A 57126-nucleotide genomic window follows, 5' to 3' on the forward strand; every position below is an offset into this window, starting at 1 on the left:
AAGTCTCATTGTCTCCACCTTTCTCGGTCTGTTCGTTTTTGAGGGGAGCGTCTGACGCTGTGCGAGGTGATGCCGGCCCGCCGTTACGTCATCGCTCAGGACCAAGAGTAGGCCAACTTTTCGAGAGTTGCAATGAAAATTTCATGTCAAAGAAAAATGGAAAATCCATTCCATTTGCTTTCGGTTATGCCTATACTCGGCATCGTCGGGACAGCGCGTCGACGTTGCCGCGAACGCTTGCGGGACGCGGTTTTGCGCTGCAAAAAGCACAGAGGTCAGGACCATGGCGGAAGACAGCACAGAAGAATTGCCGAGCGTCGATGAATTGATGCAACGCATCGCGGAGAACTACGAGTCGCTGCCGCGTCAGTTGAAGAGCGTGGCGACGTACATCGAGCAGCACCGGTCGAGCGTGATGGTCGATCGCACCAGCGACATCGCGATGAGTTGCGGTGTGCATCCGTCCGCCGTCGTGCGCTTTGCGCAGCGCTTCGGGTTTTCGGGTTTTTCGGATCTGCAGGCGGTGTTCCGCCAGGCGTATACGACGCAGGGCGCGTCGTCGCAGAGCTATCAGCAGCGCATTCGCAAGCTGATCGACGAGAAGCCGGGGCGGCTGTCGGGCGGCAGCGTCGCGCGTGAATTCATGGCCGCGTGCCGCGACGGTCTCGACGAGCTGGAACGCTCGCTCGACGACACGCAGTTCGACGCCGCCGTGAAGATGCTGCAACAGGCCGAGAACATCTATGTGGTCGGCGTGCGGCGCTCGTTTCCCGTCGCGAGCTACATCGTCTACGCGTTGCAGCACACGCCGAAGCGCGTGCATCTCGTGTCGGGTTTCGGCGGGATGTATCGCGAGCAGATTCGCAGTGTGAAGAAAGGCGACGTCGTGATCGCGATCAGCTTCGCGCCCTATGGCAAGGAGACGCAGTACTGCCTGCGCGTCGCGCATCACCATCAGGCGAAGACACTCGTGATTTCGGATAGCCAGCTGTCGCCGCTCGCGCGCTATGCGACGACGCAGCTGTATGTGAAAGAGGGCAGCGCGTTCGCGTTCCGCTCGCTGACCAGCACGATCTGCCTGTGCCAGGCGCTGTTCATTGCGCTCGCGTACAAGCTGGAACTGAACGTAGAAGAGTCGACAGACACTGGAGGATACGATGACTGAGGTGGCAGGCAAGACGATCGACGTGGCGGTGTTCGGCGCGGGACGCATCGGCAAGATTCATGCGTCGAATCTCGCGCGGCAGCCGGGCGTGCGGCTCAAGTATGTGGTCGATGTGAATCGCGACGCGGCGGCCACGCTCGCCGCGCAATATGGCGCTCAGGTCGCGGATGTCGACGGCGCGATGGGCGATGCGTCGGTTGGCGCAACCGTCATCTGTTCGAGCACGGATACGCACGCGGCGCTGATCCTGCAATCGGCCGCGCAGAAGAAGCACGTGTTCTGCGAAAAGCCCGTCGATCTGACGCTGGAACGCGCGCGCGCCTGCGCCGATGCCGTCGCGAAAGCGGGCGTCGTGTGCATGATCGGCTTCCAGCGGCGCTTCGATCCGACGTTCGCCGCGCTGAAGGCGCGCCTCGATGCGGGCGAGATCGGCACGCCGGAAATGCTCGTCGTGACGAGCCGCGATCCGGGGGCGCCGCCCGTCGAGTACATCCGGCACTCGGGCGGCATCTTCAAGGACATGCTGATTCACGACTTCGACATCTTCCGCTGGATTCTCGACGACGAAGCCGACACGCTGCACGCGACGGGCAGTTGTTTGTCCGATCCCGCGGTCGCCGATGCAGGCGATATCGATTCGACGGCCGTGACGATCCGCACGAAGCGCGGGCGTCTGTGCCAGATCAATACGGCGCGCCGCGCCGCGTATGGTTACGACCAGCGCTTCGAGGTGCTCGGCAGCAACGGCATGCTGCAGGCGGGCAACGTGCGTCCGACGGAAGTGACCGCGTACTCGCAGACGGCCGTCTGCAGCGACGTGCCCGAGCACTTTTTCCTCGAACGCTATCGCGCCGCGTATGCGCTCGAAATCGCGCATTTCTTCGAGGCCGTCACGCAAGGCAAGCCGGTGCGCACGACGGTCGCCGACGGCATGAAGGCGCTCGAGCTCGCGGAAGCCGCGACGCTTTCGTGGCGCGAGGGGCGCGCCGTCAAGCTCAGCGAGGCGCTGTGATGAGCGCGGGGCCGTTGCGGAGTGTCTTGCGTATTGGTGCGGTGGGGCTGGGCCGGCTCGGCAAGCGGCACGCGGAGAATCTCGCGTATCGCGTGTCAGGCGCGGCGCTCGTGGCCGCGTGCAGCCCTGTCGAAGCGGAGCGGACGTGGGCGCGCGACGCGCTGCCCGCGCCGCGCGTCTACGACGACTATCACGCGTTGCTCGACGATCGCGACGTCGATGCCGTGTGGCTCGTCACGCCGTCCGCGCTGCACGCGCAGCAGATCATCGATGCGTTGCGCGCGGGCAAGCACGTGTTCTGCGAAAAGCCGCTGTCGCTCGATCTCGCCGAGTGCGAGCGCGTGATCGAAGAGGCGCGGCGTCATCCGCAGTTGCAGGCGACGATCGGCTTCATGCGCCGTTTCGATCCGAGCTATCGCAACGCGTTCGAGAAGATCGAGGCGGGCGCGATCGGGCGGCCGTTCATGGTGCGCTCGCAGACCTGCGACCAGAACGATCCCGAAGGCTTTTTCGTGCGCTTTGCGCCGACTTCCGGCGGCATTTTTCTCGACTGCACGGTGCATGACATCGACGTTGCGCGCTGGCTGCTCGGCATGCCGAAAGCGAAGCGCGTCTATGCGAGCGGCGTGGTCGCGCTGCACGAGGGCCTTCGCGAATTCGGCGACGTCGATAACGGTGTCGCGATCTGCGAGTTCGAAGGCGGACGCATCGCGATGTTCTACGCGTCGCGCACGCTCGCGCACGGCAACGATACGGGCAGCGAAGTCATCGGCACGGCGGGCGCCCTGTATATCGGGCGCAATCCGCGCGCGAATCGCGTCGAGATCGCCGACGCAAGCGGCATCCGCAACGAATGCACGCCGACTTTCTTCGATCGCTTCGAAGAGGCGTTCCTGTGCGAAGCGCAGGCGTTCGTCGCCGCGGTGAGGGAAGGGCGGCAGAGCGGCGCGACGCTCGCGGACGCGATGGAGGCGACGCGCATCGGCTGTGCGCTGCGCGAATCGCTCGCAAGCGGACGGGCTGTCGATCTGTAAGCGAAGCGCGCCCGGACTATCGCGGCCCGGGCGCGCTCGAAGCGCATGCGTTAGAATTTGACGCTCTGCATGGCGCTGTTTCCGCGAATTCGAGCGGAACACGGGCGCCGCCTCACGAAGGTCATCGTCGATGGAAATTCAGATTCACAAGGAAGTCGATGCGCGCGGCTTGAAGTGCCCGCTGCCCATTCTGCGCGCGAAGAAAGCGCTGGCCGACATGGAAAGCGGCCAGATTCTCAAGGTGCTCGCCACCGATCCCGGCTCGCAGCGCGATTTCGCCGCGTTCTCGAAGCAGACGGGCAATGAGATCGTCGAATCGTCGACGCTGCCGGATAAAGTGTTCGTGTTCCTGATGCGGCGTCGCTGAGGCTTCCGTTGCTGAGGTAAGCGGCTGCATTTCGACGACTGGCGCCGCAAGTTCATGAAAAAAGGCGCTGCGTCCCGGGTGGGGCGCAGCGCCTTTTTCTTTCTGCTTGCTTGACGGCCCGCAGTGCTGTCGCACACGCGGGCCGAACGCTCGATCAGCCTTCCAGCACGGGCGAACGCGTGCGCAGATACTCTTCGAAGTCCGCGGCCACTTCCGGGTGGCGCAGCGCGAATTCGACGGTCGCCTTCAGATAACCGAGCTTGCTGCCGCAGTCGAAACGCGTGCCGTGATACTTGTACGCGAGCACCTGCTCGTCGGCGAGCAGCGACTGGATCGCGTCCGTCAGCTGCAGTTCGCCGCCCGCGCCCGGCTTCAGCGCGCGGATGTGATCGAAGATGCGCGGCTTCAGCACGTAACGGCCGACCACGCCGAGATTCGACGGCGCGACTTCGGGCGCCGGCTTCTCGACAATGCCCGACATCTTGATGATCGCGTCTTCCCACTCCTTGCCGTCGACGATACCGTACGACTTCGTCTCCGACGGCGGAATCTCTTCGACGCCGATCACCGAGCTGTGATAGTGATCGAATACTTCGATCATCTGCTGCATGACGGGCGGCTTGCCGTACAACAAGTCGTCCGCGAGGATCACGGCGAACGGGTTGTCGCCGACCAGCTTTTCTGCGCACAGCACGGCGTGGCCCAGACCCAGCGCTTCCGGCTGGCGCACGTAGAAGCAGTCGACGTGGCTCGGCTTGATGCTGCGAACCAGTTCGAGCAGCTTCGCCTTGCCGCGCGCTTCCAGCTCGGCTTCGATTTCGTACGACTTGTCGAAATGGTCTTCGATCGCGCGCTTGCTGCGGCCCGTCACGAAGATCATTTCAGTGATGCCGGCCGCCATCGCCTCTTCGACTGCGTACTGGATCAGCGGCTTGTCCACGATAGGCAGCATCTCCTTCGGGCTCGCCTTCGTAGCTGGAAGAAAGCGCGTACCGAGACCCGCGACCGGAAAAACTGCCTTAGTAACTTTTAGCATGTGTGTACCCTACGTGCTCTGGTTTGGAATGCGTGGAGGCGCCGCTTGGCGCGGCACGCATGGGGCGTAAATCAGGCCGGCAAGCGTGACAGTTGTGCCGTCAGCTTGCCAATCGTGGTCTGGTATTCTGCCAGCCTTTTTTGCTCCTGCTCAACGACCGCCGGCGGTGCTTTTGCAACAAAGCTCTCGTTCTGGAGCTTGGCGTTACATTTCGAAACCTCTGCATTCAGTCTGGCGATTTCCTTTGACAGGCGTTCGCGTTCGGCGGCGACATCGATTTCCACCTTCAACACGAGCTTGTCCGTCCCTACGATAGCAATCGGCGCGCCATGTGCCTGTGCATCGAGCGTTGCCTCGTCCGCGATGATCTGCACCTCCGACAAACGCGCCAACGCTTGGGCGTAGGGCGCGAACGACGCGAGCCGCTCTGCGTTGCCCGTCACGAGCAGCGGCACCTTCGTCGCCGGCGACAGGTTCATCTCGCCACGCAGATTACGGCATGCGTCGATCACGGCCTTCAGATCGGCGGCCCATTGCTCGGCCGTTTCGTCGATCTTGCGCGGCTCCGCGATCGGGTAGGGCTGCGTCATGATCGATGCGTCGCCTTCGGCCTTGCCTTCAGGATAGCCGTCCGTGAGCGGCGCCACCTTCTGCCACAGCGCTTCCGTGATGAACGGAATCACAGGATGCGCGAGCCGCAGCACCGTTTCGAGCACACGCAGCAGCGTGCGGCGCGTGGCGCGCTGCTGTTCCGGCGTACCCGTCTGGATCTGCACCTTCGCGAGTTCGAGATACCAGTCACAGTATTCGTCCCACACGAACTTGTATAGGGCGTTTGCCACATTGTCAAAACGATAATCCGCGAAGCCTTTTTCGATTTCGGCTTCGACGCGCTGAAGCAGCGACACGATCCAGCGGTCGGCCTGCGAAAAGTCAGTGTAGCCGCCCGGCCCGCAATCGCCAGGCTGGCACGCGCCAGGCTTCGAGAAGCCGCAGTCGTGGCCTTCGCAGTTCATCAGCACGAAGCGCGTCGCGTTCCATAGCTTGTTGCAGAAGTTGCGATAGCCTTCGCAGCGCGCGAGGTCGAAGTTGACGTTGCGGCCGAGCGTCGCCATCGACGCCATCGTGAAGCGCAGCGCATCCGTGCCGAATGCGGGAATGCCTTCGGGAAACTCTTTGCGCGTCTTCTTTTCGATCGACGCGGCCTGCTTCGGATTCATCAGCCCCGTGGTGCGCTTTGCAACGAGCGCGTCGAGGCCGATGCCGTCGACGATGTCGATCGGGTCGAGCGTGTTGCCCTTGCTCTTCGACATCTTCTGACCCTCGGCGTCGCGCACGAGGCCGTGCACATAAACGGTGTCGAACGGCACCTTGCCGGTGAAATGCGTGGTCATCATCACCATGCGCGCGACCCAGAAGAAGATGATGTCGAAGCCGGTGACGAGCACCGACGACGGCAGAAACGCTTCCAGCTCCCGCGTCTCGTTCGGCCAGCCGAGCGACGAGAACGGCACGAGCGCCGACGAGAACCACGTGTCGAGCACATCTTCATCGCGCTTCAGCGCGCCCTTGTAGCCCTTTGCATCGGCTTGAGCGTGTGCTTCTTCTTCCGTCTTCGCGACGAAGATCTCGCCGTTCTCGCCATACCACGCGGGAATCTGATGGCCCCACCACAACTGACGGGAGATGCACCAGTCCTGGATGTTTTCGAGCCACTGGTAGTACGTGGTCGTCCAGTTCTCCGGCACGAACTTGATCTGGCCGTTGCGGACCACGTCGAGCGCGGTTTCGGCGATCGACTTGCCCGGATTGAACGTCCCTTCCGGGGCCGGCTTGCTCATCGCGACGAACCATTGGTCCGTGAGCATCGGTTCGATCACGACGCCCGTGCGGTCGCCGCGCGGCACCATCAGCTTGTGCGGCTTCACCGATTCGAGCAGTCCGAGCGCTTCGAGATCCGCGACGACCTGCTTGCGCGCGTCGAAACGATCCATGCCGCGATATTTTTCGGGCGCGTTGTCGTTGATCTTTGCATCGAGCGTGAGGATTTCGATCTGCGGCAGCTTGTGGCGTTGGCCGACCTGATAGTCGTTGAAATCGTGCGCGGGCGTGACCTTCACGACGCCCGTGCCGAACTCGCGATCCACGTAGTCGTCCGCGATGATGGGAATCTCGCGGCCCGTCAGCGGCAGCACGACGGTCTTGCCGATCAGATGCGCGTAGCGCTCGTCTTCCGGATGCACCATCGCGGCGACGTCGCCGAGCATCGTTTCGGGACGCGTCGTTGCCACGGTCAGATGGCCGGAGCCGTCGGCGAGCGGGTACTGGATGTGCCACAGATGGCCGTTCTCTTCCTCGCTGACCACTTCGAGATCGGAGACGGCCGTGAGCAGCACCGGGTCCCAGTTGACGAGGCGCTTGCCGCGATAGATCAGGCCCTGTTCATACAGACGCACGAACACGTCGCGCACGGCAGCCGACATCTTGTCGTCCATCGTGAAGTATTCGCGCGACCAGTCGATCGACGCGCCGAGGCGCCGCACCTGGTTCGTGATCGTCGAGCCGGACTGCTGCTTCCACTCCCACACGCGCTCGACGAATTTTTCGCGGCCGAGGTCGTGGCGCGAAATGCCTTGCGCGTCCAGCTGCCGTTCGACGACGATCTGCGTCGCGATGCCCGCGTGGTCCGTGCCCGGCACCCATAGCGTGTTCTCGCCGAGCATGCGGTGATAGCGGGTCAGGCCGTCCATGATCGTCTGGTTGAATGCATGGCCCATGTGCAGCGTGCCCGTGACGTTGGGCGGCGGCAGTTGAATCGAGAAGTTCTTGCGGCCCGGTTCGAATGCCGGAGCGGCGTAGCCGCGTTTTTCCCATTCGGGGCCCCAGTGGGCCTCGATCGTCTGCGGCTCGAAACTCTTGGCCAGCGTGCTGTCGCTTGTCGTCATCGTCAAAATCTGCCGGAAAATACGTGGAAAGATGCTCGAAACCTTGAATTATAAAGGGTGCGCGAGGCGGCGGTCCGCGCCGGCCGTTGCTCGCGCTCAAGACGGGCGCATGGCGGGCTCGGGATGGCGCGCAAGACAGCAGGTCGGACAGGAAGTCAGACAGCGCGCACGGCGGGGCGCAAGCGGGCGCGCAATCCCGGCGGAATCGGGGACCGGCGGCCCCACGCGCGTCAGCGGCGCACCAGGCCCGGAGCGTCGCGGTCTTATAATGACGGACCACCCGCCGCAATCGTAGTTTCTTCTCGTCATCCATGCCCGAACTGCTCGCGAACCTGAACCCCGAACAACACGCCGCCGTCACGCTGCCGAACGAACCGGCGCTTATTCTGGCGGGCGCAGGCAGCGGCAAGACGCGCGTGCTGATCACGCGGATAGCGTGGCTGATCCAGCACGGTCTCGCGACGCCTGCGACCCTGCTCGGCGTCACCTTCACGAACAAGGCTGCGCGCGAAATGATGTCGCGCCTGTCGGCGCTGCTGCCCATCGATACGCGCGGCATGTGGATCGGCACGTTCCACGGCCTGTGCAACCGGATGCTGCGCGCGCATCACCGCGACGCGGGCCTGCCGCAGACGTTCCAGATTCTCGACACGTCAGATCAGCTCTCGGCGATCAAGCGGCTGATGAAGGGCCTGAATATCGACGACGAAAAATATCCGGCGAAGAACCTGCAGTACTTCATCAACAACGCGAAGGAGCAGGGGCTGCGGCCGAAAGATGTCGACGCGTCGGACAACTTCAACCGCAAGTTCGTCGAGCTGTACGAAGCGTACGACCAGCAATGCCAGCGCGAAGGCGTCGTCGATTTTCCGGAGCTGCTGTTGCGCTGCTACGAACTGCTGTCGTACAACCCGCCGCTGCGCGCGCATTATCAGGCGCGTTTCAGGCACATTCTCGTCGACGAGTTCCAGGACACGAACAAGCTGCAATATGCGTGGCTGAAGCTGCTCGCGGGCGAGCACAACGCGATCTTCGCCGTCGGCGACGACGATCAGTCGATCTACGCGTTTCGCGGCGCGAACGTCGGCAACATGCGTGACTTCGAGCACGAGTTCAAGGTCCAGCATCTGATCAAGCTCGAGCAGAACTACCGCTCGCACGGCCATATTCTCGATGCGGCGAACCAGCTGATCGCGCACAACGCGCGGCGTCTCGGCAAGAACCTGCGCACGGACGCGGGCCACGGCGAGCCGGTGCGCGTGTATGAAGCCGCGACGGATTCGCAGGAAGCGGGCTGGATCGTCGAAGAGATTCGCGCGCTGATCAACACGGGCCTGTCGCGCAGCGAGATCGCCGTGCTGTATCGGAGCAACGCGCAGTCGCGCACGATCGAACATACGCTCGTGAACGTCGGCATTCCGTATCGCGTGTATGGCGGCCTGCGATTCTTCGAGCGCCAGGAAGTGAAGCACGCGCTCGCGTATCTGCGCCTGATCGACAACCCGAATGACGACACCGCGTTCGCGCGCGTCGTCAATTTCCCGGCGCGCGGCATCGGCGCGCGCTCGATCGAACAATTGGCGGACGCCGCGCACATGTACAACTGCTCGATGGCGGCGGCTATTCCGTACGTGACGGGCAAGGCGGGCACGAGCCTCGGCGGGTTCGCGAACCTGATCGCGAAGATGCGCGCCGAAACGGCGCAGATGAGCCTGCCGGAAACGGTCGAGCATGTGGTGCGCGCAAGCGGGCTGGCGGAGTTCTATCAGAACGAGCGCGAAGGGCAGGACCGGCTGGAGAACCTGCAGGAACTCGTGAACGCGGCCACGGCCTTCGTCAGCGAGGAAGGCTATGGGCTCGACACGCCCGCGCGCTCGATTCCGCTGCGTCCGGGCGCGACGGCCTCGCCGGAACTCGTGGTCGCCACCGACGATCCTGGCGTTGACGTGCTCGACGCCGCGAATCCCGCCGACCCCGCGCAGAACCCCGACACGATGACGCCGCTTGCGGGGTTCCTGTCGCACGCGTCGCTCGAAGCGGGCGACAACCAGGCGCAGGCAGGCCAGGAAGCGGTGCAGCTAATGACGGTGCACGCGGCGAAGGGCCTCGAATTCACGGCGGTGTTCATCACCGGTCTCGAAGAGGGGCTTTTCCCGCACGAAAACAGCGCGATCGAAGCGGACGGGCTCGAAGAAGAGCGCCGCCTGATGTATGTCGCGATCACGCGCGCGAAGGAGCGGCTGTATCTGTCGTTCGCGCAGAGCCGGATGCTGCATGGGCAGACGCGCTACAACATCCGCTCGCGCTTCTTCGACGAATTGCCGCAAGAGACGCTCAAGTGGCTCACGCCGAAAGTCGAAGCGGGCGCGCGCTGGGGCGGCCGCTCCGACAATGCGGGCTGGGGACGCGACTGGTTCGCGCGGCCCGACCGTCAGCAGGGTTATCAGGGCCGCGAGAGTTACGCGACCACCCATGCGCCGCTGCCCGCGTTCGCGAACGAGCAGCGCGCGGCGGAATCGGGCTTCCGGATCGGCCAGCAGGTGTTCCACACCAAGTTCGGCGAAGGCACGATCACGGCGCTCGAAGGCGGCGGCGCCGACGCGAAGGCGCAGGTCAAGTTCAAGCGGCACGGCGAGAAGTGGCTCGCGCTGGCCGTTGCAAAACTGCAGGCGGTCGAATGAGCGCGCCGCTGCCTTTCGAAGCGACGATTTCGCGCCGTCCGCTCGCCGTGATGGCGGCGTTGCCCCAGGAACTCGGCGATCTCGTCGCGGCGATGCGCGCCGAAGGCGCCGTCGAAACCGTCACGCACGGCAAGCGCGACTATCACGTCGGCACGGTGCACGGCGCGCCGTGCGTCGTGACGCTTGCGCGCGTCGGCAAGGTCGCGGCGGCCGCCACGGTCAGCGCGCTGATTCACGAGTTCGAAGTCGAAGCCGTCGTGTTCACGGGTGTAGCGGGTGGCGTCGGACCGACGGTGCGGATCGGCGATATCGTCGTGGCCGAATCGCTGATGCAGCACGATATGGATGCGTCGCCGCTGTTTCCGCGCTTCGAGGTGCCGCTGCTCGGCATGTCGCGCTTCGACGCCGACGCGCCTTTGACGACCGAGCTGGCGGCCGCGTGCGAGCATTTCATCGACGAAGAGGGTGCCGCGCTGTCGGAGCGCTTCCTGACCGAGGCGCTGCCGAGCGTGCATCGCGGCTTGATCATCAGCGGCGATCAGTTCGTCGCGAGCGCGACTTCCGTCGATCTGCTGCGCGCTGCGCTCCCCGACGCACTCGCCGTCGAGATGGAGGGCGCGGCCATCGCGCAGGTCTGCTACGAATACGGCGTGCCGTGCGCGATCGTGCGGACCATTTCCGACACCGCGGACGCACATGCGCCCGCGTCGTTCGTGTCGTTCCTCACCGAAATCGCGGGCACGTATTCGAGCGGGATTCTAAGGCGGTTTCTTGCGGCGCGCGGTTAACATGCAACAACAGGAAACAACAAGAACCGCGCCGCTTTTGCTGTGACGCTCAGCCGCGCCGCACGCTGAAGCCGCCGAGCATGACGGCATCGCGGATCTGCTGCAGCGCCGACGGATCTTCGATCGTCGGCAGATCGCCCGGGTCGCGGCCTTCCGCCAACGCCGCAATCGCGCGGCGCAACAGCTTGCCGGAGCGCGTCTTCGGCAGCATCGATACGAGCACGACATGAGCCGGTCGCGCGATCGCACCGAGATGGCGATCGACGGTCGCGCACAGCTCGGCCGAGAGCTTCGCGCGCGCATCGTCGGACTCGTACGCGGGCGCATCGCGCACGACGACGAACGCAATCGCCGCCTGTCCCTTCACCTGATCCGTCACGCCGACGACAGCGACTTCCGCGACGGCCTTGTGGCTCGACAACGCCTCTTCGATTTCGCGCGTGCCGAGGCGATGCCCCGCGACGTTGATCACATCATCGGTGCGGCCGAGGATCGTCACGTAGCCGTTCTCGTCCTGAATGCCCCAATCGAACGTCGAATACACCTGCTGGTTCGGCACGCTTTCCCAGTACGTCCTCACGAAGCGCGCGTCGTCGCCCCACACCGTCGACATGCAGCCCGGCGGCAGCGGATAGCCGAGCGTGATCACGCCTTTTTCGCCCGTCGGGCACGGCTCGCCCGTGTGCTCGTTGCGCAGCGTCAGGTCATAGCCGTAGCAGGGCACGCCGGGCGAGCCGAGCTTTTGCGGCAGCGCCTCGACGCCGCGCTGGATCGCGAGGATCGGCCAGCCGGTTTCCGTCTGCCAGAAGTTGTCGACGACGGGCTTGCCGAGCGAATCGGCGATCCATGCAGCCGTCGGCTCGTCGAGCGGCTCGCCTGCCAGAAAGAGCGTGCGCAGGCTCGACAGATCGGCCTGCTTCAGGAGCGCCGGGTCCTGCTTCTTCAGCACGCGGATCGCAGTCGGCGCGGTGAACATCAGGTTGATTTTGTACTGCTCGACGAGCCGCCACCAGATGCCGCCGTCGGGGCGGATCGGCGTGCCTTCGTACATGACGGTCGTGAGGCCCGCGATCAGCGGCGCGTAGACGATATAGCTGTGGCCGACCACCCAGCCGACATCTGACGCCGTGAACATCGTGTCGCCTGCCTTGCCTTCGAAGATGTATTCCATCGATGCCGCGAGCGCGACCGCATAGCCGCCGACGTCGCGCTGCACGCCCTTCGGCTTGCCCGTCGTGCCCGACGTGTACAGCACATACGAAGGCTCTGTCGATTCGAGCCATTCGCATTGCACGTGTGCGTCGAAAAACTGTTCGCGCAGCGGCTCGTACGCGACGAGATAGGGCGCGTTGAGCTTCTCAGGCGTGAGCTGCCGGTCGATCAGCAGCACCTTCGGCGTTTTGTGCGTCGCGCGCGCCAGCGCTTCGTCGACGAGCGGCGTGTAGTCGATTACCTTGCCCGCGCGTGCGCCGGCGTCGGCTGTCACGATCAGCACGGGCTTCGCGTCGTCGATGCGCGCGGCGAGATTCGGCGCGGCGAATCCGCCGAACACGACCGAATGGATCGCGCCGAGCCGCGCGCACGCGAGCATCGCGAACACGGCCTCGGGAATCATGGGCAGATAGATCAGCACGCGGTCGCTGCGCCCGACGCCGAGCGAGCGCATCACGGCCGCCATCCGGTTCACTTCCGCGTGCAGCTCGGCATACGTGTAGCGCCGCTCGATGCCCGTTTCCGTCGACACGTAGATCAGCGCGTTCTGCTGCGCGCGTTGCGCGAGATGCCGGTCGACCGCGTTGTGACAGAGGTTTGTCCGTCCGCCGACGAACCAGCGCGCGAACGGCGGATTCGAGCGGTCGAGCACGATGTCGAACGGCGTTTCCCAATGGATGCGCTGCGCTTCATCGCGCCAGAAGTCTTCGGGGGCCTCGATCGAGCGGCGGTGAAATTCGCGGTAGGTGGTCATCGGCGGCGATCCTTCGGGCTGCGTGGGTGAGCGGGCGAATGAACGGCAACGGCGGCGTCGCGGCGGGGTGAACCCGTTGGGGCCGTTGCTGCGGACCCTTGGCCTGTGCATGCGCACGTCAGCACAGCATAGAGCAGGCGCGGGCTCGCGGACAACGGGGGTTCACCATGAGCGCTGCAGTGCATGAATCGTCGAACGTTGCGTCGTCAGCGACAAAAAAAGGCGCCGCGATGAGCGGCGCCTTGTCGAGGCCTGGCGTCAGCCGGAAGGCTGCGGCGATCTAGCGCGCGCTCACGCCTTTGCTCTCTTTCCCTCGATATCGGGCAGAAACACCGTCAGGATGCCCAGCAGCGGCAGGAACGAGCAGACCTTGTACACATAGTCGATGCTCGTCGCGTCGGCGAGCTGGCCGAGCACCGCCGCGCCGATGCCGCCCAGGCCGAACGCGAAGCCGAAGAACAACCCCGCGACCATGCCGACCTTGCCCGGAATCAGTTCCTGCGCGTAGACGAGAATCGCCGAGAACGCCGACGCCAGCACGATGCCGATGATCACCGTCAGCACGCCTGTCCAGAACAGGTTCGCGTACGGCAGCAGCAGCGTGAACGGCGCGACGCCGAGAATCGATACCCAGATCACGTACTTGCGGCCGATCCGGTCGCCGACGGGCCCGCCGATCACCGTGCCCGCCGCGACGGCCGCGAGGAACACGAACAGATGCACCTGCGCGGCCTGCACGGGCAGGTGGAACTTGTCGATCAGATAGAACGTGAAGTAGCTGTTGATGCTCGTCAGGTAGAAGTACTTCGAGAACACCAGCAGCACGAGGATGCTCATCGCGAACGCAACCTTGCCGCGCGAGAGCGTCGCGTGCTGAACGTGGCCCGCGCGCGCTTTCTTCGTCGCGGGATGCTGCTTGTACCAGCGGCTGATGTGCGTGAGCACGAGAATGCCGACGAGTGCCGCAGCCGAGAACCACGCGATGCTGCGCTGTCCGTGCGGAATCACGATCAGCGCCGCAAGCAGCGGCCCGAGCGACGAGCCCGCGTTGCCGCCCACCTGGAACAGCGACTGAGCGAGACCATGCTTGCCGCCCGACGCCATCCGCGCGACACGCGACGACTCCGGATGGAACACCGACGACCCGCAGCCGACCAGCGCCGCAGCGACGAGCAGCACGCCGAAATTCGGCGCAACCGACATCAGCAGCAGACCCGACAGCGTGAAACCCATGCCGACGGGCAGCGACCAGGGCTTCGGATGCTTGTCCGTATAGATGCCGACGAGCGGCTGCAGCAGGGACGCCGTGATCTGATAGGTGAGCGTGATCAGACCTATCTGCCCGAACGACAGCGAGAAGTTGTCCTTCAGCATCGGATAGATCGCAAGGATCAACGACTGAATCATGTCGTTCATCAGATGCGAGAAGCTGATCGCGCCGAGGATCGAATAGACGGTGCGCGTCTGCGGCCTGCCTGCCGCGGCGGAAGCTGAAGCGGTGGCGCCTGAAGGGCCGGCGGCGCCAGCCAGGGCGCCTTTGTCGAGGCTGGATTCCATGTGGTCGGTCTGGAGAGAGTGACTCGGGATGCCGGAGCCGGCGGTCGGGGGGAACCGTCGGCGGCGGCCGATGTTTTTAGCGTTTGATGAAGTGTAGTGTGTCTCCCGCCAATTGTCCGGCCAAGTTTTGTCGCGAACCGGACATGAGGTGAGGATGCCTGCTTCCGGTGGGGGTGGCTTTCACGAGCGCGGTCGTGAAGCGCCTTTCATGCCGCCGATATTTGCGCTCGCCGACGAATCAGCTCAGCGCAAAGCGTCGGAAGGCGCGACGGGCGAATTTTGGCCGGGTATAAATCCGGCGCGGCGCGCGGCCCACGAAGCGGCGCGCCGAGGACCGGGCGACGACAGGACGGCGGGCCTCAAGAACACTGCCGACGATGCCGTCAACACGGAGAGATAAGAAGGCATGCCGGAACCGACCTTTCCGGTTGTTGTTTGTCATGTGGGGACAGGAAATATGAAAGCAGTTTCGCTGGGTGGCCAGCCGGGCGCGGGGTTCGTACCGGATGATGAAGCGGCCGGTGGGCAGGCGCGTTCGGGTCGGCGGGCAGCGGGCGGCGAGTCGCGCGGATGGTCCGTGAAGACGACGTTGCGCTTCGCGTTCGCCGTGTTGCTCGTCGGCACGCTGGCGATCGGCGTGTTCTCGCTGACCCAGATCAGCCGGCTCAACGGCCAGATGCGCTCGATCTACGAGCAGGGCCACGTCGCGAGCCGGGCCGCCGAGGAAGCGCGCGGCTATCTGCTGCGCGCCAGCCGCGCCCAGAAGATGCTGCTGACGGCAACGACCGCGAAGGAACGCGACGAACTCGGCGCCGACATCGATAAGGGCCTGTCGGGTCTGTCGGCCGAACTCAACACGCTCCAGCAATACGCCGATTCCGCCGACGTCGCCGCGCAGCAGAAGAAATTCGCCGACGCGATCGGCGTATGGAGCGGGCATCTGCGCGATTTCGTGACGCTCGTGAAGGCGCAGCCGCTCGACCTGTCGCAGATGAACTGGCAGGTCGGCACGCAGGACGTGTCGCTGCTCGTCGAGACGGGCAAGCTGGAAAAGCTCGTCGACGAACTCGTCGCGCAGCGCGGCAAGGCGGCGAAGGCGACCATCGACGCGTCGTCGTTCATCTATGAGTCCTCGTTCGTGATGATGGCCGTGATGACGGTCGCGCTGATCGTGCTCGCGTTCGTGATCAGCGAATGGGTGGTGCGGCGTCTGTCGCGTCAGCTGGGCGGCGAGCCTGTGTACGCGAAGGAGATCGCGAGCCGCATTGCGGCGGGCGATCTGTCGAACGACATCGCGCTCGGCAAGCGCGACAAGTCGAGCATGCTGTTCGCGCTGCGCGACATGCAGGACGGCCTTTCGTCGACGGTCGCGCATATCGCGGCGAGCGCCGAGGCGATTGCGTCCGCATCGGGCGAGATTTCGATGGGCAACCTCGATCTGTCGCAGCGTACCGAGCAACAGGCGATGGCGCTCGAGCGCACGGCGAGCAGCATGGAAGAACTGACGTCGACGGTGCGTCAGAACGCGGACAACGCGAAGCAGGCGCGCACGCTGGCCGACAATGCATCGGCGATCGCGGAGAAGGGCGGCGAAGTGGTGAGCCGCGTCGTGTCGACGATGGGCGAGATCAACGACAGCGCGAAGAGCATCGGCGACATCATCGGCGTGATCGAAGGGATCGCGTTCCAGACGAACATCCTCGCGCTCAATGCGGCCGTCGAAGCGGCGCGCGCCGGCGAAGAGGGCCGTGGATTCTCGGTGGTGGCGGGCGAAGTGCGCAACCTCGCGCAGCGCAGCGCCGCCGCGGCGAAGGAGATCAAGGGCTTGATCAGCACGTCGGTCGAGCGCGCGAGCAACGGCTCGCAGCTCGCGCAGGACGCGGGGCAGACGATGGACGAAGTCGTCAGGGCCGTTAAGCGCGTCACCGACATCATGGGAGAAATCTCGGCGGCTTCCGCCGAGCAGAGCTCCGGAATCGAAGAGATCAATCTCGCCGTTTCGCAAATGGATGCGGGGACCCAGCAGAATGCCGCGCTCGTCGAGCAGGCGACGGCGGCGGCTCGGGCGCTCGACGATCAGGCGCAGGCGTTGAAGGCGGCGGTGGCGAAGTTTTCGCTGCGGGCGTGACGTCGAAACGCGACGTACGAAAAAATCGCAGCGTACGATTTTTTCGTACAGAGAGAAAAGAGCATACAAAGTATTTTAATTATTATTGTTTTTCAACGGGTTAAATCCGCTGTGTACGATTTCTTGACTCTGTACGATTTTTTCGTACACTGTACAGAAATCGTACAAAAGGTGCCGGATGATCTCGCGACCCGATGTCCTGTCGATAACCGGGCAGCAAATTCTGGCTGGAGCGTGTCGTGCGTTCCAGTCTTCGACGCGCATTTACAAGGCTAAACCTGTCGCCGCCTCCGGAATCAGCCCGGAGGCCCATGGCGCCATCCAGTTCGATATCGACGGCAAGAAGCTGGTGATGCCCGTTCACATGGCATCCCGTGCCAACCGCGCGAACGTTCTTCTCGTCTCCGACCGCCTGCAATCCGCACGGGTCGACGGCCGTCCGCTCATGCTGGTCACGCCCTATGTCGACCCCGATCTGGCAATGGATCTGATCGACCGCAACATCCCCTTTCTCGATGCGGTCGGCAATACGTTCATCCAGGAGCCCGAAGCCACGATCATGATCGTGGGTCGCCCGCGGCTGCCGTGGGCGACGGGCACGCCGACGTCGCGGTCCACGACCAGCAAGGGCTTGCAGGTCATGTTCGCGCTGGCCGTGCAACCGGGTCTCGCGAGCGAGCCATACCGCAAGATCGCGGAAGCGTCCGGCGCGGCCTTGAGCACGGTGAATCAGGTCGTCGACGATCTGCTGGCGCGCGGTCTGCTCGCCACGCGCCGAAACGGCGAGCGAATCTTTCCGGACTGGCAGAAATACGTCGATGAATGGGTGAGCCTGTACCCGACGCGCCTGAGGCCGAAGCTGGCATTGTCCACGTATACCGCCACGTCGCCGGACTGGTGGCGTGCGTTCGATTTCCGCAAGTTCGACGCCCGGCTTGGCGGCGAGGCCGCGGCGGATCTCGTCACGCAAGAACTCAAGGCGGTTCGCGTGACGATCTACGCGCGTCAGAACCTCGGCGCGGATTTTCTGAAGGAAGCGCGGCTGCGCCCGAGCCCCGACGGAGAAGTCGAGGTTCTTGCATCCTTCTGGCGCGAATCGGCCGATTATGGATGGGACACGTCACCGCCACTTCCCGTCGTCCATCCATTGCTTGTGTACGCCGATCTGATCGCATCCGGAGATAGCCGGAATCTGTCCGCCGCGAAACACCTGTACGAGCGCTACGTCGGAAATCTTCATGCTTAGAGTCAGCGAAGAACGTCCCATGCACCCCGCCACTTCGGCGCTGCTCAGACGAGTCTGCGATGCGACGAAGCGTTTGGGCACGCCGTTCGTCGTCGCGGGGGCAACGGCGCGCGACATCGTGCTCTGGCATGTCTACGGCATCCGGGCCGAGCGAGCTACGCGAGACGTCGATGTGGCCGTCTGCGCAGTGAGCTGGGCATCGTACGAGGTGCTGATCGGCGAGCTCGTGAACGTGGAGGGCTTCCGTCAGGACCATCGCGCTCCGCAGCGGCTGTTGTTCGGGCACGCCGACACAGGCATGACGATCCCGCTCGACCTGGTGCCATTCGGCGACATCGAAGTACCGAAGGGTTCGATCGCATGGCCGCCCGAGGGGGAGTTCGTTCTCACCGTGCTCGGTTTCCGCGAGGCCGTCGACACGGCGTCTCAGATCGAGATCGAAGCCGGTCTGATGGTGCCTGTCGTCACGCTCCCGGCACTGACGCTGCTCAAACTGCTAGCCTGGGAAGATCGCAGACGACAGGAAAACAAGGACGCCTCCGACCTCTTGCTCATTCTGCGAAGCTATCTGTGGGCGGGTAACGAAGGGCGCGTGTGGACCGACGCAGCCGATCTGATGGAAGCCTATGCGTTCAACGACTCGACGGCCTCATGCGCGCTGCTCGGACGCGATGCGCGAAACCTCGCGTTGCCGTCGACGCGTGACAGGATTCGCTCGCTGCTCGCAGACGAGCGCACTTATCAGACGCTTGTGAGGGACCTTCTGGCACGCGCGGCCGCCGTGCCATTCGAAGAGGGCTTTGCAGACAGGCTGGAGGCAGACGTCGACGCGTTCCGCGACGGCTTCATGGCCGAGCCCTGAGGCTGAAGATGGCTCACGAGGAAGGCGTCACCACGACAGTACAGGTCGTCCCGGCGGAAAGCAGCACGCCGTCCGGCACCGAATCGATCTTCACCCGCACGGGCACGCGCTGCGCCAGCCTCACCCAGTTGAACGTCGGATTCACATCGGCCAGCAGTTCACGGCTTTCCGGATTGTCCCGGTCGTAGATCCCTCGCGAGATGCTCTCGACGTGGCCCTTCAGCGTGCCGCCGCTCATCAGCCGGATATCGGCCTTGTCGCCGATCTTCACGTGAGGCAGCTTCGTCTCCTCGAAGTATCCATACACCCAGAACGAGTGGCTATCGACGATAGCCAGCTTCGCCGATCCCGCAATCGCATAGTCGCCGCGATAGACATTCAGGTTCGTGACGTAGCCGTCGACGGGCGACACGACGCGAGTCCGCTCGAGATTGAGCCTGGCCGCATCGAGCGCGGCGAGCGCCTGCTGATACTGCGCCTCGGCAGCAGAAGCGGTGTGCGTTGCGTTTTCGCGGCTTTCCTTCGATACGACGAGGCTGTCCATATCCGCGCGGCGACGCGCATCGTCACGGCGCATCTGCAACTCGGCCTTGCGCGCGGCGACGGCGGCCTGCGCCTGCTCGACGGCGATCTGATAGTGCGACGGATCGATCTGCATCAGCAGATCGCCCTTGTGGACGAACTGGTTGTCGCGCGCCGGCAACTCGACGACGGCGCCCGACACATCGGGTGCGATGTTCACGACCTCGGCGCGCACGCGGCCGTCGCGCGTCCACGGCTCGTCCATGTAGTGCACCCACAGCGTACGCCCGATCAAGACCGCGACGACGAACACGATGGCCGTCGCGATAAACCCAATGATGTTTCTGATAGTCATGATTCGACTCTGGTCAACGATAAACGGCGAGGCCCAACACGCCGCACACACACACGAGCAGGCTCGCGCGGAACAGGGACGGGTGCCATACGACGCGGTACACGCCCGTATAGGCGATCACGCGATCCAGCACCCACGTGATCGCGGCGCCCGCAACGAACAGCAGCACGATCGCGGGCATATACGCGTCAAGGACGGCGATCTCACGTGGCATGGGGAACTCCTTGTGGCGCGTCGCCGCTCGCATCGGCATCGGTGCCGGGCTGCCCCAGCGGCGATTGCGGATCGAGCAGCGCGCTCCGGATGAAATGCAGGTGGCTCAGGATGCGTTGCAACCGATGACGCTCTTCGCGAGGCGGCGTGAACGTCGCGAGCGTCTGCTGGACGGCGGCGATCGCATCGGCCGTCGCGGCGAGCGCGTGGTCGAGACGCCTCGCGCGCGGCCGCGCGAAGAGCCGGGCGATTGCGTCGCACGTCGAGCGCAGCGTCACGCGCCACGGCATCGATGGCGCGTAGCGCGCATCGCGCGGCAGCGTCGCGATTTCGCTGCGCAAGTCGATCGTCGCGTTGCCGATTTCCAGCACCGCGAACATCCAGCGCATCGTGTCGCGCTTCACGTCGGGCTCGTTCGGCGCGAGCGCGTTGATCTGGTGCATCAGGTCGCGCGTACCGCTCTCGAAGCGCGTGCGCAGACGCCACAGACGCTCCCACCGAGTTCCGATGCGGCCGCGGCACGCGAGCACCACCTGAGCGCGCAGGTCGTTCAGCAGACGGTTGCGCAGCCATGGCGTCGACGGCGGCAACAGCACGGCGAACGCGATCGACGCGACCAGCATCGAGATCACGAGCGCGAGGGCATCGTTGATGAAGCTGCTCGGGTCGTAATGAATCACGTTGTCGGGGCCCGCGAGGAAGCAGAAGAAGATGCAATAGCCGACGCCATAGCCGGCCAGCCTCGGGCGCGTCGTCATCCATACGCCGAGCGCGAGGAACGGCGTGAGCGCGGCGCACAGCAGCGGAAAGCCGTCGATATGCGGATAGATGCCGAACGTCAGCACCATCGCGAGCAGCGACGACAGCGTCGTGCCGCCCGCCATCTGGAACACGGTGCGCGTCGGATTCGGCGACGATGACGCGAGCGCACAGACAGCGGCCGCGTTCAGCGTGAGCGTCGCGCCGCTCGGCCAGGCGGTGGCGATCCAGAAGGCGCCGAGTATCGACATCACGATCGCCGCGCGCAGACCCGCGACGCCCGCCGCGACGCCGTTCGTCTTCGGCTCGTAGCGCTCGATCCAGCGCTCGCGTTCGTGCGTCGCGACGGCGAGCGACGCATAGGTCGCCGCATACGCATGCAGATCGTCGACGAAGCGGTATAGCAGTTCCGCGCCCGTGTCGAAATCGAGCAAGGGCACGTCGGCGTTGCCTTCTAGCGCGGCGCGCGTCGCCCGCACGCGCTTCGGCAGTTCGGCCTTGTAGGTGTCGAGCTGCGCGGCGGCATGCGCGGCGTCGGCGGCCGTGAGCACGGGCTCGCCCGATTTGCTCAGCAACGGCGCGATCTCGCGGAAGTACGGTTCGAGCGCAGCGACAGCGGCCGTCGCGCCCGCCGCGCGCAGGCGGTTCATCAGCTGATGCAGCGCGTGAAAACGCGTCGATGCCGTCATGAACTCGCTGTTCAGGCGCGACAGACGGCCGTTGCGCATCCGCGAATCGGGGCTCTCGAAAACGGCGACGCTGCGCATGGCTTCGAAGCCGACGATGTCCGCGACGAACTTCGCATTGGTGTCCTCGATGCGCACGCGATCGGCCTTGCCCGACAGCGCCGCGCACACATAATCGACGAACGAAGAGAAGCGCGCTCGCACGGTGCTGCGCATCTGCTCGCCCGCATGCTCGGGAAACACCAGCGCGCTCACGACGCCCGAGCAGACGATGCCGACCACGACTTCCGCGACTCGCGTGAGCGCCATCATGAACGCGCCGTCGGGATGCTGCGAGGCGGGAATGCCGATCAGCGCCGCCGTATAGCCCGCCAGCACGAAGCCGTACGAGCGGAAGTTGCGGTTGCGCGCGGCGCCCGCCGTACAGACGCCGACCCAGATGGCCGTCGACGCGATGAAAAGCTCCGGCTGCTGCGCGAACAGGCCGATCAGCGCGAGCATCACGATGAGACCGATCAGCGTGCCGCAGATCCGGTAGAAGCTCTTCGCGAACACCATCCCGCTTTGCGGCTGCATCACGATGAACACGGTCGTCATCGCGGTGCGCGGCTGCGGCAGGTCGAGCCGCATCGCGATGCCGAGCGCGAGAAAACACGCGGCGAGCGCCTTGAAGAGGTAGATCCACGTGCGGCCGTCCGTGCGCGCCCAGTCGACGAACGCGGCGTAGAGCGCGCCGGGTGTCTGGGGCCTGCGGGAGAGGGAATGATTAGTGGACATCGGCGGCTTCTCCGGGTTTAGCGGACGGTGGACGCGCCCGTGGTCGCGTGGCTCGATGCGCTGTTCGACGCGTCCTTCGACGCGTCAGCCGTCGAGGCGGCCGCGCGGTCCGCCGTGCCGTCGTTGTCTTTTCCCTTGCCCTTGCCATGCGCGGGCAGCACGTCCTTTTGCGTCGGGCCGTCGGCGGGATCGATCAGGCCGCCGCCGAGTGCGGTGACGAGCGTCGCGTGCGCCGACAACTGCTCGGCCTGCACCTTCGCGACGCCTTCCTGCGCGCGCAGCAATTGCGTCTGCGCGATCAGCACGTTCACGTAGTCCGTCAGGCCGCGCCGATAACCTTCGCGTGCAAGCTGGTAGCTCCTGTTCGCCGTCGCGACGGAACGCTGTGCGTCCTTCAGCTGAGTATCGAGCGAGCGCATGCGCACGACCTCGTCGGCGATTTCCTTGAGCGCGGTGACGATCGTCTGGTTGTACTGCTCGACGGCCACGTCGTATCCCGCCGATGCCGCCCCCAGTTGCGAGCGCAGGCGTCCCCCTGTGAAGATCGGCAGCGACAGCGCGGGGCCCGCCGTCCAGCCGCCCGACGCCGACTTCAGAAAGCCGAACAGCGGCCCCATCGCCGCATAGCCGCCGACGGACGCGAGCAGATCGATGTTCGGATAGAAGTCGGCCTTCGCGACGTCGATGCCGCGCGCCTGCGCGGCGACCGTCCAGCGCGCGGCGACGATGTCGGGGCGATGGCCGATCAGTTCGGCGGGCAGCGTCGACGGCAGGCCGGCGAACGCGGACAGCGACAGCCGCGGGCGCGTGATCGAATCGCCGGCGCCCGGACCCTTGCCCGCAAGCGCGGCGAGCTGGTTGCGGCCAAGCGCGATCGATTCCTCGATTGCGTCGATCTGACGTTCGTATTCGGGCAGCGGCGCTTCCGCCTGCGCGACTTCGAGTTGCGTGCCGATGCCGCCTGTCAGGCGCCGGTTCGCCAGCGCGGCGACTTGTTGCTGCTGTTCGAGCGTCGACTTCGCGATATCGAGCAGCGCGTAGTTCAGCGACATGTCGATGTAGGCGCGCACGATGTTCGATTCGAGTTCGAGCTGCGCGGCGCGGTAGTCGGCGGCGCGCGCGTGCGCGACGTCGAGCGCCTGTTCGGCGGCGTTCTTGTCCTTGCCCCACAGGTCGAGGTGATACGACAGGCCGAGCTCCGCCGTGTTGTTCCACGATTCCTGGCCGGCGAGCGGGCCGGGGCCGTAAAAGACGTTGTCCGGCCATTGCTTGCGCTGGACCTGCATGCTGCCGTTGACCTGCGGCAGCAGCGCGGACTTCGCGACGCCCGCCATCGACTGCGCCTCGCGCACGCGCGCTTGCGCCGCAGCGAGCGACGGATTGCCGGCTTGCGCCGTTTCGATCCATGCGTTCAGCTGCGGATCGGCATAGGCGCGCCACCAGTCGGCGGCGGGCCATTGGGCGTCGGCATTGGCCGCGCGGATCGCGGCGCCGACGTCGAGGGTGGCGGGATCGGTGCGGGTCGATTCGGGAGCAATGTGCCCGGTACTCGCACAGCCGGCGATTATCAACGAGATCGTAAGAACCGACAGTGCGGCGATCCCTTTTCTTACCGGAAACTGCACGATTTGCTCCCCAAAAGACTATATAAGCTTGGGCGTCATTATATTTTTCGGGTAATTAAGGAATAACCCGTAAGGATGCAACGCATACTTACGGAGAATGTGATAATCGTCTTTCTAAATCATGCAACAATCCTTCCCGTACAGAGAGATGGGATTCGAAAATGGATACGCTTCAGAACATGCGCGTATTTGTCCGCGTCGTCGAAGCGGGCAGCTTTACGGGCGCGGCCCAGCACCTCAACACGACGACGGCCTATGCGTCGCGTGCCGTGTCCGATCTGGAGGCGCATCTGCGCACGCGTCTGTTGAACCGCACGACGCGCCGCATCGCGCTCACGGAAGCGGGCGAACGCTATCTGCAGCGCTGCGAGCAGATCCTCGCGTACGTCGATCAGGCGGAAGCCGAAGCCAGCGACGCGCATGCGCGTCCGTCGGGCAAGCTGAAAGTCCATGCGATGACGAGCTTCGGCCAGCACTACGTGGTGCCCGCCGTGGGCCGGTATCAGCGGCGCTATCCCGATGTCCACCTCGAACTGACGCTCGCCCAGCGCATGCCCGACCTACTCGACGAAGGCTATGACGTCGCGCTCGTGCTCGCGCAGAGCCTGCCGGATTCAGGGCTCGTGTCGCAGCGCCTGGGCAGCGCGTTCAGCATCGCGTGCGCGTCGCCCGATTATCTGGAGCGCAACGGCGTGCCGCAGACGCTCGCCGATCTGCGCGGCCATACGTGCCTCCAGATGATCACGCCCGTCATGCCCGCCGACGAATGGACGTTCGACGGTCCCAACGGCCAGGAGACGCTGCATCTCGGCGCGACCACGTTCCAGATCAACGTCGCGGAGGCGATGGCCGTGGCCGTGCGCGAGGGGATGGGCGTCGCGGTGCTGCCGATCTATTCGGCGATCGCGGGGCTGCGCAGCGGCGAACTCGTGTGGATTCTCCCCGAGTACATCTCGCAGGAGATGAACGTGTATGCGCTATATCCGTCGCGGCAGTACCTGGACGCGAAGATCCGCACATGGGTCGAATTCCTGCGCGACGAACTGCCCGCGACGCTTGCCGCCGATCAGGCCGAATTGCGCAAGTTCGCGCGCACCTGACACAGGCGGGCGCGGCGCGATGTGCGGCACGCGGCATGCGACGTGTGGTGTGTGATGTACCGCGTGATGCGGAAAAGCGCAGGAAGGACGCAGGAAAGACCTTTGACGCTCTGTTACATCCCGCCGTTGCGCCGCAACACTTCCTTACTTCATGGCGGCATCGGGTTTGCTAACGTTTCGTCAACGCCGAGAGCTTCCGGCACGCAGGCACATCTGAAACGAAGAGGAAATCATGGATACGCATCTGATGATCGGCGTCGCCGTCATGCTCGGACTGATCGGAATTGCAGCGTCGCGCGACATTCTGCGGCGGCTGCGGCCCCAGGCGCGGCTCGCGCCCGTGCGCGCCGGACAGCCCGCGCGGCGCTCGCGCGACGCCAGCAGCATGTAATCGGCGGACGGCAGGTCTTGAGCAGACCCTCAAGCAGGTTCTCCGGCAGCCATTAGAGTTCGACGACCTTGTCCCACGCGAACTCGTCATTTTCGAGCCGACGCGTGCGGCGGTCGATATAGCCGCGCGGATTGCAGACGACGCGCGTGCCGTTCTCCACGTAATCGAAGGCCGTGTGCGTGTGCCCATGCACCCACAGCGCGACAGGCGCGCGCACGAGCGACGGCAAATGATTCACGAAGCCCGCCGACACCGGGTCGTCCGCGTAACGCTCGGCGAGACTGCGCCGATGCGGCGCATGGTGCGTAACGACGATCGTCTTGCCGCCGAACGGTTTGGCCAGTTCCGTTTCGAGCCACGCCCGCGCGTGCCGGTGAAGCGCGAGTGTATCGGCGGGGGTCAGGTTGCGCGGCATGTTGTCCTGTACGCGGTGCTGTATGCGGTTCGCGCGTTGCGGGGCGGCTGGGTTGTCGGCATCGTTGTCCGCCGTCCACGTCACCTGAATCAATCCGCGATAGTCGAGCATCACGCGCTCGGCGGCTGCGATCGATGTCGCGCGCGAATCTTCATCGGCGCCATACAGGTCGAAGTCGGTCCATAGCGTCGTGCCGAGCACGCGCCAGTTGCCATCCGGATCGACGAGCGTCGCATTGTTGAGAAAGTGCACATTGTCGACGCTCGCGGCCGCGTCGTGCATCGCCGCTTCGAGCGCGCCGAACTCGCCGTCGTAGTACTCGTGATTGCCCGGCACGTAGACGACGGGCACCGCGCCGTCGAACGTTTCTGCCGCCCAGCGCAACCCTTCGGCGTGGTTGTGAATGTCGCCCGCCAGCACGACGAGATCGGCGTTTGCATGCGGGATCACTTGCGGCTCGTCGCACTCGAGATGCAGGTCGGACAGCACGCGAATCTTCATAAACGCCTCTCGTCGATACCGATGCTCTTAGCGTAGCACCTTGCCGGGATTCATCAGGTTGAGCGGATCGAACGCCGTTTTCAGTGTCTTCATCAGACGCACTTCGACTTCCGGCTTGTAATGCGCGGCTTCGTCGATTTTCAGCTGCCCGACTCCATGCTCCGCGCTGATGCTGCCGCGATGCCGATGCACGCTTTCGTAGACGATCTGATTCATCGCGCTCTGGTACTGGGCGAGAAACGCTTTCGCATCGACGCTTTCCGGTGCCTGCACGTTGTAGTGCAGATTGCCGTCGCCGAGATGGCCGAACGTGACCATGCGCGCGCCCGGCACGGCCTTCGCGATCGCGGCATCGGTTTCGTCGATGAAGTGACCGATGCGCGAAATGGGCACGGCGATGTCGTGCTTGATGTTCAATCCTTCTTCGGCCTGCGCGAGCGGAATGTGCTCGCGCAGATTCCAGAATGCCTTCGATTGCGCGAGATTCTCGGCGACCACGGCATCTTCGACGAGATTGTCTTCGAGCGCCGTCTCCATCAGCCGCTCGAAAAGGGCGCGCGCGTGCTCCTCGCTTTCGCTGTCCGACAGTTCGAGCAGCACGATCTGCGCATGCCGTCGCGCGAACGGATAGCGCATCTGCGGGAAATGCTTGCCCACGAGTTGCAGGCAGAAATCCGACATCAACTCGAAGCCCGTCAACAGCGGCCCGGCGTCACGCTGTGCGAGCGACAGAAAATCCAGCGCGGCATGCGGCGACGGCAGCGCGGCGAGCGCGGTCACGCGCGCGGCCGGCTGCGGATGCAGCTTCATCACGGCAGCCGTGATGATGCCGAGCGTGCCTTCCGCGCCGATGAAAAGATCGCGCAGATCGTAGCCCGTATTGTCCTTGCGCAGTCCGCGCAGCCCGTCCCACAGCTCGCCGTGCGGCGTCACTACTTCGAGGCCGAGACACAACTCGCGCGTGTTGCCGTAGCGCAGCACGCCCGTGCCGCCCGCGTTCGTCGACAGGTTGCCGCCGATCGAGCAACTGCCTTCCGCCGCGAGGCTCAGCGGGAACAGGCGTCCCGCCGCTTCGGCGCGTGCCTGCATGTCCGCAAGCACGACGCCCGCTTCGACGGTGATCGTGTTGTTGTGCGGATCGACGTCGCGCACGCGATTCAGGCGCTTGAGACTCAGCACGGCTTGCGCGCCGCTTTCATCCGGTGTGGCGCCGCCGGCGAGGCCGGTATTGCCGCCTTGCGGCACGATCGCGACGCGGTGCTCGTTCGCGAGCCGCATGAGCGCGGCGACCTCGTCAGCCGTCGACGGACACAGCACCGCGCACGCGCGGCCCGTGTAGCGGCGGCGCCAGTCGGTCAGAAAGGGCGCGGTGTCGTGCGGATCGGTGAGGACGTGCGCGGCGCCGATGGCATCGATGCATGCGGCGACGAAGGGCGAAGTAGCGGCGGAATTCATGTTGGTCGGTCAGAACGGGTAGGGCATGTTCGGCTCGTGCGCGAATCGGTTCGCGCGGGTGGCCGCCGTGGCTATGGCGGCCACTGGGTCATCGGGGCGCTGCGCGGCGGGGCTGGCGTCGCGCGGCGGCGGGCAACTCAGGCTGAACCGCTTGCAGGGCCGCTTGCTGGTTCATTCTCGCGCGCACGGCGTTTCGCCGCGCGCTTGAACGGCGCGACATAGACGAGCGCGCAGACGAAGAACGTCGCGGCGAGCAGCACCTCGCACCAGCCGAGGCGGGCGCTCAAGCCGCGGTCGGACATGCCGCGCACGATGCCTTCCATCAGATACAGCAGGCTCAGCATCGACGCCCATTGCAGCGTATAGAGCCGCTTGCGGACCACGCCCGGCAGCGCAAGCAGCAGCGGCACGGCCTTGAGCGCCAGCAGCGAGCCGCCTGGGCGCAATGGCGCGAGCAACCATTCCCACGCGACGCACAGCGCGATCAATGCAACGAGCGCAAGCGCCGCGCCCGATGCGGCGGCGCGATTGCCCGGCGCGCTCATGCCTGCTGCGTCGCGCGGCATGTTCACGGCCGCTCGCTCATCGACGCCGCCGCGCGGGCGACGCGCGCGCCCAGCGCAATTGCGAGCGTTTTCTCGTCGGCGGAAATGCCGTGGCCCGCCGAGTCCGCGCGCGCGAAATGCGATGCGCCATACGGCGTGCCGCCCGTGAGCGTGGTGGTCAGCGTGCTTTCGGTGTACGGAATGCCGAGAATCATCATGCCGTGATGCAGGAGCGGCAGCATCATCGACAGCAGCGTCGATTCCTGGCCGCCGTGCAGACTGCCTGTCGACGTGAACACGCAGGCCGGCTTGCCCGCGAGCGCGCCCGAGAGCCACTGCGGCGTGGTGCCGTCGAGAAAGTATTTGAGTGGCGCGGCCATGTTGCCGAACCGCGTCGGCGAGCCGAGCGCGAGTCCCGCGCATTCTTCGAGATCGCGCAGTTCCGCGTAGGGCGGGCCTTCTTCCGGGATGTCGGGCTGCGTGGCCTCGCAGACCGTCGAGACGGGCGGCACCGTGCGCACGCGCGCCTGCATGCCGGGGACGCTGTCGATGCCGTGCGCGATCGCCAGCGCGAGTTCGCGCGTGGCGCCGTGCCGGCTGTAGTAAAGCACGAGGATGTCTTTCATAGGCGTTTGCAGTGAACGGGTATTATAGGGGTGGGTCCGTTGACGGTGCCGCGAGTCTGTCGGCGTTCATCTCTTTTGCTTGCGGTCCGCTTTCGCGATGAGCGCTTTGGAATGAATTTTCGAACGCCTGATGATGCGTCGGCCGTCGCGCGCATGCAGGCGCGTGTATCGAAGTCGAAAGTGGAGGAGGTCGTCTTGTTGTCCAGGTTGCGTCTCGATCTTGACGCGCTCAAGCGTCTCGCGGAATTCGCCGCGAAGCGCAGCGGCGAGGATCGCATCCCGCAGGTGGCTGGCAGTCTGACGTTCACGACGATGCTGTCGCTGGTGCCGCTCGCGACGGTCGCGTTCGCGCTCTTCACGGCGTTCCCGATCTTTGCGCAATTCCAGGCGTCGCTACAGACTTTTCTCGCCGAACACCTGATGCCCGATCAGGTCAGCAGCCAGATCTTCAAATATCTGAACCAGTTCGCATCGAAGGCGAAGGGGCTGACCACGCTCGGGATGATCGTGCTGTTCGTCACGTCCGTGATGACGATGATGACGGTCGAATCCGCGTTCAATGTGATCTGGCGCGTGCGCAAGGCGCGGCCGTTCGCGCAGCGCGTGCTGGTCTACTGGGCGATCCTGACGCTCGGACCGATTCTGATCGGCGTGAGCCTGTCGATCTCGTCGTATCTGTTCACGCAGTCGATGAGCTATACGGCCGCGCAACGCATCACGCCGCTGATCGAATGGGCGCTGGCGGGCGCGGCGCTGCCGCTGACGGTGCTCGCATTCACGCTGCTCTACATGTTCTTGCCGAACTGCCGCGTCGAGTGGCGCGATGCGATTGTCGGCGGCGTGACGGCCGCGATCGCGTTCGAGATTGCGAAGCGCGGCTTCGGCTTCTACATCCGACGCATTCCCACTTATACGGCCGTGTACGGCGCGTTCGCCGTCGTACCGCTATTCCTGCTGTGGATGTACCTCAGCTGGTTCATCACGCTCGCGGGCGCGATGATCGCGTCGGCACTGCCCGCGATACGCATCGGGCAGTTTCATCGCCGGGACTTTCCCGGTAGCGATCTTCTCGATTCGCTCGAACTGCTGGCGCGCCTTGCCGAGGCGCGCGACGCGGGCTCGCACGGCTACACGGTGCCCGAACTCGCTCGCGCATTGCGGCGCGATCTGGCGACGACCGTGCGCCTGTTGCAGCAACTGGAGGCGATCGACTGGATCGTCCAGCTCGACGAGGACGGCCAGCGGCCGCATTTTCTGCTGGTCGCGAATCCGAATCAGATCACCGTCAAGCGACTCTTCGACCTGTTCGTGATCGACCGTGACGAACTGGCTTATCAGCTGAAACTCGATTCGACGCGCGTCGACAGTGCGATGCTGCTCGCCGCGCTCGATACCGAGCGGCTCAACGTGTCGCTCGCGAGCTTGCTGGCGGCGCGGGCGGCTTCTCGCGGGATTGCGCAGCAGCCTCCGACGGACGCGAACGGCACGCCCGCGTGGCCACAGCAGACGGCTTGAATCTGTTTGCCTTCAACTGCTGTTCTTGACTGTCGCTTCGAGGCTTCCGCGCTATCTTGCGCATTTCATCCGGCCCCTACGCTAGAGCGAAATGCGCCCCGTGCAGATGTCCTTGAACATCACCCAGTCGCCCATCAGGCTATAGACGGGATGCCGGAATGTCGCGGGCCTGTTCTTCTCGAAGAAGAAGTGCCCGACCCACGCGAACCCATAGCCGCACACGACGGCAGCGGGCAGCCATAGCCAGTCGCCCGTCGCGACGGCCATCGCGACGCAGCCAATCACACCTAGCGACCCGATGAAATGCAGCCGCCGCGACATCGCGTTGCGATGCTCGGTCAGATAGTACGGATAGAACTCCGCGAAGCTCGCGAAGTGTGCGTCGTGCGTTGTCTGATGGCTCATGATCGCCTCCATTGCCTGCCGGCATCGGGCGTAGCGGCCGTCTCCGCGCAGACATGAATTCATTGTGCTGCTATCGACAGGCGCGTGCAACCTGGCCATTCGGCATATGGCGCGCGCTTTCCGGCACAGTTAATGTGCAGCGATGGGTGACGCAGGCGCACGGTTGGAAGTGCGTGTGGTCGCAAACGTGTAGAGCGCGTCGAGCGTCGCGTCGGGCTGCTCGGACATCAGCGCGTGACCGGCGTCGAGCGTGATCGTATCGACGGGCACGTGCGCTTCGCGCAGCGCGTCGGCGAGCGCTTTGGCCGCGCGCGGCGGCGTCATCACGTCGCGGCGGCCGACGATCAGGCGCACTGGGCACGTCACTTGCGCAGCGCGGGCGAGGCCGTCCGTGTATGCGTTGCACGCGCTGAAGTCGGTATGAAAGAGCTGCGGCTCGCCCGTTGCCGACACGCGCTCCATCAGCCGCTGGTTCATGCCGTGCAACCAGAAGCCGGGCGCAGGGCACGACGGCTTCGCGGCGACGGTCGAATGCGACCACTGGTTCACCATCTCGATCGCTTCCGGCTCGCGCTCGCGGGCGGCGTGGAGCAGCGTATCGGAAACAGCCATCGGCACGGCCGTCGCGACGAGGGCGATGTGCGTCGCGCGCGGCGGGTAGCGTGCCGCGAAGTCGAGCGCAACGAGCGAACCCATGCTGTGTCCGGCGACAAACGCGCGCGCGACGCCCAGCGCGTCGAGCAACCCGGCCAGCCAGTCGGCCATCGCGCCGATGCTGGTCAGCGCGGGTCCGGCGCTGCGATGATGGCCGGGCAGATCGACGGCGAGCACGTTGAAGCCGTGATGCGCGAAGTAGCGGGTCTGCAGCGCCCACACGCTGTGATCGTGTTCAGCGCCATGAATGAAGACGGCCGTGGGCAGCGCGGCATCGAATGCCTTGCCGCCCGTGTATGCATAGGCCGGTTTGCCGTTCACGTCGACGATCATGCGGACTCCTTGCGTCCGGCGCCCGCCGGCTGGTTGGCGGATTGCGGGGCGGATTGACGGGGGGAACCGCCAGCGGACTTCTGCGCGGCCTTGAGCGCGCGCTTGAGGTCGTCGATCAGATCGTCGGGGTCTTCGAGGCCGATCGAAAGGCGGATCGTGCCCTCCGCGATGCCCGCCGCGGCGAGGGCGGCGGCGTCCATGCGGAAGTGCGTCGTCGATGCCGGGTGGATGACGAGCGAGCGGGCGTCGCCGACATTCGCCAGATGCGAGAACAGCGACAGCGCTTCGATGAACGCGCGGCCGGCGGCGCGGTCGCCGCGAAGGTTGAAGCTGAAGACGGCGCCCGCGCCGCGCGGCAGCAGGCGTTGGGCGAGCGCATGGTCCGGATGCGTGAGCAGTTCCGGATACGCGACGGATTCGACGGCAGCATGCGCGGCCAGAAATTCGACGACCTTGCGCGTATTCGCCACATGTCGTTCCATTCGCAAGGGCAGCGTTTCGATGCCTTGCAGCAGTTGCCACGCGGCTTGCGGATGCAGGCACGCGCCGAAGTCGCGCAGCCCTTCGCGTCGCGCGCGCAGCAGGAAGGGCGCGACGGTGCTTTCCTCGGCGAACACCATGCCGTGAAAGCCATCGTACGGTTCCGTGAATTCGGGGAAGCGTCCCGAGGCCTCGAAGTCGAACGTGCCGCCGTCGACGAGCACGCCGCCGATCGTCGTGCCGTGGCCGCCGAGGAACTTGGTCGCCGAGTGGTAGACGAAATCGGCGCCGTGATCGAACGGCTTCAACAGATATGGCGTGGTGAACGTCGAATCGACCAGCAGCGGCGCGTGGTGCTCGTGCGCGATCTGCGCGACTGTCGCGATGTCCAGAACGTCGAGGCCCGGGTTCCCGAGCGTCTCGCCGAACAGCAGCTTCGTGTTCGGACGCAGCGCGGCGCGCCATGCATCGATATCGCCGGGCTTCACGAACGTCGTTTCAATGCCGAAGCGCGGCAGCGTGTAGCTGAGCAGGTTGTGCGAGCCGCCGTACAGCGCGCTCGATGCGACGATGTGCGAGCCCGCGCCCATCAGCGTCGCGATGGCGAGGTGCAGCGCAGCCTGGCCGCTCGCCGTGCCGATCGCGCCCGCGCCGTTTTCGAGCGCGGCGACGCGCTCTTCGAACACGGCGACAGTCGGGTTCGAGATGCGCGAATACACATGGCCCGCGCGCTCCATGTTGAAGAGCGCGGCAGCATGATCGGAGTCGCGGAACGAGAACGACGTGGTCTGATAGATAGGCGTCGCGCGTGCTCCCGTCGCGGGGTCGGGGGCGGCGCCCGCATGCAGCGCAAGCGTGTCGAAACGGTTGGCAGGCATCGTGGACGACCGGGCGTCGGCGGCCCGGCGAAGATGAAAGTGACGGCCATCGTATCACCGGGCCGCGCGCGAACCACTCCGTTTTCGCCCGCATGGCGACGCGCGCGCCTGCATGCTTCCGCTAAGCGCCTCGGTGTTGCCGAGCGCATGGACCGCGCTCGACGACTGTTCCTGCGTGCCCGTGAGCGCCGTCTGTCGGACGTTCGGTCGCGCGCTATCGTCCGTCCCGTCCGCTTTCCTTTTGCGGGCCTTTCCGCTAGCATCGAAAGTCAGTCATGCCCTTAATGCTTCACCGGGCCTCATCTGCCACCATGTTGCATGGGACCAGAGCAGCGTAATGCGCCAAGGCGCCAACTCTGGTCGACAGGAGACAAATCATGCGAGTCAGCGACATTCTGAAGGTCAAGGGCAACACCCTGTTCACGGTCACACCCGACACGCCGCTCAACGAGGCCGTCAATACGATGGCCGAGCACGACATCGGCTCGCTCGTCGTGATGGAGTATGGCGATCTCGTCGGCATGCTGACATTCCGCGAGATCATCCTGGTGTTGAGCCGCAACGGCGGCAGCGTCGGCGGCACGACGATCCGCAAGATCATGGACGACCATCCGCTCACGTGCACGCCCGAAACGGATGTCAACGAAGTGCGCCGCATGATGCTCGAGCATCATGTGCGCTATCTGCCTGTCATGGAAAGTCGCGCGCTGATGGGCGTGATTTCGTTCTACGACGTCGCGAAGGCTGTCGTCGAAGAGCAGGGCTTCGAGAACCGGATGCTGAAGGCCTATATTCGCGACTGGCCCGCAGAAGACGAGCCGCAGCAGGAGCAGCCCTCGCGCTGATTTTCGTTGGTCTGTCTTTGGCCTGTCGTTTGGCATCGTCGCCTCGACGTGTTGGCTGGCCGGCTTGCAGCGCGCCGATATGCCGCTGTCGCATGACTGAACCATCCTCGAAGCGCGCGCGAAAAGCGTGCGCTTTTTTTGTGTCCGCCATTCGCGCAATGCCGCTGTGAATTTGTGCGAACCCGGCCCACTGTCAAGCATTCGATGAGCGATCGTCCGTTGTCCACCGCCCAACGTGCCCGGCGCTCCGCTCGCGAGCACGGCTCGCAGTTCCGCCTGTTGCGCGAGCGCCGTTTCGCGCCGTTTTTCTGGACGCAGTTTCTCGGCGCGATGAACGACAACGTGTTCAAGATCGGCTTTACGTCGCTCGTCACGTATCAGGCCGCGCGATTCTCAGGCGTGAATGCGGACACCGCAGCCTTTCTGATTTCGGCGATCTTCATTCTGCCGTTCGTCCTGTTTTCGGCGACATCGGGGCAGGTCGCCGACAAGTACGACAAGGCGATGCTGACGCGCTTCGTGAAGACCTTTGAGATCGGTGTGATGCTGGTCGGCGGCGCGGGCTTCTGGCTGCACGACGCGCTGCTGCTGTATCTGTGCACGTTCCTGATGGGCGTCCATTCGACGGTGTTCGGCCCCGTCAAGTACGCGTATCTGCCGCAGCATCTGGACAAATCGGAACTGGTCGGCGGCAACGGCATGGTGGAGATGGGCACATTCGTCGCGATTCTGCTCGGCACGATTGCGGGCGGCGCGGCGGCGGGGTCGCAGGTGCACGGCGCGGCGATCCTCGCGTTCGGCTGCGTGGCGATCGCGCTGATCGGGCGCGTGGCGTCCGGCTTCGTGCCGCAATCGGCGCCGTCGCAGCCCGATCTGCGCATCAACTGGAATCCGATCAGCGAAACCTGCCGCAATCTGAAGTTGGCGCGCGAAAACCGGACCGTCTTTCTGAGCCTACTCGGAATTTCCTGGTTGTGGTTTGTCGGCGCGACGTTTTTGTCATCGTTCTTTCGTTTCGCGAAGGACGTGCTGTCCGCGAACCCCGATGTCGTCACGGTGCTGCTCGCGACATTTTCGATCGGAATCGGCACGGGGTCGCTGCTGTGCGAGCGGCTGTCGAAGAAGCGCATCGAAATCGGCCTCGTGCCGCTCGGCTCGATCGGCATCAGCGTGTTCGCGATCGACCTGTTCTTCGCGAGCCACGCGTTGCCGAAAGCCGCGCATCTGCTGACGGTCGCCGAGTTCATGTCGCTGCCCGCGCATTGGCGCGTGCTGGCCGATCTGTTCCTGCTCGCGATGTTCGGCGGCTTCTACAGCGTGCCGCTCTATGCGCTGATCCAGAGCCGCAGCCAGCCGAGCCATCGCGCGCGGATCATTGCGGCGAACAATATCCTCAACTCGCTGTTCATGATCGTGTCGTCGCTGATGGCCGTCGCGCTGACGTCTGCGGGTGTCGGCATTCCGGGGCTGTTTCTCGTCACGGCGCTGCTCAACGTGATCGTTGCTGTCTACATCTATTCGCTCGTGCCCGAGTTCCTGTTGCGCTTCATCGCGTGGCTGCTCGTGCATACGTTCTATCGGATTCGTCTCGTTCACGCCGAGCGCATTCCCGAAGAGGGCGCGGCCGTGCTCGTATGCAATCACGTGAGCTATGTCGATGCGATCGTGATCATGGCCGAGAGTCCGCGGCCGATCCGCTTCGTGATGGACCATCGGATATTCCGCACGCCATTTGCCGGCTGGCTGTTCAGACACGCAAAGGCAATTCCGATTGCCCCCGCGCACGAAGACGGGGAAATGCTCAAGCGAGCTTACGATGCCTGCGCAGAGGCGCTCGACGATGGCGATCTCGTCTGCATTTTTCCCGAAGGCAAGTTGACCAGCACGGGCGACATGAATCCGTTCCGCCACGGCGTGTCGGAAATCCTGCGGCGCGCGCCCGCGCCCGTCGTACCGATGGCGTTGCGCGGCCTGTGGGGGAGCGTCTGGTCGCGCAGCGCCGATGCGCGGTTTCCGCGTCCGATCCACAAGGGCGTGATGAGCCGTCTGACGCTGGCCGTCGGCGAGCCGCTCGAACCCGCGCAGGCGACACCCGAAGTCCTTCAGCAGATCGTGTCCGAATTGCGCGGCGCACGAAAATAAACGTTTCAGGCGTGGCCGACCGCCGCGCGGCGCAACGCGCTTTCGTGCGTTTGTCCTATAACGATCGCCCGAGTCCCCGCGCGCCACGGCGGGGCGGCGGGGCTGGCATAATAACGCTCTCCCCGCATTTCTTTGGACGACGCTCATGTCCGGCAATACCCTCGGTACGCTCTTCACCGTCACGACCTTCGGCGAATCGCATGGCCCGGCCATCGGCTGTGTGATCGACGGCTGCCCGCCGGGCATGCCGCTCGCCGAGTCCGACATCCAGTTCGAACTCGATCGCCGCAAGCCGGGCACGTCGCGGCACGTGACGCAGCGCCAGGAAGAAGACAAGGTCGAGATCCTTTCGGGCGTCTTCGAGAGCAAGACGACGGGCGCGCCCATCGCGCTGCTGATCCGCAACACGGACCAGCGCAGCAAGGACTACGGCAACATCGCGGAAACCTTCCGTCCGGGCCACGCCGACTACACCTACTGGCAGAAGTACGGCATCCGCGACTATCGCGGCGGTGGCCGTTCGTCCGCGCGGCTGACGGCGCCGACGGTCGCGGCGGGTGCCGTCGCGAAGAAATGGCTGCGCGAGAAGTTCGGCACCGAGATTCGCGGCTATATGGCCGCGCTCGGCGAGATCGACGTGCCGTTCGTCGACTGGCAGCACGTGCGCGAGAATCCGTTCTTCGTGCCGAACGCGGACATCGTGCCGCAACTCGAAGCGTATATGGACGCGTTGCGCAAGGACGGCGATTCGATCGGCGCGCGCATCAATGTGGTGGCGTCGGGCGTGCCTGTCGGCCTTGGCGAGCCGCTTTTCGACCGGCTCGACGCCGACATCGCGCACGCGATGATGGGCATTAACGCGGTGAAGGGCGTCGAGATCGGCGCGGGCTTCGCGAGCGTCGCGCAGCGCGGTTCGGTGCATGGCGACGAACTGACACCGGAAGGTTTCGTCGGCAATCACGCAGGCGGCGTGCTCGGCGGCATTTCGACGGGGCAGGACATCACGGTGTCGATCGCGATCAAGCCGACGTCGAGCATCCGCACGCCGCGCCGCTCGATCGACAAGAACGGGCAGCCCGCCGTCGTCGAAACGTTTGGGCGACATGATCCGTGCGTCGGCATTCGCGCGACGCCGATCGCCGAGGCGATGCTTGCGCTCGTGCTGATCGACCATGCGCTTCGGCATCGCGCGCAGTGCGGCGATGTCGTCGTCGATACGCCGAAGATCGCGGCCAGCGCGCCCTGAAGTCGAATAGTCAAAAGCCGGCTTCGCAGGCTCGCTGGGTATCGACGGGGCGGTCAGCATGAGTCATAACGTGAATCACAACGACTCCGCGCGCGCCGACGCACTGGCGCAGCTTTACGCGCGCACGGCGGCGACCGACGCCGTCGCATCGGACTGGCTCGCGCTCGGCAAAGCGCTGCTGGCTGGGGCGAACGGCGACAAGTCACGGCTGAGCCAGGCGGTGGATGCACTTGTGCGCGCGTACCGGCTCGACGCGAATTGCGACGCGCGGCTGCTGCACGAGATCGCGCAGACGGCCTTCATCCTGCGGGACTGGGCGCTCGTCGAATCGGCGACGGCGCTGCTGTTGGGTTGCAACGCCAGCGACGCGAATGCGCTCGTCTGGCGCTCGGCCGCTTTCCAGCAACGCGACGATTTCCCCGAAGCCCAGCGTTTGCTGCATGAGGCCGCGCGGGCCGCGCCGGGCAACCACATCGTGTTGCACAAGCTGGCGTTGTGCATCAAGGAGCAGGGCCGTTTCGCCGAAGCCGAGGCGCTGCTGCGACGCGTGCTGGAACTGACGCCGAATAATGCGCATGCGCTGTTCGATCTGTCGGAGCTGGAAATGCGCGCGGGACGATATGCGCAAGGCTGGCTCGACTATGAAGCGCGCGTCGCCTTCGCCGACGATGTGAACGGCGCGAAAGCGGCGCTTGCTGCGATCAGTCCCAACTGGCGCGGTGAGTCGCTGACGGGCAAGACGCTCGTCGTGTATGGCGAGCAGGGCAACGGCGATTGCCTGTGGTCCGTGCGCTTTCTGCATCCGCTCGCCGAACGCGCGCAACGCGAAGGCGGCCGCGTGATCTTCGGCTATGCGGGCCCGATGCAGCATCTGTTCGAACGCATGCTGCCGGCCGGCATCAGGCTTGAAACGAGCCTCGAGACGAAGCCGGATTTTCACTGTGGGCTGATGAGTTTGCCGCTGCGGCTCGGCATCGACGATCCGTCTGCGTGGGGGCGTCCGTATCTGAGCGCCGATTCCGCGCGTGCCGGGCTGTGGCGCGAGCGTGTCGCGGGCGCTGCGAAGGCGGGGAACAAGACGATCGGCCTCGTATGGAACGGGAATCCCGATCATATCCGCGATGCGCGACGCTCGATTCCCGTCGAACTGCTTGCGCCGCTTTTGAACGTGCCGCGCATCACGTACTTTGCGGTCTCGCCGGGGCGTCATGCGACCGTCGAGCGATGGCGAGCGCAGGGCGTCGATATCGTCGATCCGACCGCGCACTTCGAAGCCGGCTTCGACGATGTGGCCGCGCTGCTCGTGAATCTCGATGCGCTCGTGACCATCGACAGCGGTCCTGCACACCTGGCAGGCGCGCTCGGCGTGCCGACGTGGCTGATGATCGATTACGTGTCCGCGTGGTTCTGGGGCGAGGAGATGGAGCATACGCCGTGGTATCAGACGGTCGAGCTGTTTCGCCAGCCGTCCGTCGGCGTGTGGGTGCCCGTTATCGATCGGGTGCGAGCGCGGCTGGAGTCGCTTGCGGCGTGAATCGCGTGTGTGTCGGCAGTCGTCACGTGGTCACGTCGTCACGCAAAAACGCCGCTCCAGGAGCGGCGTTTTTGTTCGTCCAGACGCGATGCGCGTCACATGTTCGGATAATTCGGACCGCCTCCGCCTTCCGGCGTCACCCACACGATGTTCTGCGTCGGGTCCTTGATGTCGCACGTCTTGCAGTGCACGCAGTTCTGCGCGTTGATCACCAGGCGCTCACTGCCGTCGTCGTTCTTCACGAACTCGTACACGGCAGCGGGGCAGTAGCGGCCCTCGGGCCCCGCATAGGTTTGCAGATTCACCTTCACGGGAACGGACGGATCTTTCAGCGTCAGATGCGCAGGCTGGTTCTCTTCGTGATTCGTGTTCGAGATGAACACCGACGAGAGCCGGTCGAATGTGAGCTTGCCGTCAGGTTTCGGATACTCGATCGGCTTGCACTGCGACGCCGGCTTCAGCATCTCATGATCCCAATGCTGGTGATGCAGCGTCCACGGCACGTTGCCGCCCAGCAGCTTCTGCTCGATGCCGACCATCAGCGTGCCCAGGTACAGGCCCTTGCTCATCCACTGCTTGAAATTGCGCGCGCGATACAACTCGGTGTGCAGCCATGAAGTCTTGAACGACTCGGGATACGCGGCGAGTTCATCCGATTGGCGGCCCGCCTGAACCGCATCGAACGCGGCATCGGCGGCGAGCATCCCTGTCTTGATCGCCGCATGCGAGCCCTTGATCCGCGATGCGTTCAGGAAGCCCGCATCGTCGCCCACAAGTGCGCCGCCCGGAAACACGAGCTTCGGCAGCGACATCAGTCCGCCCGCCGTGATCGCGCGCGCGCCGTACGACACACGCTTGCCGCCTTCGAGGAACTTGCGGATTTCCGGGTGCGTCTTGTAGCGCTGGAATTCTTCGAACGGCGACAGATACGGATTCGAATAGCCGAGGCCGACCACGAAGCCCACCATCACCTGATTGTTGTCGATGTGGTAGAGGAAGGAGCCGCCGTACGTCTGCGTGTCGAGCGGCCAGCCGGCCGTATGAATCACGAGACCGGGCTTGTGCTTCGACGGATCGATTTCCCACAGTTCCTTGATGCCGATGCCGTAGACCTGCGGATCGGCGCCGTCGCGCAGCCTGAATTTCTCCGACAGCTGACGGCCCAGATGCCCGCGCGCGCCTTCGCAGAACAGCGTGTACTTCGCGTGCAGTTCCATGCCGAGCTGGAAGTTCCCGGTTGGCTGGCCGTCCTTGCCGATGCCGAGGTTGCCCGTCGCGACGCCCTTCACGGAGCCATCGTCGTTGTACAGCACTTCCGCCGCCGCGAAGCCCGGAAAGATCTCGACGCCCACCGCTTCCGCCTGTTGCCCGAGCCAGCGCGTCACGTTCGCGAGGCTGATCACGTAGTTGCCGTGATTCTTGAAGTTGTCGGGCAGCGCCCAGTTCGGCACGGACTTCGCGCCCGTTTCGGAGAGGAACAGAAAGCGGTCTTCCGTCACCTCGACGTCCAGCGGCGCGCCTTTTTCCTTCCAGTCCGGAATCAGTTCGTTCAACGCGCGCGGGTCCATCACCGCGCCCGAGAGGATATGCGCCCCGATTTCCGAGCCTTTTTCGAGCACACAGACGCCAATCTCGACGCCTTTTTCCGACGCGCGCTGCTTCAGACGAATGGCCGCCGACAGGCCCGCCGGGCCGCCGCCGACGATTACCACGTCATATTCCATCGATTCGCGGCCGTACTGCTCGATCAGGCTTGCGGGGGTCATTGATGCTCCTCTTACCGTTAGAATGCTTTTTTCGGGATCGTATTGTCATTGAACGATCCCTGCGCTGCAACACAAAGAGGCGAGATTAGCACGACCGTACTATTATTGTGACTGAGGATTGACCCCAATGCCTGCGCGGCGCGTGGGCGTGCATCCCGGTACATCCATGTTCCAAGGAAAACGACAATGGGCCGTTCGATCAATCTGGAAGGCAAGGTGGCGCTGATTACGGGCGCATCGAGTGGACTGGGCAAGCGGTTTGCCATGGTGCTGTCGCAAGCGGGCGCAAAGGTCGTGCTGGCAAGCCGACGCATCGAACGTCTGAAGGAATTGCGCGCCGAGATCGAGGCGTCGGGCGGAGCCGCGCACGTCGTCTCACTCGACGTGACCGATTATCAGAGCATCAAGTCGGCCGTCGCGCACGCGGAGACAGAAGCGGGCACGATCGATATTCTCGTCAACAATTCGGGCGTATCGACGACGCAAAAGCTGACCGACGTGACCCCCGCGGACTTCGAATACGTGTTCGACACGAATACGCGCGGCGCATTCTTCGTCGCGCAGGAAGTCGCCAAGCGGATGATCATGCGCGGCGGCGGCTCGAACAAGCCGCCGTATCGGATCATCAATATCGCGTCGGTGGCGGGCTTGCGCGTGCTGCCGCAAATCGGGCTCTACTCGATGAGCAAGGCGGCCGTGGTCCACATGACGAAGGCCATGGCGCAGGAGTGGGGCCGCCACGGCATCAACGTGAACGCGATCTGCCCCGGTTACATCGATACCGAGATCAATCACCATCACTGGTCGACCGATCAGGGGCAAAAGCTGATTTCGATGCTGCCGCGGCATCGCGTGGGCAAGCCGGAAGATCTCGACGGGCTGTTGCTGCTGCTCGCCGCCGATGAATCGCAGTTCATCAACGGTTCGGTGATCGCCGCCGACGATGGTTTCGGTCTTTCGTAAACGCCGGCAGGCAATCGTTTGATTGACACGCTTGCCTGTTGGCTTCAGAGCAGAAACGCGCGAAAAGCGCGATCATTGATGCCCATGTGCAGCGTCGGCATAGCGCCGACGTTGCACGAACCTGACGTTGTACAAGCGTCAAACCTTTTAGCCGCTGCAATTCGCGGGTCGTGCGCCCGCTGCAGTATGCGGCCCGCGCAGTTCCGTTTTCACGATTCAGATCCAAACCGTAGAAGAAGTGCGATGAGCGATTACCACCCCGTTTTTGAAATGTCGATGCCGATCCGCTGGGGCGACATGGACGCGTTCGGCCATGTGAACAACACGGTCTATTTCCGCTACATGGAGCAGGTGCGGATTTCCTGGTTCGAGCAGTTGGGCATCGCGGGCGGCAACGGCGAAGGGCAGGGGCCAGTGATCGTGAATGCGTCGATGGAATTCCTGAAGCAGCTGCACTATCCCGGCGACGTGATCGGTCGCATGACGGTGGGCACGCCGGGCCGCAGCAGCTTCGATACGCGCTTCGAGCTGTTCCGCGCCGACGATCCCGACACGCTCTACGCGCGTGGCTCCGCGAAGTGCGTGTGGATCGACTACGCGGCAGGGAAGTCGGCGCCGCTTCCCGATCTGCTGCGCTCGACCATCGAAAGCGCCCAGCTCGTCAAGGCCTGAGCGTTACCTACCCGTTCGATGCGCGCCGGCTCTCGCAGCCGGCGTTTCTTCCAGTCGAAAGTCGCAAGTCAATTGCCGAGCAGGCGCTGCAGCAGTTCGGTTGCGTTGCCCGTGCCGTATTTGCGCATCAGCCGCGCGCGGTAGACGTCCACTGTCCGCGAGCTGATGTCGAGAATCCGGCCGATCTGCTTGCTCGTTTTCCCCGTCACCAGTTGCGCGGCGATCTCGCGCTCGCGCGGCGTCAGCTCGACGGCGACGCGCCGCGTCGCGCTCAGATCCTCGAAAGTCCAGACGCCCGCTGCATGCGGTACGGACAGATCGAGCGAGCGCCCCGTCACATGGCACCAGAACAGCTCGCCGTTCGCGCGCTTCATGATGCGGTCGTCGGCGTAGCTGCCTTGCGCCGTCATGATGGGCGGGATGCGCTCTCCGATGCGCTCGAATTCACCCGGCGACGGATACAGCACCGCGAACGATTGCCCCAGCAACGACTCGCGCGAACGGCGGAAGATGGCGGCGACCTGCTCGTTGCAATCTTCGATGATCCGCTCGCGCGACAGCACGAGGCCGATCGGCGCAAGGTGAAAAGCGGTTTGGTAATCCAGTTCGGGCATGAAATCAGACGGTGCGACTACTTATGTATTTTTGCGTATTGTGCCGCAACACGGCCGCATCGTACCCTTTCGGCACATCACAAGATGCGCGGCTGGCGCGGCGAGGATTTGTACGCATCGCGCCACCGTTCGCCGCAGATGACTAGAATGACGTTTCGGGCTGTGCCCGCAGCGCCCCGGCAGCCGGCTCGTGCAAGCGCAATGGCGAGCAGGAGCGGGCGCGAGCCGACACAAGAACGGCGTCGCATCGATCCGGATTTCGGGTATCCAATCAAGGAAGGGACACACTGATGAATAAAGTCTACGCAAGCGCGGCCGCCGCGCTCGAAGGCATCGTCAAGGACGGGCAGACATTCGCCGTCGGCGGCTTTGGGCTGTGCGGCATTCCTGAAGCGCTGATCGCTGCCCTGCGCGACTCGGGCGTCAAGGGCATCACCTGCATCAGCAACAACGCGGGCGTCGACGGCTTCGGCCTCGGCCTGCTGCTGGAAACACGCCAGATCAGGAAGATGATCTCGTCGTACGTCGGCGAGAACAAGGAATTCGAGCGCCAGTATCTGGCGGGCGAACTCGAGCTGGAATTCACGCCGCAAGGCACGCTCGCCGAAAAGCTGCGCGCCGGCGGCGCGGGCATTCCGGCGTTCTACACGAACACGGGCTACGGCACGATCATCGCGGAAGGCAAGGAAACGCGCCAGTTCGGCGAGAACCACTACGTGCTCGAACCGTCGCTCACAGCCGACGTGGCGCTCGTCAAGGCATGGAAGGCCGACAAGTCGGGCAACCTGATCTATCGCCGCACCGCGCGCAACTTCAATCCGATGTGCGCGATGGCGGGCAAGATCACGGTCGCGGAAGTCGAAGAGATCGTCGAGACGGGCGAACTCGATCCGGACGCGATCCACACGCCGGGTATCTTCGTGCAGCGCCTCGTGCTCAACGCGCACCCGGAAAAACGCATCGAACAACGCATCGTCCGCGCGAAAGGAGAGTAAACATGGCTTGGAATCGTGACCAGATGGCCGCGCGCGCGGCGCAGGAACTGCAAGACGGCTTTTATGTGAACCTCGGCATCGGCCTGCCGACGCTCGTCGCCAACCACGTGCCCGCAGGCATGGAAGTGTGGCTGCAGTCGGAAAACGGCCTGCTCGGCATCGGCCCGTCGCCGTATGAAGACGAAGTGGACGCGGACCTGATCAACGCCGGCAAGCAGACGGTGACGACGCTGCCGGGCTCGTCGATTTTCTCGTCGGCTGACTCGTTCGCGATGATTCGCGGCGGCCACATCAACCTGGCGATTCTCGGCGCGATGCAGATCAGCAAGAAGGGCGATCTGGCGAACTGGATGATCCCCGGCAAGATGATCAAGGGCATGGGCGGCGCGATGGACCTCGTCGCGGGCGTGAAGAAAGTGGTCGTGCTGATGGAGCACGTCGCAAAGGGCGACCAGCACAAGATTCTCGAAGAATGCACGCTTCCGTTGACGGGCGTGGGCGTGGTCGATCGGATCATCACCGACCTTGGCGTGATCGACGTGGTCGACGGCGGGCTGAAGCTGGTCGAACTGGCTGACGGCGTGAGCGTCGACGAGATCAAGGCGAAGACGGGCGCGCCGCTCGATACGAGCGCAGTGAGCTGAGTCTCTTCGTTCGACTTTGCGTCGAAGCGGTTATCTGGAGCAGTTGTCGAAAGCGGGCGCGATGCAAGTCGCGCCCGTTTCGTTTTGTCCTCATGCGTTGAGGCGCGCGTTTGCTGGCATCGTGCTTTCGTCCTATGCCTTCATGCCGATGAGCGCGCGAGACGAAGCGGTTTAGAATCGATCGTGTTCCGTGCGCCTTTCACGCACGCTGCCGCCTTTCGATCGAGGGAACTCTGATGACCGCTACGCCCGTCGCCGTTTCGCCCATTGTCGACACCACTGTGCCCCGTCAGCGCTATGTGCAATGCGCGAGTCCTGCGGGGCTGCACCGCATCGCGTACACCGAATGGGGCGCGCCCGATAATCCGCGCGTGCTCGTGTGCGTGCATGGGCTGACGCGTTCCGGCCGTGACTTCGACCGGCTCGCGGCGGCACTGTCGCCGGTGTATCGCGTGGTGTGTCCGGATGTGGTCGGACGTGGCTTGTCTTCATGGCTCGCCAACCCCACGTACTACGGCATCCCGCAATACGTCGGCGATATGGTCACGCTGATCGCGCGGCTCGGCGTCGAGACGGTTGACTGGTTCGGCACGTCGATGGGCGGGCTGATCGGCATGGCGTTCGCCGGTCTGAAGGAATCGCCGATACGCAAGATGATCGTCAACGATGTTGGCCCGCATGTGGAGCCGGTCGCCATCGAGCGCATCGGCAGCTATCTCGGGCAGCCGGTGTCGTTCGCCACGCAGCAGGAAGCGATCGACCACGCCGCGTTGCTTGCTCAATCGTTCGGGCCGTTGACGCCGGACGAATGGCGCGAGATCAACACGCCGCTCGTGCACGAGCGCGATGGCGCCTGGCGCTTTCGTTACGATCCGCGCATCGCGGAGCCGTTCACGCAGACCACCCCTGAACTGGCGGCACTCGGCGAGGCGGCGCTATGGCAGTCGCTCGCTTCGACCGAAGGGCCCGTGCTCGTCGTGCGCGGCGAGCGATCGGATCTTTTGTCGCGCGAAACGGTCGCGAAAATGGTCGAGAAGGGGCGCAATGTATCGAGCGTCGAAATCCCGGGAGCAGGCCATGCACCGGCCTTTCTTTCGGCTGATCAGATCGATATTGCGAAACGGTTCCTCATCGGAAATAGCGCCGACGCGTCATAATATGAGATTGGCGCGCGCGTAGATTGACCGCTGCTCGATCGCGATCGGCGCATCGCGCGCAGCGCACGCAAATCGAACATCGCATAGCGTCGGTTCACTCTTCATTCACAACGGACAGGAAATTTCATGGCAGTCATTCGTCATCACGTCGGCAAGCGCCTTTCGGAAACCGCTGTGCATAACGGCACGGTCTATCTGGCTGGCCAGATCGCCGAGGACACCGATCAGGACATCGCCGGTCAAATGCGCGAAGTGCTCGGCCACATCGACCGTCTGCTCGGTGAAGCCAATAGCGACAAGGCCCATCTGCTTTCAGTCCAGATCTACATTGCGGACATGGCGGACTTCGCCGGCATGAACGCTGTATGGGACGAGTGGGTGGCGCAAGGCAATACGCCACCGCGCGCAACCGTGGAAGCGAAGCTCGCGAATCCGAAGTGCCTCGTCGAAGTGGTCGTGGTCGCCGCCCAGCGCAGCTGATACGGGCCATACACGCAACACACGTTTCACGCATTGCATTGGCCTCATTCGCCCGCGCGACCCGCGGGCCCGCTGCACGATGAATAGCGATACCGTCACGACCGCTCCGAACCCGACGCCGTCCTTCGACGACGCGCTTGCGTTCGTGCGCGAGCACGCGCGTGACGCGCGGCTGTCGTCGGGTGAGTTGCTCGCCGATCATGCGGCGGGCACGGCTTCCATCATGCGCACGCTCAACGTCGATCCGCCGGCCGTGCTGGCGGCGGCGCTGTTCTCGCTGACACCGCATCTCGAGAATCCGGAGCAGACCATCGCCGACAACTTCGGCGAGGAAGTCGCGCAACTGGTGAGCGACGTACGCAAGCTGTTGCGGCTCGGTACAGTGAGCATGCGCGCCGCGCAGAACGCGATGCCCGAGGCGGGCCGCGACGCGCAGGCCGCGCGCCGTGCGCAGGTCGAAGCGCTGCGCAAGATGCTGCTCGCGTTCGCGCAGGACATTCGCGTCGTGCTGATCAGACTCGCGTCGCGGCTGCAATCGATGCGCTATTACGCGGCGGCGAAGATCACGCCGTCGCCCGACGTGGCGCGCGAGACGCTCGACATCTACGCGCCGCTCGCGAATCGCCTCGGCATCTGGCAACTGAAGTGGGAGCTCGAAGATCTCGCGTTCCGCTTCGAAGAGCCGCAGACGTACAAGCGCATCGCGAAGCTGCTCGACGAGAAGCGCGTCGAACGCGAAACCTATGTTGCCGAGGCGATCGCGCGGCTGCAGCGGGAGCTGGCGGCCGCGCACATCGATGCCGAAGTGAGCGGCCGGCCGAAGCACATCTACAGCATCTGGCGCAAGATGCGCGGCAAGGAGCTCGACTTCTCCGAGCTTTACGACGTGCGCGCGTTTCGCGTGATCGTGCCCGACATCAAGGATTGCTACACGGTGCTCGGCATCGTGCACAACCTGTGGCAGCCGGTGCCGAGGGAGTTCGACGACTACATCTCGCGACCCAAGCCGAACGGCTACAAATCGCTGCATACGGTCGTGATCGGCGACGACGGCCGCGCGTTCGAAGTGCAGATCCGCACGCGGGAGATGCACCGGTTCGCCGAATACGGCGTGGCCGCGCACTGGCGCTATAAGGAAGCCGGCACGCGCGGCTATGGCGGCCAGTTCAGCGCCAGCGAGAAATACGACGAGAAGATTGCGTGGCTGCGTCAACTGCTTGCGTGGAAGGACGATGTGTCCGAAGGCAAGCACGGCGACAAGGGCGCGGCGAAGCCTTGGGAGCAGTTGCGCCAGGCAACGCTCGACGACGATCACATCTACACGCTCACGCCGCAGGCGCGTGTGATTCCGTTGCCACAGGGCTCGACGCCGCTCGACTTCGCCTATCACCTGCATAGCGAGCTGGGGCATCGCTGCCGCGGAGCGCGCGTCGACGGCGCGATGGTGCCGTTGAATACGCCTTTGCAGAACGGGCAGACAGTCGAGATCGTCGCCGTCAAGGAGGGTGGTCCGTCACGCGACTGGCTCAATCCGCAACTCGGCTACCTGCAAAGCGGTCGCGCGCGCCAAAAGGTGCGTGCGTGGTTCAATGCCGTCGAAGCGCAGGAGAACGTCGCCACCGGGCGCGCGATGGTCGAAAAGACCTTGCAGCGCGAGGGCAAGACATCCGTCAGTCTCGATCAGCTGGCGGCGAAGCTTGGCTTCAAATCGCCCGAAGATCTGTTCTCGGTGGTCGGCAAGGAAGAGTTCAGTTTGCGGCTCGTCGAACAGGCGCTCAGCGATGCGCCGCCCGCCGAGCCCGTCGTCGAGGCGCCCGAGCAGTTCGAGAAGCGCAGTAGCGGTGCGAGCGTCGCACACGGCGCATCGACGGGCGTGCTCGTCGTCGGTGTCGACGCGCTGCTGACGCAGCTCGCGCGCTGCTGCCGTCCGGCGCCACCCGATGACATCGCGGGTTTCGTGACGCGCGGCAAAGGCATGTCGATTCATCGCAGCGACTGCCCGACGTTTCGGCGCATGGCCGAGCGCGCGCCAGAGCGCGTGCTGCAAACGGCTTGGTCCGCTGATGTGATGAGCGGGCGCGGCAAGTCAGTGTATCCCGTCGATCTTTCCATTGAAGCAACCGACCGGCAGGGCCTGCTGCGCGACATTTCCGAAGTGTTTGCGCGCGAGAAGATGAATGTGATCGGCGTGAAGTCGCAGTCACGGCGCAACGCGGCGTTCATGCAGTTCACCGTGGAAGTATCGAGTGCCGCGCAGATTCAGCGCGCGTGCGCGATGCTCGGAGAAGTGGCGGGCGTCGTCAGGGCGACGCGCAAGTGAAGCCGTCGGCAATGCGCTCGTGATGTCCATCGCTCTGTGCAATGCTGACGCTCGCGCGCATAGAAATTTTGGTGCCGACGCATAAAAACGCTTGCCAACTTTCTCTGTGCTCCATATAATCTCGTTTCTCTAGGCTCGTAGCTCAGCTGGTTAGAGCACCACCTTGACATGGTGGGGGTCGTTGGTTCGAGTCCAATCGAGCCTACCAACGAATCTGAAACTTCGGCTTACCGGGGTTTCGCAAACGCGAGTAGCAATGAGCGCTTCGGCGTAAAGAGCGAATCAGGCGAACATGGTTATGACACCGCGAACGTTGACCGGAACCGTTTCGGAGCGACGCTAGTCGAGGACCACTTTCGCCCTTGTTGTTTGCAGTAGTTTGCAGAAATGTGAATGCGGCCCCTCGAAAGCGGGGCCGCATTTTTTTTGTCTTTAGCGCTTGTTGCATGTGCTGCCGCCTGCCGGCATTACGGAGAACGCAATGGTTTCGATACGACTGCCCGATGGTTCCGTTCGACAGTACGAGCACCCCGTGACTGTCGCCGAAGTGGCTGCATCGATTGGCCCCGGTCTCGCGAAGGCTGCGCTCGGCGGCAAGATCGACGGCGAGCTGGTCGATACGTCCGCGCTGATCGATCACGACGTGTCGCTCGCGATTGTCACGGACAAGGACGCGGACGGTCTCGACATCATTCGCCACTCGACGGCGCACTTGCTCGCGTACGCGGTGAAGGATCTCTTCCCGGAAGCGCAGGTGACGATCGGGCCGGTGATCGACAACGGCTTCTACTACGACTTTTCCTACAGCCGTCCCTTCACGCCCGAAGATCTCGAGAGGATCGAAAAGCGGATGCAGGAACTGGCAAAGAAAGACGAGCCGGTGTCGCGCCGTGTCGTGTCGCGCGATGAGGCCGTCGAGTACTTCAAGAGCATCGGCGAAAAATACAAGGCGGAGATCATCGAATCGATTCCCGCCAGCGATGAAATCAAGCTGTACGCGCACGGAGGCTTCACGGACCTGTGCCGCGGCCCGCACGTGCCGTCGACGGGCAAGCTGAAGGTCTTCAAGCTGATGAAGGTCGCGGGTGCGTACTGGCGCGGCGACTCGAAGAACGAGCAATTGCAGCGCATCTATGGCACGGCCTGGACGAAGAAGGAAGACCAGGACGCCTATCTGCACATGCTCGAAGAGGCGGAAAAGCGCGATCACCGCAAGCTCGGCAAGCAACTGGACCTGTTCCACATGCAGGACGAGTCGCCGGGCATGGTGTTCTGGCATCCGCGTGGCTGGACGTTGTGGCAGCAGGTCGAGCAGTACATGCGCCGTCGCGTGAACGAAGCGGGCTATCTCGAGATCAAGACGCCGATGATCATGGACCGCTCGCTGTGGGAAGCGTCGGGTCACTGGCAGAACTATCGTGAAAACATGTTCACGACGGAGTCGGAAAAGCGCGACTACGCAATCAAGCCGATGAACTGCCCGGGCCACGTGCAGGTGTTCAATCACGGCTTGCGCTCGTATCGGGATCTGCCGCTGCGTTATGCGGAATTCGGTTCGTGCCATCGCAACGAGTCGTCGGGCGCGCTGCACGGTCTTATGCGCGTGCGCGGCTTCGTCCAGGACGATGCGCATATCTTCTGTACGGAAGACCAGTTCATCAGCGAATCGATCGCGTTCAACACGCTGGCGATGAGCGTCTATAAGGATTTCGGTTTCGACAACGTCGAGATCAAGCTGTCGCTGCGCCCCGATGCGCGCGCGGGCACGGACGAAATCTGGGATCGCGCAGAGCAGGGGCTGCGCGACGCGCTGACCGCTTGCGGCGTAACGTGGGAAGAATTGCCGGGCGAGGGCGCGTTCTACGGTCCGAAGGTCGAATATCACATCAAGGATGCGCTCGGCCGCTCGTGGCAATGCGGCACGTTGCAGCTCGACATGGTTCTGCCGGAGCGTCTGGGCGCCGAGTATGTGGCAGAAGATAATAGCCGCCGCCGGCCGATCATGCTGCACCGGGCAATCGTCGGATCAATGGAGCGTTTCCTCGGCATTCTGATCGAGCACCATGCTGGTGCGATGCCTGTGTGGCTCGCGCCGATGCAGGTCGTCGTGATGAATATCGCCGAAAGGCAGGCGGAATACGCCCAATCTCTGGCTCAATCGTTGCAAAAACAAGGGGTTAGAGTGGAGGTCGATTTGCGCAATGAGAAGATTAGCTATAAAATACGCGAGCACACGCTTGAAAAGGTGCCGTATTTGCTGGTCGTCGGCGACAAGGAGCGTGATGCACAAACGGTAGCCGTGCGTGCCCGTGGCGGCGTCGATCTGGGCGTGATGTCCGTCGATGCCTTCAGCGAGCGTCTGCGTCAGGACGTACAGACGTTCAACTAAACCACCTGGCAGCGCGGCTCGTTTTTTTAATCTTTAGAGGAAACGTAACATCGCTACTGATAAGTCGTCGCATCGCATCAACGGTGAAATCACTGCGCCCGAAGTGCGTCTGGTCGGAGTCGACAACGAACCGCTCGGCATCGTAAAACTCGCTGAAGCCTTCCGCTTGTCGGAACAGCAGGACGTGGATCTGGTCGAAATCGCGCCGCAAGCGGTTCCGCCTGTCTGCCGCCTGATGGACTACGGCAAGTTCAAGTACCAGGAAGCAAAGAAGCAGCACGAGGCCAAGCTCAAGCAGAAGGTCATCCAGGTCAAGGAAGTCAAATTCCGGCCGGGTACGGATGACGGTGACTACAACGTCAAGCTGCGCAACCTTGTCCGCTTCCTCGAAGATGGCGACAAGACGAAAATCACGTTGCGTTTCCGTGGCCGCGAAATGGCTCACCAGGAAATCGGCATGCGCATGCTCGAACGTCTGCGCACCGATCTGGATGAAGTCGGTCAGGTCGAGCAAATGCCCAAGATGGAAGGCCGCCAGATGATCATGGTGCTGGCGCCGAAAAAAAAGAAGTAAGCAGACGTCCGCTGTGCAGCTGAGGTGCGCAGCCCGTTTGTCGAAAGTTGGAAAATTTGAGAATCAGTGCCGTCTCAATAGGACGGCAACGAAGCAGGTTTCGGAGAGTCGACCGCATCTTGTTGTGCAGCGGGCGTCTTTCCCGAAAAGCGGCAGCCGGTGGTTCAGGCTTGCTGCATACCAAGTGGAGTGGGTTTCGAAGGGCGGGTGAGGGCTTTCCGAGCCGACCGCACACCCATATCCATCAAATAATGGAGTTGTCTGTCATGCCGAAGATGAAGACCAAGAAGAGCGCTGCAAAGCGCTTCGTGGTTCGTCCGGGCGGTACCGTCAAGCGCGGTCAAGCCTTCAAGCGCCACATTCTTACCAAGAAGACCACCAAGAACAAGCGTCACCTGCGCGGCGCCACGGCAGTTCACGATTCCGATCTGAACTCCGTACGCGCGATGCTGCCGTTCGCCTAACCCCTTAACCGACACTCATAGGAGCGAAACATGCCTCGAGTCAAACGTGGGGTTACCGCACGGGCCCGCCACAAGAAGATCATCAAGCTGGCCAAGGGTTACCGCGGCCGCCGCAATAACGTCTATCGCATCGCCAAACAGGCGGTCATGCGCGCAGGCCAGTACGCCTACCGCGATCGCCGCAACAAGAAGCGTGTGTTCCGCGCACTGTGGATCACGCGTATCAACGCGGCGGTGCGTCAGCACGACATGACGTACAGCGTGTTCATCAACGGCCTGAAGAAGGCGTCGATCGAACTCGACCGCAAGGTGCTGGCCGACATGGCTGTGTTCGACAAGGCTGCTTTTGCTGCGATCGTCAAGCAGGTGAAGGCCGCCGTTGCAGCCTGATTGCGCTGTTAGCATCTAGTACTGCGTGGTTCGTTGCAGCGGACAATCCGGTAGTCCCGGTGACGCTGCAACAAAAACGGGGCTCCTCACCGAGCCCCTTTTTTGTTGGTCGAGCCAGTTTTACTTCGATTGAATACTGACGTTGAAAAGATGGGATCAATGGATCTGGACCAGATTGTCGCCGACGCGCAAAGCGCCTTTGAACAAGCCTCCGACGTCACCACGCTCGAAAACGAGAAGGCCCGCTTTCTCGGCAAGTCGGGTGCCCTGACGGAACTGTTGAAGGGGCTGGGCAAGCTCGATCCCGAAGCGCGCAAGACGGAAGGCGCGCGGATCAACATCGCCAAGCAGCAGGTCGAAGCCGCGCTGACGACGCGCCGGCAGGCGCTGGCCGATGCGCTGCTGAACCAGCGTCTCGCCGCTGAAGCCATCGACGTCACGCTGCCCGGCCGTGGCGTGGGCACAGGCAGCCTGCACCCCGTGATGCATACATGGGAGCGGGTCGAGCAGATCTTCCGCACGATTGGCTTCGATGTCGCCGACGGTCCCGAAATCGAAACCGACTGGTACAACTTCACGTCGCTGAACAGCCCGGAGAACCATCCGGCGCGTTCGATGCAAGATACCTTCTACGTCGACGGCAAGGACGCCGAAGGCCGTCCGCTGCTGCTGCGCACGCATACCAGCCCAATGCAGGTCCGCTACGCGCGCACCAACACGCCGCCCATCAAGGTGATCGTGCCGGGCCGCACGTACCGCGTCGATAGCGATGCGACGCACTCGCCGATGTTCAATCAGGTGGAAGGCCTGTGGATCGACGAGAGCATCAGCTTCGCCGACCTGAAGGGCGTCTACACCGATTTCCTCAAGAAATTCTTCGAGCGCGACGATATTCTGGTGCGCTTCCGTCCTTCGTATTTCCCATTCACCGAGCCGTCCGCCGAGATCGACATGATGTTCGAGCAGGGCAAGAACGCTGGCAAGTGGCTCGAAATTTCGGGCTCGGGCCAGGTTCACCCGACGGTGATCCGCAATATGGGCCTCGACCCGGAGCGATACATCGGCTTTGCGTTTGGCAGCGGCCTCGAGCGTCTGACCATGTTGCGCTATGGCGTTCAGGACCTGCGTCTGTTCTTTGAAAACGACCTGCGTTTCCTGCGCCAGTTCGCCTGACGCAAGAGAGCCTGAGCGCGAGCGTCATTACACTCAAGCTCAAGCTTTAGGCACGCTACGAGAGCGGCCCGGCGTCCAGCATCATGACTGCCGCGCCGCGAACAGCGCCTCCGGCCCGGTGCCGACGTACCGGCCGGATGCGGACACAACCTGTTTAGAACGTACAGAACCATGCAATTCCCGGAATCCTGGCTCAGAACCTTTGTCGATCCGCGACTGACGACGAAAGAGTTGTCACACGCCCTGACGATGGCCGGTCTCGAAGTCGAAGACCTGCGCCCCGCTGCGCCGCCTACGTCGAAGATCGTGGTGGGCCGCGTGCTCGAAGTCGTCAAGCATCCCGACGCCGACAAGCTCAACGTGTGTCAGGTCGACGCCGGCACGGGCGCGACGCTGAACATCGTGTGCGGCGCGCCGAACGTGGCGCCCGGCATCAAGGTGCCCGTGGCACTGGTGGGCGCGCAATTGCCGCCCGCAGAAGAAGGCGGTGCGCCGTTTGCGATCAAGCTATCGAAGCTGCGTGGCGTGCAGAGCGAGGGCATGCTGTGCTCGGCGCGCGAACTGAAGCTGTCCGACGATCATAGCGGCCTGTTGATCCTGCCGGAAGATACGCCGATTGGCCAGGACATCCGCGAAACGCTGAATCTCGACGACACCGTCTTCGAAATCAAGCTGACGCCGAACAAGGCAGATTGCCTGTCCGTGTTCGGCGTCGCGCGCGAGACGGCTGCGATCACGGGGGCGCCGCTGCGTCCGCTCGCCATCAAGCCCGTCGAAGTGAAGCTCAACGAAACGCTGCCCGTAAAGATCTCGGCGCCGGATTTGTGCGGCCGTTTCTCAGGGCGCGTGATCCGCGGCGTCAATGCGCGCGCGAAGTCGCCGGCGTGGATGGTCGAGCGCCTCGAACGTTCCGGTCAACGAAGCATTTCGGCGCTGGTCGACATTTCGAACTATGTCATGCTCGAACTCGGCCGTCCGTCGCATGTGTTCGATCTGGACAAGATCCACGGCAGCATGGATGTGCGCTGGGGCAAGCGCGGCGAGTCGCTCAAGCTTCTGAACGGCAACACGGTCGAAGTGGACGACACCGTCGGCGTGATCGCCGACGACCACCACATCGAAAGCCTCGCGGGCATCATGGGCGGCGACAGCACGGCCGTCACGCTCGATACCACGAACATTTATCTCGAAGCGGCATTCTGGTGGCCCGATAGCATCCGCGGCCGCTCGCGCCGGTACAACTTCTCGACGGACGCCGGCCATCGCTTCGAACGCGGCGTCGATTACTCGACGACCGTCGAGCATATCGAGCGCATCACGCAACTGATCCTCGATATTTGCGGCGGCGAGGCTGGTCCCGTCGACGATCAGATCGTCAACGTGCCGAAGCGCGAGCCCGTCAAGATGCGCGTCGCGCGCGCGAACCGCATCGTCGGCGTTGCGATCGGCGCGGATGAGATTGCGCAGATCTTCGCGCGCCTCGGCCTGCCGTTCGAGCGCGACGGCGACGACTTCCTCGTGACGCCGCCGCCGTATCGCTTCGACATCGAAATCGAAGAAGACCTTATCGAAGAAGTCGCGCGCATTTACGGCTTCGAGAAGATTCCGGCGCGCCCGCCCATCGCGCGCAGCGAAATGCGCCGCACAAACGAGACGCAGCGTTCGATCCATACGCTGCGTCATGCGCTGGCCGCGCGCGACTACGCGGAAACGGTGAGCTTCAGCTTCGTCGATGCCGAATGGGAGCAGGATTTCGCCGGCAACGACAACCCGGTGCGTCTGCTGAATCCGATCGCGAGCCAGTTGTCGGTGATGCGAACGACGCTGTTCGGCAACCTGATCAGCGTGCTGCGTCATAACCTGAACCGTCGCGCGGATCGTATCCGCGTGTTCGAAGCGGGCCGCGTGTTCCTGCAGGATCCGTCTGTCAAGGCCGGCGAACTCGCTGTCGAAGGTTTCGCGCAACCGAAGATGATCGGCGCGCTCGCATATGGTCCCGTCGTCGAAGAGCAGTGGGGCGCGGCGACGCGCGCCGTCGATTTCTTCGATGTGAAGGGCGATCTTGAAGCGCTGCTTGCGCCTGCCGTTGCGCGTTTCGTGAAGGCGGAGCATCCGGCGCTGCATCCGGGACGCAGCGCCCGTGTCGAACTCGATGGCCGCGCAATCGGATGGATCGGCGAACTGCATCCGCGCTGGATGCAGAAGTACGATCTGCCGCATGCGCCGATCCTGTTCGAAGTCGATGCGCAAACGCTGATGCAACGCACGTTGCCGAGTCCGACGGAAGTATCGAAATTCCCGCCGGTACGGCGCGATATCGCTATCGTCGTGGACCAGAAAATCGAAGTCCAGGCGCTCTTGGACGAGATGCAAAAGGCGTTGTCCGAAGACGCATGCAAGACCATTCAAAGGGTTGCGCTTTTTGATGAATTTCGTGCAAAATCAAATACTTCCGGCGGGCTGGCGGCGCACGAGAAAAGCCTTGCGTTCCGTGTAACCTTGCAAGATACTGGTGGAACCCTTCAGGATGAAACGGTCGATTTGGCCATTCAGACTTTGGTGGATCGTCTTGCTCGAGTGTATGGCGCCCGGTTGCGCGGATAGCCGATAGCGGTTGCTCCGCATGTTCCGTTGTAGTTGACGCGCCATTTGACAGATATGAATGAAATGAACTCGAGTGATTTCGAAGCCCTTCTTTCGGCGCAACGTAGCGCCATGATTCGCGATATTCCTTCATCGACCTCCACCGCGTCGGCCGAAGCACCGACGCTCACCAAGGCTGAGCTTGCCGAGCTGCTGTTCGACAATGTCGGGCTCAACAAGCGGGAAGCGAAGGACATGGTCGAAGCGTTCTTCGAGGTGATTCGCGATGCGCTGGAGAGCGGCGACAGCGTGAAGCTGTCCGGCTTCGGCAACTTCCAGTTGCGCGACAAGCCGCAGCGTCCCGGCAGAAATCCGAAAACGGGCGAGGCGATTCCTATCGCCGCGCGCCGCGTCGTGACGTTCCATGCAAGTCAAAAGCTGAAGGCGCTGGTTGAGAACGGCGCCGAAGAGAGCTTCGCGCGCTGATCGCATCGCGCGCGCCGCGCAACCACTACGACGGTTTAACCGACCGCTAACTGACGATGACAGCGACGATGGAAAAAGTCGTCTTGCCTCCGATTCCCGCGAAGCGCTACTTCACGATCGGTGAAGTCAGCGAACTGTGCGGCGTGAAGCCACATGTACTGCGGTACTGGGAGCAGGAGTTCACGCAGTTGCGTCCGGTAAAGCGCCGGGGCAATCGCCGTTACTACCAGCATCATGAAGTGCTGCTGATCCGGCGGATCCGCGAGTTGTTGTACGAGCAGGGTTTCACGATCAACGGTGCGCGCAACCGTCTCGATTCGCATGGCGCCGTGCAGGGACCGGAAGGCGAGGACGAAGTCGTCGAAGGGACGGCCGTCCAGCCGACCACCGCTACCGTCGACGTCGATCAGTTGCGCAAGGAGTTGTTGCAGGTGATCGACCTGCTCGGACACTGAAGAATTTTTGCTCTTGTAGATTGTTGCAGTTCTATTCGCGTGAAGTGTCTGTTATACTTTTACGCTTTCGGGGCGTAGCGCAGCCTGGTAGCGTACCTGCATGGGGTGCAGGTGGTCGGAGGTTCAAATCCTCTCGCCCCGACCAGATGGACAAAAGGACTTACGGTGAAAGCCGTAAGTCCTTTTTTCTTTGTTCATGCGGCGGTACACCA

General features: G+C 63.7%; 49 protein-coding genes and 2 tRNA genes (1 of these 51 cut by a window edge). 33 read left to right on the forward strand and 18 right to left on the reverse strand.

The window, feature by feature from the left end; translation table 11 throughout:
• Positions 1-9, reverse strand: partial view of a sugar ABC transporter substrate-binding protein gene (locus AABE10_RS09195; protein ID WP_342932938.1) — the 5' end (the start) only. Its footprint begins 1044 nt before the window's first position; the window shows 9 of its 1053 coding nt (coding positions 1-9); it begins with the start codon at positions 7-9; its stop codon lies beyond the left edge, outside the window.
• Between the two features lie 274 nt (positions 10-283).
• Between AABE10_RS09195 and AABE10_RS09200 the strand changes: the two genes are divergently transcribed.
• The 4 genes from AABE10_RS09200 (at position 284) to AABE10_RS09215 (ending at position 3578) form a co-directional block, all read left to right on the forward strand.
• The gene (locus tag AABE10_RS09200; RefSeq protein WP_342932939.1) at positions 284-1165 is read left to right on the forward strand and encodes a MurR/RpiR family transcriptional regulator; all 882 of its coding nucleotides are present in this window, start codon (positions 284-286) and stop codon (positions 1163-1165) included.
• Positions 1158-2177 carry an inositol 2-dehydrogenase gene (gene iolG, locus AABE10_RS09205; RefSeq protein ID WP_342932940.1) on the forward strand — a complete coding sequence of 340 codons (1020 nt, stop codon included), beginning with the start codon at positions 1158-1160 and terminating at the stop codon, positions 2175-2177. The genes AABE10_RS09200 and iolG overlap by 8 nt, the downstream gene beginning before the upstream one ends.
• Positions 2177-3211, forward strand: coding sequence for a Gfo/Idh/MocA family oxidoreductase (locus AABE10_RS09210; protein ID WP_342932941.1), 1035 nt, complete (start codon positions 2177-2179; stop codon positions 3209-3211). Before iolG ends, AABE10_RS09210 begins: the two co-directional genes overlap by 1 nt.
• A 136-nt stretch (positions 3212-3347) precedes the next feature.
• Positions 3348-3578 (forward strand): sulfurtransferase TusA family protein, encoded by a 231-nt coding sequence (locus AABE10_RS09215; RefSeq protein WP_087733718.1) that lies wholly within the window; start codon positions 3348-3350, stop codon positions 3576-3578.
• 154 nt (positions 3579-3732) lie between these two features.
• Here AABE10_RS09215 and galU read toward each other — a convergent pair whose 3' ends face one another.
• Both galU and AABE10_RS09225 read right to left on the reverse strand, forming a co-directional pair.
• Positions 3733-4614, reverse strand: a complete 882-nt coding sequence (gene galU, locus AABE10_RS09220) for a UTP--glucose-1-phosphate uridylyltransferase GalU (protein ID WP_012400984.1) — start codon at positions 4612-4614, stop codon at positions 3733-3735.
• Positions 4615-4685: 71 nt separating this feature from the next.
• Complete coding sequence (locus AABE10_RS09225; RefSeq protein ID WP_342932942.1) at positions 4686-7559, reverse strand: valine--tRNA ligase; 2874 nt, start codon at positions 7557-7559, stop codon at positions 4686-4688.
• 311 nt (positions 7560-7870) lie between these two features.
• Between AABE10_RS09225 and AABE10_RS09230 the strand changes: the two genes are divergently transcribed.
• Together AABE10_RS09230 and AABE10_RS09235 are read left to right on the forward strand one after the other, a co-directional pair.
• Positions 7871-10240 (forward strand): UvrD-helicase domain-containing protein, encoded by a 2370-nt coding sequence (locus tag AABE10_RS09230; RefSeq protein ID WP_342932943.1) that lies wholly within the window; start codon positions 7871-7873, stop codon positions 10238-10240.
• Positions 10237-11028 carry a 5'-methylthioadenosine/adenosylhomocysteine nucleosidase gene (locus tag AABE10_RS09235; RefSeq protein ID WP_342932944.1) on the forward strand — a complete coding sequence of 264 codons (792 nt, stop codon included), beginning with the start codon at positions 10237-10239 and terminating at the stop codon, positions 11026-11028. The genes AABE10_RS09230 and AABE10_RS09235 overlap by 4 nt, the downstream gene beginning before the upstream one ends.
• 49 nt (positions 11029-11077) lie before the next feature.
• On the opposite strand, the gene AABE10_RS09240 is transcribed toward AABE10_RS09235, so the two are convergent.
• Both AABE10_RS09240 and AABE10_RS09245 read right to left on the reverse strand, forming a co-directional pair.
• Complete coding sequence (locus tag AABE10_RS09240) at positions 11078-12994, reverse strand: propionate--CoA ligase (protein WP_342932945.1); 1917 nt, start codon at positions 12992-12994, stop codon at positions 11078-11080.
• 291 nt (positions 12995-13285) lie between these two features.
• Complete coding sequence (locus tag AABE10_RS09245; RefSeq protein WP_342932946.1) at positions 13286-14551, reverse strand: MFS transporter; 1266 nt, start codon at positions 14549-14551, stop codon at positions 13286-13288.
• Between the two features lie 457 nt (positions 14552-15008).
• Here AABE10_RS09245 and AABE10_RS09250 point away from each other — a divergent pair, with 457 nt between their 5' ends.
• The 3 genes from AABE10_RS09250 (at position 15009) to AABE10_RS09260 (ending at position 18787) form a co-directional block, all read left to right on the forward strand.
• A complete protein-coding gene (locus AABE10_RS09250) occupies positions 15009-16679 on the forward strand; it encodes a methyl-accepting chemotaxis protein (RefSeq protein ID WP_342932947.1) in 1671 nt (556 codons plus the stop codon).
• Between the two features lie 178 nt (positions 16680-16857).
• Positions 16858-17925, forward strand: a complete 1068-nt coding sequence (locus AABE10_RS09255; protein WP_342932948.1) for a type IV toxin-antitoxin system AbiEi family antitoxin — start codon at positions 16858-16860, stop codon at positions 17923-17925.
• A 19-nt stretch (positions 17926-17944) separates the two neighbouring features.
• The gene (locus tag AABE10_RS09260) at positions 17945-18787 is read left to right on the forward strand and encodes a nucleotidyl transferase AbiEii/AbiGii toxin family protein (protein WP_342932949.1); all 843 of its coding nucleotides are present in this window, start codon (positions 17945-17947) and stop codon (positions 18785-18787) included.
• A 13-nt stretch (positions 18788-18800) separates the two neighbouring features.
• Here the strand turns inward: AABE10_RS09260 and AABE10_RS09265 are convergent, their stop codons facing one another.
• Genes AABE10_RS09265 through AABE10_RS09280 form a run of 4 tightly spaced genes read right to left on the reverse strand, consistent with a single transcriptional unit; the run spans position 18801 to position 23724 of the window.
• A complete protein-coding gene (locus tag AABE10_RS09265) occupies positions 18801-19664 on the reverse strand; it encodes an HlyD family secretion protein (protein WP_342932950.1) in 864 nt (287 codons plus the stop codon).
• 13 nt (positions 19665-19677) lie between these two features.
• Complete coding sequence (locus tag AABE10_RS09270; RefSeq protein WP_342932951.1) at positions 19678-19878, reverse strand: DUF1656 domain-containing protein; 201 nt, start codon at positions 19876-19878, stop codon at positions 19678-19680.
• Entirely contained in the window at positions 19868-22099 is a 2232-nt protein-coding gene (locus tag AABE10_RS09275) for an FUSC family protein (RefSeq protein ID WP_342932952.1), read from the reverse strand. Before AABE10_RS09275 ends, AABE10_RS09270 begins: the two co-directional genes overlap by 11 nt.
• 17 nt (positions 22100-22116) lie before the next feature.
• Entirely contained in the window at positions 22117-23724 is a 1608-nt protein-coding gene (locus tag AABE10_RS09280; protein ID WP_342932953.1) for an efflux transporter outer membrane subunit, read from the reverse strand.
• A gap of 161 nt (positions 23725-23885) precedes the next feature.
• On the opposite strand from AABE10_RS09280, the gene AABE10_RS09285 reads away from it, so the two are divergent.
• Positions 23886-24824: a LysR family transcriptional regulator gene (locus AABE10_RS09285; protein ID WP_342932954.1), complete on the forward strand. Its 939-nt coding sequence runs from the start codon at positions 23886-23888 to the stop codon at positions 24822-24824.
• Between the two features lie 232 nt (positions 24825-25056).
• Positions 25057-25215 carry a hypothetical protein gene (locus AABE10_RS09290; protein WP_342932955.1) on the forward strand — a complete coding sequence of 53 codons (159 nt, stop codon included), beginning with the start codon at positions 25057-25059 and terminating at the stop codon, positions 25213-25215.
• Between the two features lie 52 nt (positions 25216-25267).
• Here AABE10_RS09290 and AABE10_RS09295 read toward each other — a convergent pair whose 3' ends face one another.
• The 4 genes from AABE10_RS09295 to wrbA form a co-directional block, all read right to left on the reverse strand.
• Positions 25268-26131: a metallophosphoesterase gene (locus AABE10_RS09295; protein ID WP_342932956.1), complete on the reverse strand. Its 864-nt coding sequence runs from the start codon at positions 26129-26131 to the stop codon at positions 25268-25270.
• A 27-nt stretch (positions 26132-26158) separates the two neighbouring features.
• A complete protein-coding gene (locus tag AABE10_RS09300; protein ID WP_342932957.1) occupies positions 26159-27586 on the reverse strand; it encodes an FAD-binding oxidoreductase in 1428 nt (475 codons plus the stop codon).
• A 137-nt stretch (positions 27587-27723) separates the two neighbouring features.
• Positions 27724-28152 (reverse strand): DUF2069 domain-containing protein, encoded by a 429-nt coding sequence (locus AABE10_RS09305; RefSeq protein ID WP_342933094.1) that lies wholly within the window; start codon positions 28150-28152, stop codon positions 27724-27726.
• A 2-nt stretch (positions 28153-28154) separates the two neighbouring features.
• Positions 28155-28757 (reverse strand): NAD(P)H:quinone oxidoreductase, encoded by a 603-nt coding sequence (wrbA, locus tag AABE10_RS09310; protein ID WP_342932958.1) that lies wholly within the window; start codon positions 28755-28757, stop codon positions 28155-28157.
• A gap of 153 nt (positions 28758-28910) precedes the next feature.
• On the opposite strand from wrbA, the gene AABE10_RS09315 reads away from it, so the two are divergent.
• Entirely contained in the window at positions 28911-30272 is a 1362-nt protein-coding gene (locus AABE10_RS09315; RefSeq protein WP_342933095.1) for a YihY family inner membrane protein, read from the forward strand.
• Positions 30273-30353: 81 nt separating this feature from the next.
• On the opposite strand, the gene AABE10_RS09320 is transcribed toward AABE10_RS09315, so the two are convergent.
• The 3 genes from AABE10_RS09320 to AABE10_RS09330 form a co-directional block, all read right to left on the reverse strand.
• Positions 30354-30677 (reverse strand): Mpo1-like protein, encoded by a 324-nt coding sequence (locus AABE10_RS09320; protein WP_342932959.1) that lies wholly within the window; start codon positions 30675-30677, stop codon positions 30354-30356.
• A gap of 129 nt (positions 30678-30806) precedes the next feature.
• Positions 30807-31664: an alpha/beta hydrolase gene (locus AABE10_RS09325; RefSeq protein WP_342932960.1), complete on the reverse strand. Its 858-nt coding sequence runs from the start codon at positions 31662-31664 to the stop codon at positions 30807-30809.
• Positions 31661-33022 carry an O-acetylhomoserine aminocarboxypropyltransferase gene (locus AABE10_RS09330; RefSeq protein WP_342932961.1) on the reverse strand — a complete coding sequence of 454 codons (1362 nt, stop codon included), beginning with the start codon at positions 33020-33022 and terminating at the stop codon, positions 31661-31663. Before AABE10_RS09330 ends, AABE10_RS09325 begins: the two co-directional genes overlap by 4 nt.
• A gap of 377 nt (positions 33023-33399) precedes the next feature.
• On the opposite strand from AABE10_RS09330, the gene AABE10_RS09335 reads away from it, so the two are divergent.
• The 4 genes from AABE10_RS09335 to AABE10_RS09350 all read left to right on the forward strand — a co-directional run bounded on the left by AABE10_RS09335 (position 33400) and on the right by AABE10_RS09350 (position 38789).
• Entirely contained in the window at positions 33400-33867 is a 468-nt protein-coding gene (locus tag AABE10_RS09335) for a CBS domain-containing protein (protein ID WP_087733662.1), read from the forward strand.
• 204 nt (positions 33868-34071) lie between these two features.
• Entirely contained in the window at positions 34072-36009 is a 1938-nt protein-coding gene (locus tag AABE10_RS09340; protein WP_342932962.1) for an MFS transporter, read from the forward strand.
• A gap of 145 nt (positions 36010-36154) precedes the next feature.
• A complete protein-coding gene (aroC, locus tag AABE10_RS09345; protein ID WP_342932963.1) occupies positions 36155-37255 on the forward strand; it encodes a chorismate synthase in 1101 nt (366 codons plus the stop codon).
• 70 nt (positions 37256-37325) lie between these two features.
• Positions 37326-38789: a tetratricopeptide repeat protein gene (locus AABE10_RS09350; RefSeq protein WP_342932964.1), complete on the forward strand. Its 1464-nt coding sequence runs from the start codon at positions 37326-37328 to the stop codon at positions 38787-38789.
• A 95-nt stretch (positions 38790-38884) separates the two neighbouring features.
• Here AABE10_RS09350 and AABE10_RS09355 read toward each other — a convergent pair whose 3' ends face one another.
• The gene (locus AABE10_RS09355) at positions 38885-40555 is read right to left on the reverse strand and encodes an electron transfer flavoprotein-ubiquinone oxidoreductase (RefSeq protein ID WP_342932965.1); all 1671 of its coding nucleotides are present in this window, start codon (positions 40553-40555) and stop codon (positions 38885-38887) included.
• Positions 40556-40741: 186 nt separating this feature from the next.
• Between AABE10_RS09355 and AABE10_RS09360 the strand changes: the two genes are divergently transcribed.
• Together AABE10_RS09360 and AABE10_RS09365 are read left to right on the forward strand one after the other, a co-directional pair.
• Positions 40742-41518: an SDR family oxidoreductase gene (locus AABE10_RS09360; RefSeq protein ID WP_090872002.1), complete on the forward strand. Its 777-nt coding sequence runs from the start codon at positions 40742-40744 to the stop codon at positions 41516-41518.
• A 243-nt stretch (positions 41519-41761) separates the two neighbouring features.
• Complete coding sequence (locus AABE10_RS09365) at positions 41762-42190, forward strand: acyl-CoA thioesterase (protein WP_342932966.1); 429 nt, start codon at positions 41762-41764, stop codon at positions 42188-42190.
• A gap of 68 nt (positions 42191-42258) precedes the next feature.
• Here AABE10_RS09365 and AABE10_RS09370 read toward each other — a convergent pair whose 3' ends face one another.
• On the reverse strand, positions 42259-42804 hold the full coding sequence (locus tag AABE10_RS09370; protein WP_342932967.1) for a PAS and helix-turn-helix domain-containing protein: 546 nt from the start codon (positions 42802-42804) through the stop codon (positions 42259-42261).
• A gap of 290 nt (positions 42805-43094) precedes the next feature.
• Here AABE10_RS09370 and AABE10_RS09375 point away from each other — a divergent pair, with 290 nt between their 5' ends.
• The 15 genes from AABE10_RS09375 (at position 43095) to AABE10_RS09445 (ending at position 57059) form a co-directional block, all read left to right on the forward strand.
• Positions 43095-43799, forward strand: a complete 705-nt coding sequence (locus AABE10_RS09375) for a CoA transferase subunit A (RefSeq protein WP_342932968.1) — start codon at positions 43095-43097, stop codon at positions 43797-43799.
• A gap of 2 nt (positions 43800-43801) precedes the next feature.
• Positions 43802-44443 carry a CoA transferase subunit B gene (locus AABE10_RS09380; protein WP_342932969.1) on the forward strand — a complete coding sequence of 214 codons (642 nt, stop codon included), beginning with the start codon at positions 43802-43804 and terminating at the stop codon, positions 44441-44443.
• A gap of 236 nt (positions 44444-44679) precedes the next feature.
• Complete coding sequence (locus tag AABE10_RS09385) at positions 44680-45600, forward strand: alpha/beta hydrolase (protein ID WP_342932970.1); 921 nt, start codon at positions 44680-44682, stop codon at positions 45598-45600.
• A gap of 126 nt (positions 45601-45726) precedes the next feature.
• Positions 45727-46080, forward strand: coding sequence for a RidA family protein (locus tag AABE10_RS09390; RefSeq protein WP_090872013.1), 354 nt, complete (start codon positions 45727-45729; stop codon positions 46078-46080).
• A gap of 79 nt (positions 46081-46159) precedes the next feature.
• Positions 46160-48400 (forward strand): bifunctional (p)ppGpp synthetase/guanosine-3',5'-bis(diphosphate) 3'-pyrophosphohydrolase, encoded by a 2241-nt coding sequence (locus tag AABE10_RS09395; protein WP_342932971.1) that lies wholly within the window; start codon positions 46160-46162, stop codon positions 48398-48400.
• Between the two features lie 131 nt (positions 48401-48531).
• Positions 48532-48608, forward strand: a tRNA-Val gene (locus AABE10_RS09400).
• Positions 48609-48881: 273 nt separating this feature from the next.
• On the forward strand, positions 48882-50789 hold the full coding sequence (gene thrS, locus AABE10_RS09405; protein ID WP_342932972.1) for a threonine--tRNA ligase: 1908 nt from the start codon (positions 48882-48884) through the stop codon (positions 50787-50789).
• A 49-nt stretch (positions 50790-50838) separates the two neighbouring features.
• Entirely contained in the window at positions 50839-51363 is a 525-nt protein-coding gene (infC, locus tag AABE10_RS09410) for a translation initiation factor IF-3 (RefSeq protein WP_081767593.1), read from the forward strand.
• A 266-nt stretch (positions 51364-51629) separates the two neighbouring features.
• Entirely contained in the window at positions 51630-51827 is a 198-nt protein-coding gene (rpmI, locus tag AABE10_RS09415) for a 50S ribosomal protein L35 (protein WP_004191477.1), read from the forward strand.
• A gap of 30 nt (positions 51828-51857) precedes the next feature.
• Positions 51858-52217, forward strand: coding sequence for a 50S ribosomal protein L20 (rplT, locus tag AABE10_RS09420; protein WP_007585475.1), 360 nt, complete (start codon positions 51858-51860; stop codon positions 52215-52217).
• 159 nt (positions 52218-52376) lie between these two features.
• Positions 52377-53390: a phenylalanine--tRNA ligase subunit alpha gene (pheS, locus tag AABE10_RS09425; protein ID WP_342932973.1), complete on the forward strand. Its 1014-nt coding sequence runs from the start codon at positions 52377-52379 to the stop codon at positions 53388-53390.
• Positions 53391-53561: 171 nt separating this feature from the next.
• A complete protein-coding gene (gene pheT / locus AABE10_RS09430; protein ID WP_342932974.1) occupies positions 53562-55994 on the forward strand; it encodes a phenylalanine--tRNA ligase subunit beta in 2433 nt (810 codons plus the stop codon).
• Positions 55995-56048: 54 nt separating this feature from the next.
• Positions 56049-56459 carry an integration host factor subunit alpha gene (locus tag AABE10_RS09435; protein WP_342932975.1) on the forward strand — a complete coding sequence of 137 codons (411 nt, stop codon included), beginning with the start codon at positions 56049-56051 and terminating at the stop codon, positions 56457-56459.
• 56 nt (positions 56460-56515) lie between these two features.
• Positions 56516-56914 (forward strand): MerR family transcriptional regulator, encoded by a 399-nt coding sequence (locus tag AABE10_RS09440; protein ID WP_342932976.1) that lies wholly within the window; start codon positions 56516-56518, stop codon positions 56912-56914.
• A 68-nt stretch (positions 56915-56982) separates the two neighbouring features.
• A tRNA-Pro gene (locus tag AABE10_RS09445) sits at positions 56983-57059 on the forward strand.
• Positions 57060-57126 lie beyond the last annotated feature (67 nt).

Source organism: Paraburkholderia diazotrophica (assembly GCF_038900755.1).
GTDB lineage: Bacteria > Pseudomonadota > Gammaproteobacteria > Burkholderiales > Burkholderiaceae > Paraburkholderia > Paraburkholderia diazotrophica_A.

What these genes read in the sequence shown, in the direction of transcription:
- AABE10_RS09200 (WP_342932939.1), top strand. Translation starts at nt 284, where the DNA reads ATGGCGGAAGACAGCACAGAAGAATTGCCGAGCGTCGATGAATTGATG.
- iolG (WP_342932940.1), top strand. Translation starts at nt 1,158, where the DNA reads ATGACTGAGGTGGCAGGCAAGACGATCGACGTGGCGGTGTTCGGCGCG.
- AABE10_RS09210 (WP_342932941.1), top strand. Translation starts at nt 2,177, where the DNA reads ATGAGCGCGGGGCCGTTGCGGAGTGTCTTGCGTATTGGTGCGGTGGGG.
- galU (WP_012400984.1), bottom strand. Translation starts at nt 4,614, where the DNA reads ATGCTAAAAGTTACTAAGGCAGTTTTTCCGGTCGCGGGTCTCGGTACG.
- AABE10_RS09225 (WP_342932942.1), bottom strand. Translation starts at nt 7,559, where the DNA reads ATGACGACAAGCGACAGCACGCTGGCCAAGAGTTTCGAGCCGCAGACG.
- AABE10_RS09230 (WP_342932943.1), top strand. Translation starts at nt 7,871, where the DNA reads ATGCCCGAACTGCTCGCGAACCTGAACCCCGAACAACACGCCGCCGTC.
- AABE10_RS09235 (WP_342932944.1), top strand. Translation starts at nt 10,237, where the DNA reads ATGAGCGCGCCGCTGCCTTTCGAAGCGACGATTTCGCGCCGTCCGCTC.
- AABE10_RS09240 (WP_342932945.1), bottom strand. Translation starts at nt 12,994, where the DNA reads ATGACCACCTACCGCGAATTTCACCGCCGCTCGATCGAGGCCCCCGAA.
- AABE10_RS09245 (WP_342932946.1), bottom strand. Translation starts at nt 14,551, where the DNA reads ATGGAATCCAGCCTCGACAAAGGCGCCCTGGCTGGCGCCGCCGGCCCT.
- AABE10_RS09250 (WP_342932947.1), top strand. Translation starts at nt 15,009, where the DNA reads ATGAAAGCAGTTTCGCTGGGTGGCCAGCCGGGCGCGGGGTTCGTACCG.
- AABE10_RS09255 (WP_342932948.1), top strand. Translation starts at nt 16,858, where the DNA reads ATGATCTCGCGACCCGATGTCCTGTCGATAACCGGGCAGCAAATTCTG.
- AABE10_RS09260 (WP_342932949.1), top strand. Translation starts at nt 17,945, where the DNA reads ATGCACCCCGCCACTTCGGCGCTGCTCAGACGAGTCTGCGATGCGACG.
- AABE10_RS09265 (WP_342932950.1), bottom strand. Translation starts at nt 19,664, where the DNA reads ATGACTATCAGAAACATCATTGGGTTTATCGCGACGGCCATCGTGTTC.
- AABE10_RS09270 (WP_342932951.1), bottom strand. Translation starts at nt 19,878, where the DNA reads ATGCCACGTGAGATCGCCGTCCTTGACGCGTATATGCCCGCGATCGTG.
- AABE10_RS09275 (WP_342932952.1), bottom strand. Translation starts at nt 22,099, where the DNA reads ATGTCCACTAATCATTCCCTCTCCCGCAGGCCCCAGACACCCGGCGCG.
- AABE10_RS09285 (WP_342932954.1), top strand. Translation starts at nt 23,886, where the DNA reads ATGGATACGCTTCAGAACATGCGCGTATTTGTCCGCGTCGTCGAAGCG.
- AABE10_RS09290 (WP_342932955.1), top strand. Translation starts at nt 25,057, where the DNA reads ATGGATACGCATCTGATGATCGGCGTCGCCGTCATGCTCGGACTGATC.
- AABE10_RS09295 (WP_342932956.1), bottom strand. Translation starts at nt 26,131, where the DNA reads ATGAAGATTCGCGTGCTGTCCGACCTGCATCTCGAGTGCGACGAGCCG.
- AABE10_RS09300 (WP_342932957.1), bottom strand. Translation starts at nt 27,586, where the DNA reads ATGAATTCCGCCGCTACTTCGCCCTTCGTCGCCGCATGCATCGATGCC.
- AABE10_RS09305 (WP_342933094.1), bottom strand. Translation starts at nt 28,152, where the DNA reads ATGCCGCGCGACGCAGCAGGCATGAGCGCGCCGGGCAATCGCGCCGCC.
- wrbA (WP_342932958.1), bottom strand. Translation starts at nt 28,757, where the DNA reads ATGAAAGACATCCTCGTGCTTTACTACAGCCGGCACGGCGCCACGCGC.
- AABE10_RS09315 (WP_342933095.1), top strand. Translation starts at nt 28,911, where the DNA reads ATGCAGGCGCGTGTATCGAAGTCGAAAGTGGAGGAGGTCGTCTTGTTG.
- AABE10_RS09320 (WP_342932959.1), bottom strand. Translation starts at nt 30,677, where the DNA reads ATGAGCCATCAGACAACGCACGACGCACACTTCGCGAGCTTCGCGGAG.
- AABE10_RS09325 (WP_342932960.1), bottom strand. Translation starts at nt 31,664, where the DNA reads ATGATCGTCGACGTGAACGGCAAACCGGCCTATGCATACACGGGCGGC.
- AABE10_RS09330 (WP_342932961.1), bottom strand. Translation starts at nt 33,022, where the DNA reads ATGCCTGCCAACCGTTTCGACACGCTTGCGCTGCATGCGGGCGCCGCC.
- AABE10_RS09335 (WP_087733662.1), top strand. Translation starts at nt 33,400, where the DNA reads ATGCGAGTCAGCGACATTCTGAAGGTCAAGGGCAACACCCTGTTCACG.
- AABE10_RS09340 (WP_342932962.1), top strand. Translation starts at nt 34,072, where the DNA reads ATGAGCGATCGTCCGTTGTCCACCGCCCAACGTGCCCGGCGCTCCGCT.
- aroC (WP_342932963.1), top strand. Translation starts at nt 36,155, where the DNA reads ATGTCCGGCAATACCCTCGGTACGCTCTTCACCGTCACGACCTTCGGC.
- AABE10_RS09355 (WP_342932965.1), bottom strand. Translation starts at nt 40,555, where the DNA reads ATGACCCCCGCAAGCCTGATCGAGCAGTACGGCCGCGAATCGATGGAA.
- AABE10_RS09360 (WP_090872002.1), top strand. Translation starts at nt 40,742, where the DNA reads ATGGGCCGTTCGATCAATCTGGAAGGCAAGGTGGCGCTGATTACGGGC.
- AABE10_RS09365 (WP_342932966.1), top strand. Translation starts at nt 41,762, where the DNA reads ATGAGCGATTACCACCCCGTTTTTGAAATGTCGATGCCGATCCGCTGG.
- AABE10_RS09370 (WP_342932967.1), bottom strand. Translation starts at nt 42,804, where the DNA reads ATGCCCGAACTGGATTACCAAACCGCTTTTCACCTTGCGCCGATCGGC.
- AABE10_RS09375 (WP_342932968.1), top strand. Translation starts at nt 43,095, where the DNA reads ATGAATAAAGTCTACGCAAGCGCGGCCGCCGCGCTCGAAGGCATCGTC.
- AABE10_RS09380 (WP_342932969.1), top strand. Translation starts at nt 43,802, where the DNA reads ATGGCTTGGAATCGTGACCAGATGGCCGCGCGCGCGGCGCAGGAACTG.
- AABE10_RS09385 (WP_342932970.1), top strand. Translation starts at nt 44,680, where the DNA reads ATGACCGCTACGCCCGTCGCCGTTTCGCCCATTGTCGACACCACTGTG.
- AABE10_RS09390 (WP_090872013.1), top strand. Translation starts at nt 45,727, where the DNA reads ATGGCAGTCATTCGTCATCACGTCGGCAAGCGCCTTTCGGAAACCGCT.
- AABE10_RS09395 (WP_342932971.1), top strand. Translation starts at nt 46,160, where the DNA reads ATGAATAGCGATACCGTCACGACCGCTCCGAACCCGACGCCGTCCTTC.
- thrS (WP_342932972.1), top strand. Translation starts at nt 48,882, where the DNA reads ATGGTTTCGATACGACTGCCCGATGGTTCCGTTCGACAGTACGAGCAC.
- rpmI (WP_004191477.1), top strand. Translation starts at nt 51,630, where the DNA reads ATGCCGAAGATGAAGACCAAGAAGAGCGCTGCAAAGCGCTTCGTGGTT.
- rplT (WP_007585475.1), top strand. Translation starts at nt 51,858, where the DNA reads ATGCCTCGAGTCAAACGTGGGGTTACCGCACGGGCCCGCCACAAGAAG.
- pheS (WP_342932973.1), top strand. Translation starts at nt 52,377, where the DNA reads ATGGATCTGGACCAGATTGTCGCCGACGCGCAAAGCGCCTTTGAACAA.
- pheT (WP_342932974.1), top strand. Translation starts at nt 53,562, where the DNA reads ATGCAATTCCCGGAATCCTGGCTCAGAACCTTTGTCGATCCGCGACTG.
- AABE10_RS09435 (WP_342932975.1), top strand. Translation starts at nt 56,049, where the DNA reads ATGAATGAAATGAACTCGAGTGATTTCGAAGCCCTTCTTTCGGCGCAA.
- AABE10_RS09440 (WP_342932976.1), top strand. Translation starts at nt 56,516, where the DNA reads ATGACAGCGACGATGGAAAAAGTCGTCTTGCCTCCGATTCCCGCGAAG.